This is a genomic window from Bacillus massiliigorillae (genome assembly GCF_000380245.2).
Taxonomy (GTDB): Bacteria; Bacillota; Bacilli; order Bacillales; family DSM-1321; genus Bacillus_AD; species Bacillus_AD massiliigorillae.
Genome location: NZ_HG428741.1, coordinates 492,614 through 550,284, shown reverse-complemented (window position 1 = coordinate 550,284; position 57,671 = coordinate 492,614). Strand labels below are relative to the sequence as shown.

49 protein-coding genes and 1 pseudogene (2 of these 50 running past the window's edge) are annotated in these 57,671 nt (G+C 33.5%); 9 read left to right on the top strand and 41 right to left on the bottom strand.

All coding sequences use genetic code 11. The features are described 5' to 3' along the window. The 10 genes from pstB to TX86_RS02470 all read right to left on the bottom strand — a co-directional run. A protein-coding gene (gene pstB / locus TX86_RS02515) for a phosphate ABC transporter ATP-binding protein PstB (protein ID WP_230203556.1) crosses the window boundary here: on the bottom strand, nt 1-103 show its beginning. 725 nt of this gene lie to the left of the window's left edge; only the first 103 of its 828 coding nucleotides appear in the window; its start codon is at nt 101-103; its stop codon lies off the left edge, out of view. Nucleotides 104-150: 47 nt separating this feature from the next. Beyond that, complete coding sequence (gene pstA / locus TX86_RS02510) at nt 151-1,029, bottom strand: phosphate ABC transporter permease PstA (protein ID WP_042345933.1); 879 nt, start codon at nt 1,027-1,029, stop codon at nt 151-153. After that, a complete protein-coding gene (gene pstC, locus TX86_RS02505) occupies nt 1,029-1,979 on the bottom strand; it encodes a phosphate ABC transporter permease subunit PstC (RefSeq protein WP_042345930.1) in 951 nt (316 codons plus the stop codon). Before pstC ends, pstA begins: the two co-directional genes overlap by 1 nt. A gap of 82 nt (nt 1,980-2,061) precedes the next feature. Continuing rightward, nucleotides 2,062-3,021 (bottom strand): PstS family phosphate ABC transporter substrate-binding protein, encoded by a 960-nt coding sequence (locus TX86_RS02500; RefSeq protein WP_042345928.1) that lies wholly within the window; start codon nt 3,019-3,021, stop codon nt 2,062-2,064. Between the two features lie 454 nt (nt 3,022-3,475). Further along, nucleotides 3,476-5,584 carry a peptidoglycan D,D-transpeptidase FtsI family protein gene (locus TX86_RS02495; RefSeq protein WP_052343513.1) on the bottom strand — a complete coding sequence of 703 codons (2,109 nt, stop codon included), beginning with the start codon at nt 5,582-5,584 and terminating at the stop codon, nt 3,476-3,478. 252 nt (nt 5,585-5,836) lie between these two features. Next, nucleotides 5,837-7,936 carry a penicillin-binding transpeptidase domain-containing protein gene (locus TX86_RS02490; RefSeq protein ID WP_042350084.1) on the bottom strand — a complete coding sequence of 700 codons (2,100 nt, stop codon included), beginning with the start codon at nt 7,934-7,936 and terminating at the stop codon, nt 5,837-5,839. Nucleotides 7,937-8,091: 155 nt separating this feature from the next. Continuing rightward, a complete protein-coding gene (locus TX86_RS02485; RefSeq protein WP_042345924.1) occupies nt 8,092-9,315 on the bottom strand; it encodes an MFS transporter in 1,224 nt (407 codons plus the stop codon). 480 nt (nt 9,316-9,795) lie between these two features. Further along, complete coding sequence (locus TX86_RS02480; RefSeq protein WP_042345922.1) at nt 9,796-10,404, bottom strand: superoxide dismutase; 609 nt, start codon at nt 10,402-10,404, stop codon at nt 9,796-9,798. Between the two features lie 120 nt (nt 10,405-10,524). Next, nucleotides 10,525-11,007 (bottom strand): DUF456 domain-containing protein, encoded by a 483-nt coding sequence (locus TX86_RS02475; RefSeq protein ID WP_042350082.1) that lies wholly within the window; start codon nt 11,005-11,007, stop codon nt 10,525-10,527. 128 nt (nt 11,008-11,135) lie between these two features. After that, the gene (locus TX86_RS02470) at nt 11,136-12,779 is read right to left on the bottom strand and encodes a Na/Pi cotransporter family protein (protein WP_195892851.1); all 1,644 of its coding nucleotides are present in this window, start codon (nt 12,777-12,779) and stop codon (nt 11,136-11,138) included. Between the two features lie 257 nt (nt 12,780-13,036). Between TX86_RS02470 and TX86_RS02465 the strand changes: the two genes are divergently transcribed. Both TX86_RS02465 and TX86_RS02460 read left to right on the top strand, forming a co-directional pair. After that, nucleotides 13,037-13,816, top strand: coding sequence for a DUF1189 domain-containing protein (locus TX86_RS02465; protein WP_042345920.1), 780 nt, complete (start codon nt 13,037-13,039; stop codon nt 13,814-13,816). A 355-nt stretch (nt 13,817-14,171) separates the two neighbouring features. Continuing rightward, complete coding sequence (locus TX86_RS02460; protein ID WP_052343512.1) at nt 14,172-14,975, top strand: S-layer homology domain-containing protein; 804 nt, start codon at nt 14,172-14,174, stop codon at nt 14,973-14,975. A gap of 385 nt (nt 14,976-15,360) precedes the next feature. On the opposite strand, the gene TX86_RS27705 is transcribed toward TX86_RS02460, so the two are convergent. Further along, nucleotides 15,361-16,044, bottom strand: coding sequence for a methyl-accepting chemotaxis protein (locus tag TX86_RS27705; protein ID WP_439096837.1), 684 nt, complete (start codon nt 16,042-16,044; stop codon nt 15,361-15,363). Between the two features lie 1,190 nt (nt 16,045-17,234). On the opposite strand from TX86_RS27705, the gene yqfZ reads away from it, so the two are divergent. Both yqfZ and ispG read left to right on the top strand, forming a co-directional pair. Beyond that, complete coding sequence (gene yqfZ / locus TX86_RS02450) at nt 17,235-17,561, top strand: protein YqfZ (RefSeq protein ID WP_042345916.1); 327 nt, start codon at nt 17,235-17,237, stop codon at nt 17,559-17,561. A 155-nt stretch (nt 17,562-17,716) separates the two neighbouring features. After that, nucleotides 17,717-18,826 (top strand): flavodoxin-dependent (E)-4-hydroxy-3-methylbut-2-enyl-diphosphate synthase, encoded by a 1,110-nt coding sequence (ispG, locus tag TX86_RS02445; protein ID WP_042345915.1) that lies wholly within the window; start codon nt 17,717-17,719, stop codon nt 18,824-18,826. 90 nt (nt 18,827-18,916) lie between these two features. Here the strand turns inward: ispG and TX86_RS02440 are convergent, their stop codons facing one another. Then, complete coding sequence (locus TX86_RS02440) at nt 18,917-19,237, bottom strand: hypothetical protein (RefSeq protein WP_042345914.1); 321 nt, start codon at nt 19,235-19,237, stop codon at nt 18,917-18,919. 269 nt (nt 19,238-19,506) lie between these two features. Between TX86_RS02440 and TX86_RS02435 the strand changes: the two genes are divergently transcribed. Together TX86_RS02435 and TX86_RS02430 are read left to right on the top strand one after the other, a co-directional pair. Continuing rightward, the gene (locus tag TX86_RS02435) at nt 19,507-20,076 is read left to right on the top strand and encodes a 5' nucleotidase, NT5C type (protein ID WP_042345911.1); all 570 of its coding nucleotides are present in this window, start codon (nt 19,507-19,509) and stop codon (nt 20,074-20,076) included. Nucleotides 20,077-20,267: 191 nt separating this feature from the next. Further along, a complete protein-coding gene (locus TX86_RS02430) occupies nt 20,268-21,983 on the top strand; it encodes an ABC transporter ATP-binding protein (protein WP_042345909.1) in 1,716 nt (571 codons plus the stop codon). 56 nt (nt 21,984-22,039) lie between these two features. Here the strand turns inward: TX86_RS02430 and TX86_RS02425 are convergent, their stop codons facing one another. The 3 genes from TX86_RS02425 to TX86_RS02415 are packed head-to-tail and all read right to left on the bottom strand — an operon-like array spanning nt 22,040 to nt 24,092. Next, the gene (locus TX86_RS02425) at nt 22,040-22,450 is read right to left on the bottom strand and encodes a Fur family transcriptional regulator (protein WP_042350076.1); all 411 of its coding nucleotides are present in this window, start codon (nt 22,448-22,450) and stop codon (nt 22,040-22,042) included. A 23-nt stretch (nt 22,451-22,473) separates the two neighbouring features. Beyond that, nucleotides 22,474-23,316, bottom strand: coding sequence for a metal ABC transporter permease (locus TX86_RS02420; RefSeq protein ID WP_042345907.1), 843 nt, complete (start codon nt 23,314-23,316; stop codon nt 22,474-22,476). A 32-nt stretch (nt 23,317-23,348) separates the two neighbouring features. Further along, the gene (locus tag TX86_RS02415; RefSeq protein WP_042345905.1) at nt 23,349-24,092 is read right to left on the bottom strand and encodes a metal ABC transporter ATP-binding protein; all 744 of its coding nucleotides are present in this window, start codon (nt 24,090-24,092) and stop codon (nt 23,349-23,351) included. A gap of 150 nt (nt 24,093-24,242) precedes the next feature. Here TX86_RS02415 and TX86_RS02410 point away from each other — a divergent pair, with 150 nt between their 5' ends. Next, complete coding sequence (locus TX86_RS02410; RefSeq protein WP_042345904.1) at nt 24,243-24,500, top strand: DUF2624 family protein; 258 nt, start codon at nt 24,243-24,245, stop codon at nt 24,498-24,500. A gap of 39 nt (nt 24,501-24,539) precedes the next feature. Here TX86_RS02410 and TX86_RS02405 read toward each other — a convergent pair whose 3' ends face one another. The 5 genes from TX86_RS02405 to TX86_RS02385 all read right to left on the bottom strand — a co-directional run bounded on the left by TX86_RS02405 (nt 24,540) and on the right by TX86_RS02385 (nt 30,542). Beyond that, on the bottom strand, nt 24,540-25,379 hold the full coding sequence (locus TX86_RS02405) for an SDR family oxidoreductase (protein ID WP_042345902.1): 840 nt from the start codon (nt 25,377-25,379) through the stop codon (nt 24,540-24,542). A 396-nt stretch (nt 25,380-25,775) separates the two neighbouring features. Continuing rightward, entirely contained in the window at nt 25,776-27,413 is a 1,638-nt protein-coding gene (gene hcp / locus TX86_RS02400) for a hydroxylamine reductase (RefSeq protein WP_042345900.1), read from the bottom strand. 105 nt (nt 27,414-27,518) lie between these two features. Then, nucleotides 27,519-28,184 carry a Crp/Fnr family transcriptional regulator gene (locus TX86_RS02395; RefSeq protein ID WP_230203555.1) on the bottom strand — a complete coding sequence of 222 codons (666 nt, stop codon included), beginning with the start codon at nt 28,182-28,184 and terminating at the stop codon, nt 27,519-27,521. A gap of 126 nt (nt 28,185-28,310) precedes the next feature. Then, complete coding sequence (locus tag TX86_RS02390) at nt 28,311-29,201, bottom strand: deoxyribonuclease IV (RefSeq protein WP_042345898.1); 891 nt, start codon at nt 29,199-29,201, stop codon at nt 28,311-28,313. 18 nt (nt 29,202-29,219) lie between these two features. After that, nucleotides 29,220-30,542 (bottom strand): DEAD/DEAH box helicase, encoded by a 1,323-nt coding sequence (locus TX86_RS02385; protein WP_042345896.1) that lies wholly within the window; start codon nt 30,540-30,542, stop codon nt 29,220-29,222. A gap of 223 nt (nt 30,543-30,765) precedes the next feature. Between TX86_RS02385 and vrrA the strand changes: the two genes are divergently transcribed. Both vrrA and TX86_RS02375 read left to right on the top strand, forming a co-directional pair. Continuing rightward, entirely contained in the window at nt 30,766-31,650 is an 885-nt protein-coding gene (gene vrrA, locus TX86_RS25610; protein WP_052343511.1) for a VrrA/YqfQ family protein, read from the top strand. 442 nt (nt 31,651-32,092) lie between these two features. Continuing rightward, nucleotides 32,093-33,046, top strand: a complete 954-nt coding sequence (locus TX86_RS02375; RefSeq protein ID WP_042345894.1) for a 4-hydroxy-3-methylbut-2-enyl diphosphate reductase — start codon at nt 32,093-32,095, stop codon at nt 33,044-33,046. An 82-nt stretch (nt 33,047-33,128) separates the two neighbouring features. Here TX86_RS02375 and TX86_RS02370 read toward each other — a convergent pair whose 3' ends face one another. The 21 genes and pseudogenes from TX86_RS02370 to rpoD form a co-directional block, all read right to left on the bottom strand. After that, nucleotides 33,129-34,574 carry a flippase gene (locus tag TX86_RS02370; RefSeq protein ID WP_042345892.1) on the bottom strand — a complete coding sequence of 482 codons (1,446 nt, stop codon included), beginning with the start codon at nt 34,572-34,574 and terminating at the stop codon, nt 33,129-33,131. Nucleotides 34,575-34,715: 141 nt separating this feature from the next. After that, entirely contained in the window at nt 34,716-35,708 is a 993-nt protein-coding gene (gene galE / locus TX86_RS02365) for a UDP-glucose 4-epimerase GalE (RefSeq protein ID WP_042345891.1), read from the bottom strand. Between the two features lie 248 nt (nt 35,709-35,956). After that, on the bottom strand, nt 35,957-37,024 hold the full coding sequence (locus tag TX86_RS02360; protein WP_052343510.1) for a glycosyltransferase family 2 protein: 1,068 nt from the start codon (nt 37,022-37,024) through the stop codon (nt 35,957-35,959). Between the two features lie 284 nt (nt 37,025-37,308). Continuing rightward, nucleotides 37,309-38,091 (bottom strand): glycosyltransferase family 2 protein, encoded by a 783-nt coding sequence (locus tag TX86_RS02350; protein ID WP_052343509.1) that lies wholly within the window; start codon nt 38,089-38,091, stop codon nt 37,309-37,311. Between the two features lie 39 nt (nt 38,092-38,130). Continuing rightward, nucleotides 38,131-39,252, bottom strand: a complete 1,122-nt coding sequence (locus TX86_RS02345; protein ID WP_042345887.1) for an O-antigen ligase family protein — start codon at nt 39,250-39,252, stop codon at nt 38,131-38,133. Between the two features lie 55 nt (nt 39,253-39,307). Further along, nucleotides 39,308-40,471, bottom strand: a complete 1,164-nt coding sequence (locus TX86_RS02340) for a glycosyltransferase family 1 protein (protein WP_042345885.1) — start codon at nt 40,469-40,471, stop codon at nt 39,308-39,310. Continuing rightward, nucleotides 40,468-41,679: a glycosyltransferase gene (locus TX86_RS02335; protein ID WP_042345882.1), complete on the bottom strand. Its 1,212-nt coding sequence runs from the start codon at nt 41,677-41,679 to the stop codon at nt 40,468-40,470. Before TX86_RS02335 ends, TX86_RS02340 begins: the two co-directional genes overlap by 4 nt. Nucleotides 41,680-41,756: 77 nt before the next feature. After that, entirely contained in the window at nt 41,757-42,866 is a 1,110-nt protein-coding gene (locus TX86_RS02330; protein ID WP_042345880.1) for a glycosyltransferase family 4 protein, read from the bottom strand. A 75-nt stretch (nt 42,867-42,941) separates the two neighbouring features. After that, nucleotides 42,942-43,526, bottom strand: coding sequence for a sugar transferase (locus tag TX86_RS02325; RefSeq protein WP_081707693.1), 585 nt, complete (start codon nt 43,524-43,526; stop codon nt 42,942-42,944). Nucleotides 43,527-43,584: 58 nt separating this feature from the next. Next, nucleotides 43,585-45,417, bottom strand: a complete 1,833-nt coding sequence (locus TX86_RS02320; protein ID WP_042345877.1) for a polysaccharide biosynthesis protein — start codon at nt 45,415-45,417, stop codon at nt 43,585-43,587. A 159-nt stretch (nt 45,418-45,576) separates the two neighbouring features. Beyond that, nucleotides 45,577-46,443: pseudogene (gene galU / locus TX86_RS02315) on the bottom strand (UTP--glucose-1-phosphate uridylyltransferase GalU); the annotation flags it as partial. A gap of 231 nt (nt 46,444-46,674) precedes the next feature. Beyond that, on the bottom strand, nt 46,675-47,439 hold the full coding sequence (locus TX86_RS02310; RefSeq protein WP_042345875.1) for a tyrosine-protein phosphatase: 765 nt from the start codon (nt 47,437-47,439) through the stop codon (nt 46,675-46,677). Between the two features lie 56 nt (nt 47,440-47,495). After that, a complete protein-coding gene (locus tag TX86_RS02305; RefSeq protein WP_042345874.1) occupies nt 47,496-48,194 on the bottom strand; it encodes a CpsD/CapB family tyrosine-protein kinase in 699 nt (232 codons plus the stop codon). Further along, complete coding sequence (locus tag TX86_RS02300; protein WP_042345872.1) at nt 48,161-48,910, bottom strand: YveK family protein; 750 nt, start codon at nt 48,908-48,910, stop codon at nt 48,161-48,163. Before TX86_RS02300 ends, TX86_RS02305 begins: the two co-directional genes overlap by 34 nt. Nucleotides 48,911-49,089: 179 nt before the next feature. Further along, the gene (locus TX86_RS02295; RefSeq protein ID WP_042345870.1) at nt 49,090-51,627 is read right to left on the bottom strand and encodes a helix-turn-helix transcriptional regulator; all 2,538 of its coding nucleotides are present in this window, start codon (nt 51,625-51,627) and stop codon (nt 49,090-49,092) included. A 19-nt stretch (nt 51,628-51,646) separates the two neighbouring features. Then, a complete protein-coding gene (locus TX86_RS02290; protein ID WP_042345868.1) occupies nt 51,647-54,148 on the bottom strand; it encodes a helix-turn-helix transcriptional regulator in 2,502 nt (833 codons plus the stop codon). Nucleotides 54,149-54,299: 151 nt separating this feature from the next. Beyond that, nucleotides 54,300-55,421 (bottom strand): Nif3-like dinuclear metal center hexameric protein, encoded by a 1,122-nt coding sequence (locus TX86_RS02285; protein WP_042345867.1) that lies wholly within the window; start codon nt 55,419-55,421, stop codon nt 54,300-54,302. Further along, nucleotides 55,418-56,128, bottom strand: a complete 711-nt coding sequence (locus tag TX86_RS02280) for a tRNA (adenine(22)-N(1))-methyltransferase (RefSeq protein ID WP_042345866.1) — start codon at nt 56,126-56,128, stop codon at nt 55,418-55,420. Before TX86_RS02280 ends, TX86_RS02285 begins: the two co-directional genes overlap by 4 nt. Before the next feature lie 203 nt (nt 56,129-56,331). Beyond that, nucleotides 56,332-56,700 carry a cytochrome c550 gene (cccA, locus tag TX86_RS02275; protein ID WP_042345865.1) on the bottom strand — a complete coding sequence of 123 codons (369 nt, stop codon included), beginning with the start codon at nt 56,698-56,700 and terminating at the stop codon, nt 56,332-56,334. 185 nt (nt 56,701-56,885) lie between these two features. After that, a complete protein-coding gene (locus tag TX86_RS02270) occupies nt 56,886-57,419 on the bottom strand; it encodes a hypothetical protein (RefSeq protein WP_042345863.1) in 534 nt (177 codons plus the stop codon). Between the two features lie 211 nt (nt 57,420-57,630). Beyond that, nucleotides 57,631-57,671, bottom strand: the final stretch of a protein-coding gene (rpoD, locus tag TX86_RS02265) for an RNA polymerase sigma factor RpoD (protein ID WP_042345861.1). The gene runs 1,087 nt beyond the window's last position; only the last 41 of its 1,128 coding nucleotides appear in the window; the start codon falls outside the window, past its right edge; its stop codon occupies nt 57,631-57,633.

The following is a 57,671-nucleotide window of genomic DNA, read 5'->3' as shown; positions in this document are numbered from 1 at the left end:
TTAATTGCTTTGTTTCATATACTACTTGTTTTTGTACTGGTTCTATCTCAACAGTTTTAGTTGGAACTGTTACTTTAAGTTCTTTTTGAAGAATCGCATTCATTTTTCAACATCCTCCTTAACATTTTGCATAAAAAACATACCGGTCGATTAATAGCGTCGTTGGAATTTATTTCGGATAAAGACTGCTACAGAATTCATCAGAATTAATAATCCTAGCAGAACAATTATTCCTGCAGCTGCAACATATTGGAATTCTTCTTGCGGTCTCGAAGTCCAGTTATATATTTGCATTGGTAAAACAGTGAATGTATCAAATACTGTTTTCGGTAAAAACGCAATGAACATTGGTATCCCAACAACGATTAAAGGTGCGGTTTCTCCAATTGCACGAGATAATGCTAGAATGGCCCCTGTTGCGATTCCAGGAAGCGCTGCTGGTAAAACAACACGTACGATTGTTTGCCATTTTGTTGCTCCCATACCGAACGAAGCTTCACGAAGCTCTTTCGGAACAGCACGTATGGCTTCTTGTGCAGCAACGATAATAACAGGTAATACTAGTAAACTCATTGTTAACCCTGCCGCTAGTACTGAATTACCTAATGCTAATGCACGAACAAAAATAGTTAAACCTAGTAAACCAAAAACAATGGATGGCACACCCGCTAAGTTCGAAATGTTTATTTTAATAAATGTTGTAAACTTATTCTTTTTCGCATATTCTTCTAAATAAATTGCTGTTCCAACACCTAATATAATAGATACAGGAGCAACAACCGCCATCAACCAAATTGTCCCAACGAAAGCTGCTTTAATACCTGCTTGCTCCGGTCTTCTTGAAGCGAAATTTTGGAAGAAATCCCAACTTAAATTCCCTACTCCTTGAGTGAATATCCGATATAAAAGAAGGGCTAGAACAACTAAGCCAAATAATGTTGCTGCAAAAAATAATGCTTTAAAAAACATATTTAAACCAAGGCGGCTAGACATTCTTTTAATTACTTGATCTTTATTAATGAGATTCATTAATATTCCTCCCTAAACTTGCGAGAAATGTATTGAGCTAGTAAGTTCATAATTAATGTAAAGAGGAATAACGTCATACCTACAGCATAAATACTGAAGTAAATAGTTGTTCCGAATCCTGCATCACCAGTACTTACTTGTACGATGTAAGATGTCATCGTTTGAATTGAGGATGTAACATCCCAGCCCATACTTGGTGTTGCTCCACCAGCTACAGAGACAATCATCGTTTCACCAATTGCTCTTGAAAGGGCTAGAACAATAGACGCCATAATCCCTGACATTGCAGCTGGTAATATGATTTTAAATGTTGTTTCTAATTTAGTAGCTCCTAAAGCAAATGCACCTTCACGAATACTATTTGGAACGGATGACATTGCATCTTCAGATAATGATGCAATCATTGGTGTAATCATAATTCCAATAACAATTCCTGGACTAAGTGCATTGAATATTTCTAGCGAAGGGAACATTTCTCTTAAAATAGGTGTTACAAATGTTAAAGCAAAGAATCCATACACAATTGTAGGAACACCAGCAAGAACTTCAAGTATCGGTTTAATCACTTTACGCGTTTTCTCACTTGCATATTCACTCAAAAAGATGGCTGTAGCTAAGCCAATAGGTACTGCTACTAACGTAGCTATTCCTGTAACTTTTAATGTACCAACGATTAATGGCATAATTCCAAAACTAGCATCTGTTGCGGAAAAAGGATACCATTTCTTTGCAGTAAAAAACTCAACAATAGACACTCTAGAAAAAAACTCAAACGTTTCAAAAATTAACGTAAACACAATTCCGATTGTTGTTAATACAGAAATAATAGCAGTAATCAACAATATACTTGGAACCATTTTCTCAAAACTAAAAGCTTTCTTTTGCTTTTTCTTTTCTTCAATCATTTGACCCACTGAAATTGTTTCTGTGCGACCCAATGTCACATTCATAACCCCCTCTAAATCCAAGAAACATAGTAGATTGAAAAGCCGTATTTACTTTCCAATCTACAAATGACCAGTAAACAAAGTATTATTTAATAGCTTCAAACTCTTTCATATCTTCTTCATATTTCGCATCTGGTGATCTTACATATCCAACTTCTTCAGCCATATCACCTGCGTTTTCAAGTGTGAATTTCAAGTAATCACGAACTTGCTCTTTATCTTTTACAGATTTATTGTTTGCATATACGAATAATGGACGAGATAGCGGTGTGTAAGTACCATCTTTAATTGTTTCGTGAGTTGGCTCAACTGCTCCATTCCCACCATCAATTGGAACGATTTTCAGCTTATCTTTATTTTCTTCGTAATAAGCAAACCCGAAGTAACCAATTGCATTTTTATCGCCACTTACGCCTTGTACAAGCACATTATCATCTTCTGAAAGTGTTGCACTTTCAACCATTGGCTGCTCTTCTAAAATAACCTCATTAAAATAATCATATGTTCCTGAATCTGTACCAGGAGAATAGAATTTCACTTCTTCCTTTGGCCATTCTGGGCGAATATCAGACCATAATTTTTTCTTGCCATCATTAACCCACAATTTCTTTAACTCTGCTACTGTTAATGAATCTACCCATGTATTATCTTTATTAACGATTACAGATAATCCATCATAAGCGACTTCAAACTCTGTATACTCAATACCTTTTTCTTTTAGTTGTTGTTTTTCTTCCTCTTTAATAGGTCGAGAAGCGTTACTCATATCAATATCTCCAGCGATTAACTTCTTAAAGCCACCACCAGATCCAGAGAATCCAACAGATACTTTCACATCAGGTTGTTCTAACATGTATTCTTCAGATACAGCTTCCATGATCGGGTATACAGTTGATGAACCATCTACTGCAACATCACCATTTAATGTAGTCTTGTTTCCAGATGCCTTATCGTCTTTACTGTTTGCATCTGATGACCCACATGCTGCTAACGCAAGTGCTCCAGTCATTGTCGCTGCTAATGCTAAATACTTAAAACCTTTCATTTCTCAAATTCCTCCTAAGGGATCAGTTATAATTACCTTACACGAATAAGAATACGCTAGAAGTATTAAAGGCGTTTTAATGCGTTGTTAAGGTAATGTAAAGGTACGTTATAGTTTTGTAAATAGTAAGAAAAACCATCACCGGTCTTTTTTGATTGATGTTTATTGCTTCTTGTTTTACTTCAAATCCCAAAAGAGCTATGCGGCAGAAATAAGACGAACTGTTCTTGAAAACCCGCACTTGGTTTTCAAAACAGGTTGGCTTATTTCCGAGCATAGCAGGTGTAAGGTTAGACATAGAAAAACCGTCACCGGTCCCCTTTTCCTGGATGAGCCTACTTCTTGATTGCCTTCAATGCAAAAAAAGCTAAGCAAGTTTACACTTGCTTAGCCTCTTCCTCATTTCGTTATCAAATTAATTATCTTGTGAATCCGTTCCTGACTGTCTAGATTCTTACTTTTTCATAGAAAAATACGTATCCATCACTTTTTTACCAATATCTAAGTTCATATTATGCCCTGTTTTCCCTTGATATGCCCAAGGTACAACAACTGCCATTGCTACTTCAGGATTATTAGCTGGAGCATAGGCAACTAAAGATAAATTCATTGTAGCTGGTGGTTCACCTTCATATTCCTTACGACGTGGACCGTCATAAAATGCTTCAGCTGTCCCTGTTTTTCCAGCAGGATTATACGTAACACCTTTTGCAGGACCAAAATAACCAACAGCTGTCCCACCTGACTCTTGCATTACCTGCCTAAAACCTGTTTGTACACGATCAATCCAACTAGATTTCATATCTAAAGTATTTAACACAACTGGAGAAATATCCTTTATAACAGGTCCTAATACTGTTGGATCTTTAGAAGGCTCTCTTATTTCTTGCACTATATGTGGCTTTAATCTTTTTCCTCCATTAGCAATAGTCGAAACATATTGAGCTAACTGCATCGGTGTATACATATCATACTGACCAATCGATAAATCTAGTAGAAAACCTGGTCTTTTATCTGTCCCTTTAAATCCTACAGCCTCATTTGGTAAATCAATTCCCGTCCGTGTCCCTAAACCGAATTGATTATAATAATAGCGCATTGTTTCAAATGCCTCTTCATCAATTCTTAAGGAATTACCATAACTATACCGTCCTGGTGCTCCGATCTCCATAGCCGTTCTAAACATGTAAACATTAGATGATCGCTTTAAAGCTGTTAAATCATCAATCCATCCCATCGTTGTCCAAGATTTCTTAATTGTTTGTGCGATTTTCACTGGAGTATCTTCCCAATGTTTACCAGGATGTATTGCCCCTGTTTGATACCCTGTTAAAACCGTAGCACCTTTTACAACTGAGCCCATTGTGTAAGATGATGTGAACGTACCTAGTGCATAATCTTGTAGTTCTCCATCTTCGAATTTCTTTCCAGCCATTGTCAAAATCGCACCGGTATTAGGATCCATTAAAACAACGAAAGCCCGATCTAAAAAGTATGTATCCCCTCTTCCTCTTTTCGCTCGAAGTTCACTTTCGATAATATTCTCTACAGCACGCTGTAAATCCATATTAATTGTTAAACGTAAATCTTTCCCTCGTTGTCCTTCTGAAATCGGTAACGATTCAATAACATTTCCTGCTTTATCTGTAATGTTCTTTATCTTTTCCTTCTGCCCGTGCAGAACATCTTCATAAGCTGACTCAATATAACTTTCTCCTACACGATCATTACGGCTATAATCTCGCGTTAAAAAATAATCAATTCTTTCAAGCGGAAGACCTTCCTTTGAAACTTTACCCATTACTGACTTTAATGTGTCACCAAATAAATATTCACGATTCCAATCCGTTGTTACATCAATGCCAGGTAACGATTCGAGATGCTCACTAATAATAGCTACTTCTGATTCTGTTACTTGTTCAATTACTTTTGGAGTTCCATTAATTGATTTCACCGTTTTCGTTTTGATAATTTGAGGTGATAACGCTTTAGCACTCGCCATTTCTCGATATATAGCTAGAACTTTAAGCTGCTCTTTAGTCAAAGAATTGTATTCTTTTTCTGTGATACGATCTAATTGGCGTTTATACACTTCTTTATTATCAATCTTCTCCTCATTGAACAGCTCTTTGTCTTCTTTTGTTATTTTCTTCTCCGCTGCTTCTGGATTTATTAACATCCAGAAATCTTTCTTATCACGTGCTGTCACTTTACTATCATTTTTATCAATTAACTTTGCTAAGTTCTCTGCTACTTCTAACATTTCACTCGTTTTTGTATTTTGCTGTCTCGTATACGTAATCGTATCAACAGGTGCGTTATCTACTATTGTTTTTCCTGTATTATCATAGATTTTCCCACGTGGAACAGGCTTATTAACTGTTACCTCTTCGGTTCTCTCTAAATTTCGACGTGCATCTTCTCCATTTACAATCTGCACAATACCTAGACGTAGTATTAATCCCGAAAATAATAAGAAAGCAACAAAGAAAAGGAGGTTCAAACGAAATGGAATATGCGTCTTTTTCTTTTTAGTTATTTTTTTTCCTTTTTCACTTCCTATCCCCTCCTATCTATTGAAATCTTTTACACTATTACCTATTGTATATAAAATTAACTTATATTTCTATTAAAGAACATAATATTCAAACTATTGACCTTCATAAGAAAAACCGTCACCGGTCTTTTTTGATTGAAGTTTATGCTACTTGATTTACTCCCAATCAAAAAAAGAGCTATGCGGCAGAAATAAGCCAACCCGCAAAATTATATACTTTCTTATCATTTAAAAAAAGCTTGCCGAAGCAAGCTTTTTTTACTCAATATTATCTTCATTTGTTGCTTTATTAGATGTTGAATCACGTTTTTCCTTTAATTCAAAGTATTTATCCATTACTTTACGACCAATGTCCATATTCATGCTATGACCAGTTTTCCCTTGATATGCCCATGGCACTACTACTGCCATAGCTACTTCAGGATTTTTGGAAGGTGCATACCCAACTAATGATAAATTCATTGTTGGTGGTGGCTCCTTATAATTTTTACGAAGCGGACCATCATAGAATGCCTCGGCTGTTCCTGTTTTTCCCGCTGGATCATACTTAGCACCAGCAAACGCTGATTTACCTGTACCACCTTGTTCTTGCATTACTTTTCTAAAGCCTGTTTGTACACGCTCAATCCATGAAGATTTCATATCTAACGTATTAAGTACAACAGGCGATATTTCTTGCGTAACCGGACCTAATGATTTAGCATCTTCAGATGGCTCTCTAATTTGCTTTACAATATGAGGTTGTAGTCTGTTTCCACCATTTGCAATTGTTGAAACATATTGCGCTAATTGCATCGGAGTATACGTATCAAACTGACCGATAGAGAAGTCGAGCAGTTTACCAGGTAGTTTATCTTGCCCTTTAAAACCGGCTGATTCGTTTGGCAAGTCAATTCCTGTACGTGTACCTAAACCAAATTGATTGAAATAATAACGCATCGTATCAAATGCTTTTGTATCAATGCTCAACGGCTGACCATAACGATAGTTTCCTTTACCGATATCCATTGCTATGTGAAACATATATACGTTTGAAGATTGTTTTAACGCTGTTAAATCATTAATCCAGCCCATGTTCTTCCAAGATTTCTTGATAGTCGGTCCAATCTTAATTGGACTATCCATTACACCTGCACCTGGACGCAGAACTCCTGTTTCATAACCTGTTAAGACAGTAGCTCCCTTAACAACAGAACCCATTGTATAAGAAGTTGTGATATTGCCTAGAGCAAAATCGGTAAATTCCATTTTACCAGTATCTTCATTTCGAGCATATCGTTTCCCAGCCATTGTAAGTACTTCTCCTGTATTCGGATCCATCATAACGACGAATGCGCGATCCAAGAATTGTGTACTACCATAGGATTTCTTCTGTCTTAATTCTTGTTCAATAATTTCTTCGACAGCACGCTGTAAGTCCATATCAATTGTTAGAACTAAATCATTACCGCGTTTTCCCGCTGAAAGTAGTGCTGATTCTAATACATTACCTGATTTATCTGTTACATTTTTCACTTTTGCTTTTTGACCTTGTAGCACATCTTCATACTGTGCTTCTATATAACTTTTACCAACACGATCATTTCGATTATAATCTCGCGCTAAATAATAATCTAATTGTTCAAGCGGTATTCCTTCTCCTGATGTAGACACCTTCCCAATTACTGAAGCTAATGTCTTACCATACTTATAATCACGGTTCCAATCTGCTGAAACCTCTATACCCGGTAATGACTCTAAGTTTTCACTTACCATTGCAACTTCTTTTTCTGTTACCTCTTCAACTAATTTTTGCGTTCCATTAATGTTTTTCACAGTTTTCGTTTTAATAATTTGAGGTGTTAAAGCTTTTGCACTTGCCATTTCTCGATAGATAGCAAGAACTTCAAGCTGTTGCTTTGTAAGAGACTGTAGTTCTTGTTCAGTAATACGACTTAGTTGTCTTTTATAAATCTCTTTATCATCGATTTTCTTATCTTCAAATTCTTTTTCATCTTGTTTTGTGATTTTCTTCTTCGCTTCATCAGGATTTAAAAGCATCCAGAAGTCTTTCTTGTCACGTTCCGTAACTTTACTATCACTTTTTTCAATAATTCCAGCTAATTTCTCTGCCGTTTCTAGCATTTCTTCTGTCGTTGTTCCTTGTAGTCGTGTATATGTAATCGTATCTACTGGAGTATTATCAACGACCGTTTTACCAGTTCGATCATACATCTTCCCACGAGGTACAGAGTTGTTTACCGTAACATCTTCTGTACGCTCTATTTCACGACGATAGTCATCTCCGTATACAATTTGTACAACGCCAAGACGTAATATCAAAGCCGTAAATAATATGAATATAACAAAGAAAAGCATATTTAATCGAAAAGGAACGTGTGATTTTTTCTTTTTGTCTTTAATTTTTCTCAATACTTTGCACACATCCTTCTATATTTTTAACTATATACCTTTCTTATTGTATATAAACGACTATAGTTTTTCTACCTTAAAAAATAAATTATATCAGGAAATCATTTCTGTCTTTTCACACCCATCTCAATATCCTTTACTAAGAAATAAATAAACAAGTGTCCCGCTCCTAATATGAACAATAAATAAGGAATAATCTGCTTCATATTAAAGAATGAAATGCTTATTAAAAAAAGTAGAATTGATAAAACTCTTCCTATATTTAAATAAAGATCTCTAACTACTATATATTCCACCCTCATTTCAGCCGCTTTCCAGCTTGTACCAATAACATCGTACGAAAGCGAAACATAAGGAACGAGCAATAAAGGATAAAAAACAGCAATAAGTGCTCCATATAATAACAAATTAAAGTATGTTACTTTAAAAATTAATAAAAAAATGGATACAAATAAACCAAGACCACCAAGGAGAATTGCTTTATTACGATTTTCTTTTTTTATAAATCTTGAAGCTGCATAATATGTAAATAACCCAATACCTGAATTAATTAAACCAAACGTACCTAATGAAAGCTCACTTCCAGTTGAAATAAAGATAAAGACAGAAACGATAAATGTAAACGTTCCCTCTCTCCATCCCTGACAAATGTGTGCAAGTAAAATCTTATTCCAATTACGATTATTTTTTCTTTCTTGAATAATTCGCCAAAAGTAGTACTTTCCATGTGCATGTCTTCTTTTAATAAAAAAGCTTAAAACAACAGCAATAGCGAATAGTAACATTGATATTCCAAAGATAATACTATAACCAATATTTTTAAACGTATGTGTAATTATATAGCCTGCCAGAAAAGGCCCAAGCATTCCTCCTAAAGATGACATTATGCCTAAGAAACCATTAAAAAAATCACGATTTTCAGGCTCAGTGATTTCAAACGTTAACACATTATACGCTAACCAGTAGAAGCCATAACCGATTCCTAAAATAGCACCAAGTAATAAAATATACTTACTTGCAGCATCACCTACCATTAGCACTACTAAATAAAAGGCAGCTAAGCATATAACTCCGATTCGAAGAACAATTACACGATCAATCACTTTCGCCATTTTTCCCGCTAAAATAAACGTTAGTGGTTGGAAAATAACAATCGTTATATTGTATAAACCTATTTCAAAAAAGCTGCCTGATTGCTTCCATAAGAATATGTTCACAAATGTGTTTGATAATGCAGCACTTATACTATAGAGTCCTCCAATAATAAGTAATAGTTTTAAATCTCTTGTTAATGGAATATCTCCTAAAACTTTTCTTACAATCATTCTTTACTCTCCTTTATCCCGTTCAAACTGGCGCTATGACCTTCACTTCAACCTGACAGTTAAAGTGAAGACATGTAAGTGGAAGAACCAAGCATCAATAAGAACCCGATTGCTTCAACTATTAATAGGGAAAAAATAAGAAAACCCACCTATTAAAGCTTCTCTTTATCCCATTCCCAACTAGCACCAACGCTCCCATTCAAAATGAAGTAAGAGTGAGAACTAAGTAATGATACGATTTCAATTTGTTCATATATAACCTTAGCTTTTGAAAAACATAGGGCGAATATACAAAAAAAGCTGTGTCATAAGTGATATTCAATCACTTATGACACAGCCTTCTATGTTTATTAGTTCTTTATTAAAGGTTATTTATTCTATTTAGCTTATTGAAAAATAACCAAATTGTTCCTCCAAAACACAAATTATAGCTAAAAAAATGGGTATGGAACATTCCCACACCCATTTTTTCACTTTATATTATTTTGCAGCTTGGTAACGTTTTTCAACTTCATCCCAGTTTACTACATTCCAGAAGCTTGCAATGTAGTCTGGACGACGGTTTTGGTAGTTTAAGTAGTAAGCATGCTCCCAAACGTCTAATCCAAGGATTGGAGTTTTACCTTCCATTACTGGAGAGTCTTGGTTTGGAGTACTTGAAATTTCAATTTCTCCGTTATTTACTGATAACCAAGCCCAACCTGAACCAAAGCGAGTTGTTGCAGCTTTAGCAAACTCAGCTTTGAAGTTTTCGAAGCTACCGAATTTAGCGTTGATTGCAGCAGCTACTTCACCTTTAGGCTCGCCGCCACCATTTGGTGAAAGGAGTTGCCAGAATAGTGAATGGTTAGCATGTCCACCACCATTGTTACGTACAGCTGTACGAATAGCTTCAGGTACTGCATCAAGATTAGCAATTACTTCTTCAACTGATTTAGCTTGAAGTTCTGCATTTCCTTCAAGTGCAGCGTTTAAATTTGTTACGTAAGTATTGTGATGCTTAGTGTGATGGATATTCATAGTTTCTTTATCAATATGTGGTTCTAAAGCATCGTATGCGTATGGTAATTGTGGTAATTCAAATGACATAATTATTTCTCCTCCTATGTAATACGTAAAGTAGCTGTGAACACGGTTTCCACCGTATCTCAGCCCGTTACGTCTAGATTATCAAAGTTTGTTTGCTCATTCAAATAAAAAGCTTATTTTTTAGAGTACAACAACGAGAAAATAACCCACCATAAATGCCTGGATAATAAATTTCGTAATAGCACTCGAAATAAACCCTACAACGGAGCCAAATCCAACCTTTAATGCTTCTATAAAACTCTTTCTATGCACCAATAATTCAGCTATAACCGCTCCAATAAACGGACCTAGTATTATGCCAATAACAGGAATAATAAATGGACCCACTAATAACCCAATTGTGCTCCCCCATATTCCTGCTTTCGATCCCCCATATCTCTTGACGCCTATTAAATTTGCTGCATAGTCTGCGATAAAAAGCAAAATAACAAACAAGCCTTGGATTGTCCAAAATAACCAGTTAAAATGTTCAAACGTAAATAGAAAACCATATAAAATGATTGGTCCTATAATGAAGATTACACTCGGAATTATTGGATAAATTAAGCCAACAAAACCTACAACAAATAAAAGTCCAATAATAATCCAATATACAAAATCCATGAATGTCTCCCTTTCTCCTTCTTCTATCTTTTTCATTACCCTTCTATTTGTTTTATATACGCTTATAGGAAGAAAAAGTTACGCAAAAGAAAAAGCCCTTGCATAAAATACAAGGACTTCATCTGTTATCATTTATATTTATACTTGCTATCTCCAAGCACAGTTTCTGCAATATTTACTGCATGATCACCGATTCGTTCTAAATTACTGATAATATCTACGAAAACGATTCCACCTTTAACTGAGCAATTTCCTTCACTAAGACGAGAAATATGTTTCTTTCTTAACGATCTTTCTAGCTCATCGATGCTACGTTCTTTCTTCAATACATCAATTGCTAATTCTTTATTATTGTGATCTAAAGCATCAATAGCTTCTTCCACAGTCGTTTTTGTTAGGCTAAACATTGTTTCCAAGTCATTCATGGCTTCATCAGTTAAACTAACTTTATTATTAATTTGGAATTCAACATATTCCACAATATTTTCGAAGTGATCACCAATTCGCTCAATATCCCTTACAGTATCGACAAGAATGGCATGTCTTTCAGATTCATGTGGTGATAATTCATTAGATGATACTGATACTAAGTAATCAGTAATTTTACGGTCTAAATTATTAATTGCATCTTCAATTTGTAAAGCTGACTCCGAATTTTTTGGCTGCTTCTTTTCAAAGAATTTTTGTGTTTCTTCAAGACCTTTTATAGCAAATTTCCCCATACGAATAACTTCTTCTTGAGCTGATCCAATAGCGATAGCTGGTGACTGCTTAATGAAAATTGGATCTAAATGTTTTGTTTTATATTCAACAATTGAATCCTCACCTGGAATCAATTTCGTTACAATGTATGCTAATGCAGCAATGAATGGGAATTGAATAATTGTATTCGACACGTTAAAAATCCCGTGTGCAAACGCAATCGTCATTTCCGGATTTAATCCTAAAGCATCTCTTATTAATTCAACAACATACAGATAGAATGGCAAAATAATCAAGAAAATAGTAGCACCAATTACGTTGAACAAGACATGTGTCGCCGCTGCTCTTCTAGCTGCTACAGAAGCACCAATTGAAGCTAATACAGCAGTAATTGTTGTACCAATATTATCTCCAAATAAAACAGGTAGTGCTGCGTTTAAATCAATTAAACCTTGACCAAATAATTCTTGTAATATACCAATTGTAGCACTTGAGCTTTGAACAATTAGAGTAAATACTGTTCCGATAAATACTCCTAAGAAAGGATTATCACTCATGCTAACAGTTAAATCATGGAATGCTTCTAATGTACGAAGTGGTTTCATACCATCGCCCATTAATTCTAATCCAAAGAATAAAGCACCAAATCCAAAGACAATTTGTCCTAGATTATGAATTTTTCTATTTTTAAAGAAGAATAACAATACAGCTCCCACTGCAATAATTGGCAATGAGTAATCAGATATTTTTATACCAATGATGAATGCGGTAATTGTTGTACCAATGTTAGCACCCATGATAATTCCAATTGCTTGTCGTAAATTCAAGAACCCGGCACTAACTAAACCAACGGTAATGACTGTTGTTCCCGAACTACTTTGAATTAAACAAGTAACAATAATACCTGTTAACACACCCATAAAAGGATTCGTCGTAAAACGATCTAAAATATCTCGTAGTTTATCTCCTGCTGATTTTTGGAGTCCATCTCCCATATATTTGATACCAAATAGGAAAATACCTAGTCCACCCAAAAATTGAAACAGCATTTCTTGTACATTCAATTCCACTAAATTTCAACCCCTCAAGCGATAATTCGACAAAATTCTACAACTAAGACTTTGTTATTATGTGAGCAATCTCAATTTATGTAAAGGACTAATAATCATTCTTTACAATACCTTAACATATAGCTGAAAACTCCCCCTTATATTACAGAAATATTACAAAGCGAATTGTGTATTAATAGATTGCTTTAAAATCGTTGTATTATGTATACAAGCAGGATAAAATATGTAAAAAGTATGTATGACAAGGTGTTGACACGATGAATATTTTCAAACAGTTTTGGCTTAGTTTATATTCTCCTAAAGATATTGCAAAATTTCGCTTTCAGGGGATTGGGAAAACCATTCTTTATGTTTTCCTATTAGTTTTAATTTCAACATTACCGTCCTTTATTTACACAACTACTAGTGTAAAAGATGGTGTAGCTTCCTTTAAGGACGCTATTGAACATAAGATCCCAGCATTTGAAATTAAAAATGGTAAGCTCCATACAGAAGCTAAAGAGCCTATCATACATAACAATGAAGATTTCGACATTTTTTTTGACGGAACGGGTTCATTAACCGCTAAAGATGTAGAAACAAAGACAAATAACGGTTTAGCGCTTTTGAAATCTGAATTTGTTATCGTTGCTAATGGCACAATGCAAGCTCAATCCTATTCTCTTTTCCAAGGATTCACACTAACAAAAGATGATGTTCAAAGCTTCATGAAGCAAATTGATGGGTTATTAATCATATTAATTGTGATTGTAGGTATCTTCACGTATATAATGGCCGCAGGATTAAAGTTCATTGAAATCACAATCATTGCATTGGTAGGAAAATTACTAGCAAGCGCATACAATCCCAAACTTCAATATCGTCACATGTGGAGAATTACCGCTTATAGTGTAACGATTTCGACAGTATTCTTCACTATAATGGGCATCTTCCAAACTAGTGTAATCGGAGGTATGTTTGTCAATTGGGCTGTCACATTAACAATGCTTTATCTTGTTATTAAAGAAATACCATTACCAAAACCTAAGCAAAAATAACATTAGAGCCCTCTGTAAGTGCAGCTTATCAAGACCTAAATTAAAAAAGGTAACTAAATTAAAGGACGTAACATATTAGATATATAAAATATGTTACGTCCTTTTTACTTAAACTAGAGCACCTACAGTTTAAGTATAATCATTCACATACTCTGTTAGGTTACATTTTTTCCCGCTCCATTTTCTACTAGTGATATCAGGGCTTTTTTCATCTCCAGACTTCCTTTTCCTTCCGGATTTCCACTACCTAAGACCCTTGTAAAAAAGCGTCGAATCATGTCAGTAAATGTCGGTTCATCAGGTGTGATACAGTAATATGGCTAATATAAACACACCATAAAGGAGTTGCTAAGAATTGAAGAAACTACCAGCATTATTACTGGGCGCAACGATGCTATTGTCTGCCGCACCATTTGCTCAAGCTGCACCTGCCCACACAACGTATAAAGACGTGCCTGCCACCTATACGTTCTATCAAGAAATCGAGAACATGTCTGAGTACGGGGTAATCACTGGCTTCCCTGACGGTACGTTCAGACCAGCACAAGCTGTCACCCGCGGCCAAGCTGCAATCATGATTGGGCGCGACCTGTATGAAGAAGACGAGGTGACCAATACCAAAACGAAATTCAAGGATGTATCCCCCTCCTCTGCTGCTGCTCGCTATATCCAGAAGGCGACAGAAGACGGTATCATTACGGGCTTCCCTGATGGCACATACAGACCGGACCAATCGGTTACAAGGGGACAGATGGCCATCTTCTTGTCTCGCGCATTCGATTTAACGAAGACGGCCAATGTATCATTCAAAGACGTATCGCCGTCCTCTGCCGCTTATCCGTACATCGGAAAGCTTGTCTATGGCGAAATCACGGCTGGTTTTCCTGACGGCACTTACAGACCAGACCAAGCCGTTACGAGAGGCCAATTCGCTGCTTTCATGGACCGTACAGAAGAATTCCTTGTAAATGAAGCCATGGACGGCATGATCGACAGCATGAAAGACGTTACGACTAACGGAAAATTCGATATCGAAAAATTCAAAAAGAAACTAGCAAACGAAGGCACGAATTGGGATGAGTTCTTGCAAATGCTAAAAGAGGAAGGCATGACTCTCGATGAGTTTGTCAAGCAAATGCAGGATTTAATAGACATGTAATGGGCGTAGGCTCTTGTTTGAAGATGAAAAGGCGGCAGGTCGTGTTAACGATTCGCTGTCTTTTTGTTGAAAGGAGCGATTTTTAAAGATATACAAAGATATGAGTATGAATACTCCCGAAAAATTCCCTCATAGCCTTTACCTCCTAAAAATCATAAACATTTGGTTTGTGATGTCCTCACTCCCCCTCCCGCTATGGGCTACGCCCTTCATAACAAACATACGTTCTTTTTTGTTTTATACATATTAACTATATTTCTAAATCCAAATAACAAATCTAATATGTACAAGAAAAAAGGATATATGCTCATAATCCTAAACATAATATCCTCTTAGCAGTTTAAGTTTAATTCATTTAATTCTCTATTACAGAGGGCTTTCCCTATTATAATTCGAATTTTTTTATATACTTCGTTAATGTTTGCGATAATTGATTAAGCGTTATACCAATCTCGTGATACTTCTTCATTTCTTCATAATGTTCATTTGATTGTTGCTGCATCATTTCTATATACGATTGACTTTCTTGAGAAAGGGACGCATTTCTCTCCGCTACTTGTTCCATCATAGGCAGCATTTCTTGTAACTCATACAACTTCTTCTCACTACTTCTTAATAATTCATTTACATTATCTACATGAATAGTCAAACTTAAAACCGATTGTTGACTATTAGTGGCAATATTCCAATGCTCTTGCATACGTTTAAGAATTTGATTGTACTCATTAGTAGCATAATTCGTTAAAGTTTCCATTTGATAAATAGTAGCAGAAATCTCCTCCGTTGCTGTAGTCGACTGCTCAGCTAACTTACGAACTTCTCCTGCTACAACTGAAAAGCCTCTACCTGATTCACCGGCTCTAGCAGCTTCAATCGTTGCATTTAAAGATAATAGCTTCGTTTGTTCAGCAATCCTCCGAATCAATTCTACAACTGATGTAACGGCTTTCGAATGAGCATGCATACCTAAAATGGTTTCATTCATTTTCGATAATTCAAGCTTATAATTTCCAAGTGCATCAAGCATTTCATTTGTTTTCCTAATACCTATTTTCGCTGATTCATCCATATCATTAGAGCTTTCAAAAATTTGTTGCATTTCACCGACAATCAATTGCACCTCTCTCTTCATCAATTGAAAGGACTCAATACTTGAAATAGAACTAGCCGCTGTCTCTTCTGCCGCTCTTTGAACGATTGCAATGCCATCTACAAGATTTTTATTCCCTTTTACAAGCTCTTTTGAAGAATATCTAAGCTCTTCACCTTGTTGATCAAGTTCTGTAGACGTTTGTGTAATTTTCTCAATCAGGGTTTTAATACCATTTATTAACAATTTGTAGCTTTTTATTAAAGAATTAACTTCAGGAGAACGTCCGTCAATATCTATTTTCACATTCAGTTTTCCTTCTCTTGTATATCTCATTGTTTCTCGTAAGTCCGCAAGTGGTTTCACAAGGAATTTAATCATATATGACATAACAAATACGGTAAAAAAAACGATACCACCTGCAACACCAATTGTAATATTTTTCATATTTCCAACAGGTGTTAAGTAATCTTCTTGAGGGACGGCTAATAAATATATTCCTTTTACTTCTTGAATATTTTTAAACCCAAAAGTATACATCTTTCCTCCTATTTTCCTATGTATAATACCTGTTTGTTTATTTGTAATCTGCTTAATTAATTCTTTTGAAAACATTAATTTACTTTGTCTATTACTCTCAAAAGGTTTTACTTTTTCTCGATTTATGAGAAAAAACTCACCATGTAAATTATCTTGTTGCATGTCAGCACTTTGTTTCTTAACAAAGGATTGAATCCCCTTCTCAAACTTTTCATCATTCCCCACAAACAAGAGCATATTGTTTTGTGCCACTTCATAAAAAAGAGCCACTTCCCGTTCAATTCGCTGCTCCATTAAATTTAACATGGCTGTTTTCGATTGTTGCCACGATAAAAAACCGATACTTCCTGCAGTTAAAATAAGTAGTAAAGTTGTCAGGAGAATAATCCGAGTGAGCAAACTCCACTCCCTCTCTTTCCTGACACCTTCACCCTTCTTTTCTACCGCGACTTTCATCCCATCCCCCTCTTTCTACAACTAATTATCTTGTTTGAATGTAAAGAGAGAATTAACGTATTATGAATTTTATGTAATTTATTGATTTTTTTAAAATCTGCCCAAAAATGGGCATATCTTTTTTACTGAAACATATATATGAATAAACACTGTTCAAGTAGGAGGAGGACATAGTGAAAAAAATCTTATTTCTACTAGTAATCGCTCTTGTCTGTTATGCGATTTACTTCGACATAACAAAAGGAACATTGCCAGCTTTCACTGCTCCTCAAAATCCAATAGAAACAAAGGGAAACGAAAGTGCACTACCTTATAAAGTAATTGCTGTTCAAGCTGGCGATACAGTATTAAGTATATTAGAACGTGAAGAAGGACATCTTTCAAAGCCTATCGAAACCATTATGAAGGATTTCGAAGAACTGAATAACGGAGTGTCTCCACTTGAAATCCAAATTGGAAAAACATATAAATTCCCAACATATATGAAACCTTCACAATAGTGAAGACGTCATTTCATAGATACCAGAAAACGGAACAAATACTCAATTGGTTGTCAAAATCTCATAATGATTGATACAATAAGGAAGATATTTACCGTAGACTAGATTAACAAACACTAACATCTATATAGGTAGTATTAAAGGAGAGAAATCACGTGAGTGAAATTATACATCGTTCAAAAACTCGCCCTGTCAAAGTTGGTAATTTGACTATTGGCGGTAGTAATGAATTATTTATTCAAAGTATGACTACTACTAAAACACATGATGTGGAAGCAACTGTAGCCGAAATAAAGCGCCTAGAAGAAGCTGGATGTCAAATCGTACGTGTTGCTTGTCCAGACGAGAGAGCTGCTAATGCCATTGCGGACATCAAAAGACAAATTAATATTCCACTAGTAGTTGATATTCATTTCGACTATAAGTTAGCATTAAAAGCCATTGAAGGTGGCGCAGACAAAATCCGTATCAACCCAGGAAATATTGGTCGTCGTGAAAAAGTCGAAGCTGTCGTTAATGCCGCTAAAGCGAAAGGTATTCCAATTCGAATCGGTGTAAACGCTGGCTCTCTTGAGAAGAAAATTTTAGAGAAATACGGTTATCCAACAGCTGATGGAATGGTAGAAAGTGCATTACATCATATTAAAATCCTCGAAGACTTAGATTTTCATGATATTATCGTATCCATGAAAGCATCGGATGTAAACTTAGCGATTGAAGCATATGAGAAAGCGGCTAAAGCTTTTGATTATCCACTACACTTAGGTATTACAGAATCAGGAACTTTATTTGCTGGAACTGTTAAAAGTGCGGCTGGTCTAGGAGCTATTCTTCATAAAGGTATTGGAAACACATTGCGTATTTCATTAAGTGCTGATCCTGTGGAAGAAGTTAAAGTTGCAAGAGAGCTATTAAAATCATTTGGATTATCTTCAAATGCAGCGACGCTTATTTCTTGTCCAACATGTGGTCGTATTGAAATTGACTTAATTAGTATCGCCAATGAAGTAGAAGAATACATTAGTAAAATTAAAGCTCCAATTAAAGTTGCTGTTCTAGGTTGTGCTGTAAACGGACCTGGTGAAGCACGTGAAGCTGATATCGGAATTGCAGGTGCTAGAGGAGAAGGTTTATTATTCCGTAAAGGGAAAATTATCCGTAAAGTTCCTGAAGAGATCATGGTAGAAGAGCTGAAAAAAGAAATCGATGCTATTGCTGAAGAATATTTTGCAAAAAAGGCAGAAGAAGAAAACAATAAACAATAGTTACTATATAAAACAACAAAGGGCAGACATCATTGTCTGCCTCTTGTAATTCTATTTATAATAGGAACTTATCACAATAATGTGTATACTTTAAAAAATAGGGACTATGAACAAACTAATAATCAGTGATAATGCTCCAATCGCTATTGCCCATGCACCAAAGGTGATTTCACCTTTTCTTTGAGAAATAAAACCTAGAACTATAGCAATAATTCCAAGTACATAAGGGTAGAAGAAAAGGGATATGACAGCCAAAATTAAACCCGTATATCCAAGAATTCTAGCAGTAAGCTTACTTTTCTTGACTTCAGGATATACTTTTTCTTCTAAAAATGTATGATGTGGTGCTACTTCAGCAGCTGTTTCTTCATGGTATTTTTCATTGTGATCTTTGATTTCACGATTTTCCATGATAAACTCCCTCACTTTCTTCTAAAGTGTAACCTTTAGTATTTTCTACATAACAGAAAATATTCACCTATGTAAACGACATACATATAAACCTTATAATACTTATATAGACTAAAAACAGAATTCAAAAACCTCTTTTTCATTTTGTTCATAAAAAAACTCAAATGATAAATCGAAAACGAATCAATAGTGTTAACTTCTTAATTAAGCTATAATTTCAAAGAGGTTATTCAATTTAATTCAGTAATTCTAATAAAGCAGGTGTTAACATGACAAAGATTCGATTTGGAATTGATATTGATGGCACTATTACAAAACCAGATGCATTCCTTCCATATTTAAATAAAGATTTCGATATAAATTTAACAATTAATGATATTACAGAATATGACCTAACACCATTTGTGAACGTGGAACCACCAGTACTGGCGCAATGGTTCACAAAAAACGAAGCAATGATTTATGAAAAATCTCCTCTATACGAAGGCGCAAAGGAAGTAGTCAATAGATGGGCTCATTTGGGCGATTTATATTTCATAAGTGCACGTAATACTCACTTAATGAATGTAACGGAAACTTGGTTTCATAGAAACGAAATCGCTTATCATCACATTGAATTAATTGGCTCACATGATAAGATTGCATCCGTAAAAAAACATCATATTAATATATTCTTTGAAGATAAACATGATAATGCTGTAGAGATTAGTGAAGAATGTGATATTCCTGTTATTCTTTTTAATACAGCATATAACCAAGGCAGTATCCCTCAAAATGTTATTCGCGTAAATAATTGGCGTGAAGCAGAAAATTGGGTAAACAGACGATTTAAATTATAGAAAATTATTGAAAAGGAGGCGTTCTGAAAGTGATTTCCAGTCACTTTCAGGATGCCTCCTTTTGCTTTTTAGATGCTTCGGTCGTGTTTACATTCGTTTAAATTTGATAAAAAACACTCAATTGATAATAATTATCAATTATGATATATTACTTGAATCATATATTTTATAGAGAAGAAGGTGACACATGGATGATTAAACGATTTTATTCATATTATAAGCCCTATAAACGACTTTTTATTATTGATTTTGGCTGCGCAGTGTTTGCTGGCATTTTAGAGTTAGCATTTCCGTTAGCAGTACAATGGTTTATTGATTCATTATTACCCGGGGAAGATTGGCCAACGATTGTTACTGTCAGCTTTGGTTTACTATTGCTCTATATTATAAGCACCGCTCTGCAATTCGTTGTAAACTATTGGGGTCATAAACTCGGCATTAATATCGAAACAGATATGAGGCAGGAACTATTTCAACACGTTCAAAAGCAATCATTTAGATTCTTTGACAATTCAAAAACCGGACATTTAATGAGCCGTATAACAAACGACTTAATGGATATTGGGGAACTTGCGCATCATGGGCCAGAGGATTTGTTTATTGCTATCATGACTTTCTTTGGAGCGTTCTTCATCATGCTAACGATTAATGCAAAATTAGCACTTATAACTGTATGTTTAATACCGTTCCTACTACTTATTATGATCTTCGGTAATTTAAAAATGAACAAGGCATGGAAACGAATGTATGGTGAAATAGCTGAGGTAAACGGACGCGTAGAAGATAGTATTTCTGGAGTACGCGTCGTTCAATCTTTTACAAATGAAGAATTTGAGATTAAGAGATTTACAAAGAACAATAAACTATTCCGCAAAGCTAAGCTAGGCGGCTATAAAGTGATGTCTTTCAGTTTAGCAGGCATTTACATTATGACACGTCTAATGACATTGATTGTTCTAATTGTCGGTGCATGGTTGGTGTATGATGGGCAATTGAAATATGGAGAAATGGTTGGTTTTCTATTATACGTAAATGTTTTATTTAAACCTGTTGAAAAGATTACAGCACTTATGGAATTATATCCAAAGGGTATGGCCGGATTTAAACGTTTCACAGAATTAATTGACGTAAATCCTGACATTGAAAATAGGAAAGACGCAGTAGATGTTTCTACTTTGCATGGAGATATTCGCTTTGACAACGTGAGTTTTGGATATGAAGACAACAAGCCAACACTAACAGATATAAGCTTGTCTATAAACGCTGGTGAAACGGTTGCCTTTGTTGGACCTTCAGGAGCAGGAAAAACAACTATTTGTTCATTAATCCCTCGCTTTTATGATGTAACAAAAGGGAAGATTATTATAGATGGCTTAGATATACGTGATATGACAAAAGAATCACTGCGTTCGCAAATTGGCATTGTCCAACAAGATGTGTTTCTTTTTACTGGTACATTAAAAGAAAACATTGCTTACGGAAAGCTGGATGCATCAGATGAAGAAATCTATGCTGCTGCTAAACGAGCACATCTAGAATCCTTTATCGCTGGGCTACCTGATGGCTATGAAACACAGATTGGAGAACGCGGCTTAAAATTATCTGGCGGACAAAAGCAACGTATAGCTATTGCTCGTATGTTCCTAAAGAATCCACCTATTCTCATCCTTGATGAAGCAACTTCTGCATTAGATACTGAAACAGAAATGATTATTCAGCAATCATTAAATGAATTAGCTGAGAACCGTACAACATTAATCATCGCTCATCGACTAGCTACTATTCGAGATGCTGACCGCATTATTGTCGTCACAGAAGAAGGAATAGCTGAGCAGGGAAAACATGATGAATTGATTGCTAACGGTGGAATCTTTGCCAACCTTCATCAAGTGCAATATCAGAGATAAACATAAAACTCAATGCTATTAAAAAAAAGCGTCATCCCCTATTGGATGGCGCTTTTTTAGTGACATTCTGGACAACGACCATAAATCTCAAATTTATGCCCAGAAATATCATATTCTTTTAAATCCTCAGATAGATTTTGCATCGGACAAGTAGCAATTTCTTTCGTTGATCCACAATCTAAACAAATAAAATGATGATGATGATGATTATGGCTACAAGTGAATCGAAAATGCTTTTCACCTGACAACTCAGTCAATTCCAGTATACCTAAATCTACAAACAAAGATAGATTACGATAGATGGTATCGAAGCTTAAGCTTGGATAATTAACTTTCATATTTTCTAGTACTTCTTTAGCTGTTAGATACTTGTTATTATTAGAAAAAAGCTGCAGCATTTCTTCTCTTTTTCCCGTGAATTTATATCCTTTATCCTTCAATAGTAACAATGCTTCATCGACGTTCATGACGATCAACTCCATTACAAGTATTATCCCCTGCGGACCTTTATCTTCTTATATCCGATAGCTGCTAATAATATGATAATAGCTATCATAACAATCGTTCCACCTGGTGCAAGATCTAAATAATAAGATAAAACAAGACCACTGACAACGGAAATTTCCCCAAAAATAATCGAATAAGCAATCATTTGTTTAAAGCCATTTGCTAACCTCATACTCGCTGCAACAGGTAATGTCATCAATGACGATACTAGCATGATACCGACGATTCTCATTGATGAAGCAATAACTAGCGCTACAAGAATGATAAATATAAAATGAATAATATGAGCTGGAATTCCAGATGCCTTTGCGTGATCTTCATCAAACGAAAGTAGGAAAAATTCTTTATATAATAGTGTAATGATTGCAATTACAATAACAGCTACACCGATTATGGTCCATAAATCCGTTCGTGAAACTGCACTTACACTACCAAATAAATAACTGAATAAATCCGTATTAAAACCGTCTGCTAACGAAATAAAAATAACACTAATACCGATTCCACTTGAAAGAATAATTGGTATTGCTAATTCTTGATAATGTTTATATACACCACGTAGACGCTCAATAAATAATGAACCAATGACAGAGAAAGTCATCCCCATATAAAGCGGATTAATACTTCCCACTCCAGAAAGAAATTTCTTCTCAATAAATAAACTAAAAGCAATACCTGCTAGCGTAACATGGCTTAATGCATCCGCTATTAACGATTGCCTTCGTACAACAACAAACACTCCTAATAATGGTGCAATAACACCTATTATAAGACCTGTAAAAAATGCATTTTGCAAAAATTCGTACTGCAATAAACCCGAAATCATCGGAAACCTCCCGATCACATTAGTATAAGTTTTTATTTTTTTGTTGCTACATTTCCATGAAAGCAAGATAGCTCAACATCGCTCAATTGCTTATATTCATGAGAATTCCCGTGAAAATGTAAATATTTATTCAAGCATGCAACATGTGTGATTTTTTCACTTACTGCCTCTATGTCATGCGTAACTAGCATTAACGTAATACCTAGATTTTGATTTAAATCCTCAAGCATTTTATAAAACTGTTTTACATTGGCAGCATCCACACCAACTGTAGGTTCATCTAATATAAGAAGTTCAGGATCACTTACTAATGCACGGGCAATAAAAACACGCTGTTGCTGTCCACCTGATAACTCTCCAATATTTCGATTAGCAAAGTCCGTCATTCCTACTGACTCTATAGCTTTCCAAACTTTGTCACGGTGGTGTTTCTTTGCAAAGTGGAAAAGACCAATTTTCTTCGTTAGCCCACTTAACACCACTTCAAAAACGGTAGCTGGAAATCCACTATTAAATGAATTTGCTTTTTGAGAAACATAACCAATCTTATCCCATTCTTTAAAGCTTTGTATTGGTTTCCCAAATAACTCAATGGAACCGCTTTGGATTTTTAATAATCCTAGAAGTAGCTTTAACAATGTCGATTTTCCAGAACCATTCGGCCCAACAATTGCAATAAAAGCACCTTTTGGTACTGTCAAACTAATATTCTCAAGAACGAGATTTTTCTCATAACGATAGGAAATATCCTTAATATTAATAATTGTATCTTTCATTTAACTCACCCATTTTAAGAATCATTACGATTTACATTTTGTAGTATAACCTTTTTAATAACGAAAGTAAAGAAAGTGCTTGTACTTCTTCTCTATTTCAGTTCATTCTCTACTCCTTCTCTCATATGTTAAACAAAAAGGAGGGATGTTGTGAGGTTTTTAGAAAGTATTATTAATATGAAAATAAATAATATCCGAAGAGATGAACTAATGAGTTTGGCCCAACAGCACGGAGTTGTATTAACACTTACTGAAGCAGACCGCATTACTGAAGTGCTTCGAGGAAAAAACTATAATTTATTCAACGGAGAACAAAGAAGACATATTGTAAGCAAAATTGCTGCGATTATTGGCAATGATCGAGCTATGCAAATTGAACAAATATTTTTGAGCTTTACTGGAAGATAAATATTTTTATAAAGAGGCGACTTCAAAATAGTCTCCTCTTTATTCATGAATTTTACCTCCAAGCTTTGAATAAACCACTTTCTCAATAATAAACCACGGTACAATCCGTTTAATCAATGATAATGTACGAGCTCCTTTTCCGACAGGATAACGAAATTTAGGCTCAGTACATTCGCATATGCGGACAATTAATCGAGCCACTTCCATAGGATCAGCACTATTATCCTTTGATGCGTGTGCGGCTTTATAAATATTCTTCTGAAAATCCGAAGCATCTTCACTAAGTTTGATTTGCTCAAGACTCTTTTCCCAAATGTTTGTCTTATATGATGCTGGCTGAACTAGTGAGACCCAAATATTTTCATGACGACATTCTAAGCGAAGGCTCTCACTTAAACCTTCAATTGCAAATTTGGAAGATGTATAAGGAGACATACCAGGATAACCAAGAATACCGCTTACAGAACTAATATTTACAACCTTTCCTCCTCCATTTAGACGCAGAAAAGGTAACATTGTTCTAGTAACCCGAATCATTCCAAATACATTTGCATCGAATTGTTCCAACCATTGTTGCTCTGTTAATTCTGTAAAAAAACCGCCTTGGCAATAGCCAGCATTATTAATGATCACATCTAACTTGCTATACTTCTTCTCTATGTATTGATACACACTTTCTATTTCTTGTTGATTAATTACATCCATTTGTATACAATCAATCATCATTTGTAATTGCTTTTCTTGTGCTGCATTCATTAGTGCTTCTTTATTATCGAGTTTTCTCATTGTTGCAATTACATGATACCCTTCATCCGCTAATCGCAATGTTGTAAGTAAACCAAAACCACTATTACTCCCTGTTACTAAAGCCACTTTCATAACCTTTTCCCTACTTCCCTAATAAAGCACTCCTTATTTCTCTTCTCTGTCCATCCTATCTTAATTTCTCAATTGTTTTCAACTTCTTTTAAATAACGGTCACACTCAAATAGTTTTCACTTCAATTTTATGGGATTTTGATGTATTGGGTTACTTTTAGATACATTTTCCTTGTCTCATCATTATTTAGTGTTTCCCGCTTTAAATGTAGCTCAAGTTATTGCCTTTACTGCTTGGATGTCATTTGCTTATGCTTTATTCATTCTTATTCCGCTCTCTTTTTATCACAGACAAAAAAATGTGTTAGTAAAAACTCATAACCTAAATAAGCAATCTTTTTCTCTACTAAGCTGAGAAAAAGATTGCTTATCGTTTTTTATCTTTCAATATGCCAAATTAAGCGAAAAACACCTGCATATCTTCTTCAACTGAGCCAATGCCAGCAATGTCGAAATTCTCGACCAACACGTTGGCTACATTTGGCGACAGAAAAGCCGGCAGAGTTGGACCTAGATGAATTCCCTTTACCCCTAGATGAAGCAAAGCAAGTAAAACAATAACTGCTTTTTGCTCATACCAAGCAATATTATAAATGATTGGCAAATCATTTATATCTTCAAGCCCAAATGCTTCTTTCAGTTTTAATGCGATAACTGCTAATGAGTAAGAGTCATTGCATTGTCCTGCATCTAGTACTCTAGGAATTCCATTAATATCACCTAAATTTAGTTTATTATACTTATATTTAGCACAACCAGCCGTCAATATTACAGTGTCTTTAGGTAATTCTTTAGCAAATTCCGTATAATAATTTCTTGATTTAGCACGCCCATCACAACCAGCCATAACCACGAACTTCTTGATTGCCCCAGATGTAACAGCATCTATAATTTGATCTTTTAAAGCCAACACCTGTGCATGAGCAAAACCACCAACGATTTCACCTGTTTCTAGTTCTGTAGGTGGCGCACATTTCTTCGCATGTTCGATGATTACTGAGAAATCTTTATCTCCATCAACAGCATCTGGAATATGTGTACAACCAGGGAATCCAACAGCTCCTGTGGTATAGATACGGTCTTTATAGCTATTCCGTGGTTTTACAATACAGTTCGTAGTCATTAGAATTGGTCCATTAAAGGCTTCAAATTCTTCTTTTTGCTTCCACCATGCGTTTCCATAGTTTCCAACAAAATGAGAATATTTCTTGAAGGCTGGATAATAATGTGCTGGAAGCATTTCTGAATGAGTATATACATCCACACCCGTTCCTTCTGTTTGTTTTAATAACATTTCAAGATCATGAAGATCATGACCAGAAATTAAAATTCCTGGATTTTTGCCAACTCCAATGTTTACAGTTGTGATTTCAGGATTCCCAAATGTTGTCGTATTGGCACTATCTAACATAGCCATACCTTCAACTCCATACTTACCCGCTTCAAGGATAATTGCGATTAAGTCCTCAACAGCTTTGTGATCATCCAGAGTAATCGCTAATGCACGCTGTAAAAATGTATCAATTTCATTATTATTCTTCCCTAAGACATTAGCATGCTTGGAATAAGCAGACAGTCCTTTAAGTCCATAAGTTAGTAATTCCCTTAAGCTACGAATGTCTTCATCAACAGTGGAAAGAACACCAATCTGCTTTGATTTATTTCTCATTTTCACTAAATCCGTTTCATTCCAAAGAGCCGCTTCTGGTAGATCGACAGTTTCATCTAGTTTCGCTAGACAACTTTCTTTCTCCTTTAGTGTCATAATAATTTGATTAACTATCGCTTCTTCATCAAAATTAGCATTGGTAATTGTAATAAACAGGTTTAAAGTAATCATTTCATTAATATCTTGTGAAACTTCTTTATTTTCCGCGCGTAGTTGTGTAGTAACATGAGCAAGCCCTTTTGTAACCCAAATCAATAAATCTTGCATTTGTGCTACCTCTGGAGTTTTGCCGCACACACCTATTTGTGTACATCCGATATTAGCCGTAGTTTCCTGACATTGATAGCAAAACATTTTAGTTTCCATAAAACACGCCCCTCTTCTATCACTTTGTTCTTTTATACGTAAATATAGAATAAGGGAAAAAAAGCACCTTGTATGTTGCAGTCGCAACATACAAGGTGCTTTTTTTCAAATAGATGTTAACAAACGAAAAGTATTTTTATCGTAGTCTAATAATCCTTCTGCTTTCATGTTCGATAACTCACGAGTTAGAGCACTTCGATTTACACATAAATAATCCGCCAGTTCTAGCCTACCCATCGGTAAAACAAAATAAGAGCTGCCGCTTACCAACGCTTGTTGAGTTAAATACGTTAATATTTTCTCTCTTAACGTTTTTTTTGAAATGATCTCTAATTTATTCATAAGTTGTATAGTCTTTTGAGACATTAACATTGTCATATTTTCAATGAACTTTTGATGAAATTGACATGCCATAGAGCAGGAGCACATAACTCGTTTAAGCGGTAAAAACAATATGGTACAATCAGTTGCAGCATAATAGGAAACAGTTGCAGCAAAACTACTGTTTGAGATAAACATTTCTCCAAAGACTTCTTTATCTCGCATAATCGTAAAAAGTACCTTATTACCCTTTACATCTTCTTTCAGCATATGGACTGTTCCTTTCACAATTACTCCCATGCAGCTTAAAGATTCTCCAGATAAAGAAATATAATCTCCTTTAAGATAAGAAACGGAATGTGCTCCTTTACAATGTAACATATGTTCTAATTCTGACTGTTGAACTTTATGAAACAATGGAGTTTCTAATAAAAAATTATATTCATTCATTATCATCACCAATTCTATTATATCAACATTCCCGATACAAATATGCTTCATCTAAAATAATCATTTTTACTAAATTAGACCTTTGTTAAATGAAAAGACGCGTGAATTCCACGCGTCTTTTTATTATTAAGCCATTATATCATTCAGTACTTTCTCATTAAATGTACCTTTTCGCAACATTTCAATCTCAAATTTATAAGGTGCTTTTTTATTCTTCTTGTCTTCCCCTACATAAGGTGTCTCAAGAATTTTTGGCACATCCATAAGTTGAGGATGATGAACAATTTTGTTGATTGCATCAAAACCGATATGACCAAAACCAATATTTTCGTGACGGTCTTTACCAGCACCACGTACATTTTTACTATCATTTATATGCAGTACTTTCAAACGATCAATCCCAATGATTTTATCAAACTCATTTAATACACCATCAAAATCTTCAACAATATTATACCCTGCATCATGCGTGTGACATGTATCAAAGCATACTGACAAACGATCATTATGTGTTACACCATCGATAATCATTGCTAGCTCTTCAAAACTACGACCACATTCCGTTCCTTTACCAGCCATTGTTTCTAAAGCTATTTGCACCTTTTCATTACCAGTTAACACTTCATTTAATCCTTCGATAATTTTCTTAATACCCTCTTCTGCTCCAGCACCAACATGAGCACCTGGGTGAAGAACAATCTGAGATGCTCCGATTGCCTCTGTACGCTGTATTTCAGAAGTTAAGAAATCTACACCTAATTGGAAGGTCTCAGGTTTAAGAGAATTACCAATGTTAATAATGTATGGCGCATGCACCACAATATCACCAATGCCATGCTCTTGCATATGTTTACGTCCCGCTTCGATATTTAAATCTTCGATAGGTTTACGACGCGTATTTTGCGGTGCACCTGTATAAATCATAAAAGTGTTTGATCCATAGGAAACAGCTTCTTCACTTGCCGCTAATAACATTTTTTTACCGCTCATTGACACATGCGATCCAATTTTCAGCATTTCTCTTCCCCCTCTGACTTATTTTTTCTTTCTTGATCGTGCTTCAATACGTCTTTGGCGCTTCTTATGAGCTTCTAATTCATATTGCTTCTTCTTCTTGTAGCCCGGTTTTACCTTTTTCTTTTGTGCAACAATTGCTTTACCTTTTACATCAAGTTCTTCTTTTTGCTTTTTACGGTTTTTTCGCTTGTTGCGGTCATCTGATTCAATCCACTCACCATTTACGAAATCTTTATTTATAAAGCTTACACCCATTTTCTCAAGCTTGTTAAGTGCATCTTCATCCGTTAATTCGTATAGAGTTGCAGCGATTCCACTGTAACCAGCTCTTCCCGTACGTCCTGTTCTATGAATATAAAAATCTAAGTCCGCTGGGATTTCATAGTTGATTACATGACTTACGCCTTCAATATCGATTCCACGAGCAGCTAAATCTGTAGCTACAACGTATTGGAATTCAAGGTCGTTAATTTGCTTCATCATTTTACGACGTTCACGTGGAGTTAAGTTACCATGTAAGCGACCTACGCGCAGACCTTTCTTCGTTAAATCATCTGCTACAACGTCCGCCATTTGTTTTGTATTTGTGAATATAATAGCTAAATATGGATTGTAAGACGTTACAACATCATAAAGAACTTTTGTTTTATTACGATGGCGTAATGGAATTAACACATGTTCAATTTTTTGAGCTGTAATATGCTTTGGATCGACTTGAACATAACGTGGATTTTCCATATACTTTTGTAAAAATGGTTTTAATTTCTCAGGAATTGTTGCTGAGAAGACAAGCATTTGTAATTTCTCAGACATACGCGCTGCAATGAAATCAACTTCTTGAATGAATCCCATATCAAGCATTAAGTCCGCTTCATCGACTACTAAAGTTGATGCTGTATATACTTGTAATGCTTTCGCATCCATTAAATCTTTAATACGTGCTGGTGTTCCAATAATAACATGTGGCTGTTGCTTTAACTTATCAATAGAACGTTGCTTATCTGTTCCACCTACATAGCAACGAATATTTACAGGGCTTTCTTCTGGAAAACATTCTGCGATCTTTACTGCTTCTTGATAAATTTGCTTCGCTAGCTCACGAGTCGGTGCTGTAATAATAGCTTGTACTTCTTCACGTTCTGGCTGTAATAACTGCATAATTGGTAATAAATACGCATGTGTTTTACCAGTACCTGTCTGCGATTGACCAATAATGCTCGTACCTTTTAAAGTAGCTGAAATCACTCGTTCCTGAATATCAGTTGGCTTCTTAAAACCTCTTTTTTCAATGGCTTCAAGAATATATGGATGAAAGGAAAATCTTTCGAATTGATTTGACATATATAAACTCCTTAAATAATCTACATTTTTCAACAATAACTGCTTGTATTATCTTAACCTCTTTACTTGATTAACTCAACAATTCCAATCACATTATGAAAATTCTTTTAATTCAACCTATGGTTTCATTCCCATTTTCTCCAAATTTGCATAACTTAATAAGGAAGATTACTGTAATTTATTCATTTTCACACAAATTAAATGCTGAGGAGAGAAATAAATCATGAATACTATGTTTCAGAATAATAGAGGCAATGGCTTCCCTAGAAACTCTCCCCCATTCCAAAATAATACGCCAAATCATATGCCACCAACACAAAATAGGATGTTGCCTAACGCTGGACCTAGACCTAATATGCCCATGAATATGGCACCATTTCCTCCACCTAGCAATCAAGGGAGATTTCAAAATCAAATGGGTCCGCCACAAAGAGGACCTATGCGCCAACAACAAAATTTTTCTCAAATGCCAATTGATCAGCAACCTTACCCAAACAGTCAACAAAAAGGGGGGGTATTATCAAAAATTTTCAAAAAAAAAGAAAGGAATTCTATGCTACCTCCCCCACCACCACCAGCACCGAATGGAATAGGATCGCCTTTTGCCTTACCAAGCAATCAATCACGAAACGCTGCTGTTTTAGCTAGTCAACCTGCTAGCACAGCATCTAGAGCAGCAGCAAGTACTGTAGCGAGTACCGCAGCAAGTGGTGGAGGCATACTGAAAACAATGTTAGATCCAAGTAATCTCACAAATATGTTGAACAACACACAAAAAGTCTTACAAACTGCTGAATCTTTCACCCCTCTTGTTCAGCAATATGGTCCTCTAGTAAAAAACATACCCGCTATGTGGAAATTGTTTAGAGGGCTTAAAGATACAGATACTACAACAGCAGAAACAACTCAAACAACAGTAGCACCAGTAAATAATCCACCAGTTCAACAAGTCATCGATACAAAAATAATCGAAAATAAGCAGGTTCCAGTTCAAGAAACCGTACACATTAAACCACATGTACAACCAAGAAAAACATCTCCTTCTCGAACAACTGAAACACGAAGATTTCGAGATGGAGAATCAAAGCCAAAATTATTTATGAAATGATAAGAAAAGCGCAAGCGCCCTGCTTAGCTCCGTATATGCCGGAGCCCTCAAACCGAGATAAAGAAAACACGAAGAGACGCTAGGTGATTCGATGTTGACTTATCGTAGGGTGGATGGCGAAGCATACTAGGAGCTGGGCGCTGAAGCTGGACAATAAGAAAAACCGTCACCGGTCTTTTTTGATTAATGAATATACTTCCTGTTTTACTTCCAATCGAAAAAGAGCTACACGGCAGAAATAAGACGATTCGTTCTTGAAAACCCGCTCTTGGTTTTCAAAACGAATTGGCTTATTTCCGAGCGTGGCAGGTGTAAGGTTAGACATCACACAAAAAAATATACTTACCTCCTTCATGTAGGCATTAACTTCTTTGTAAAGTTTTTAATCGTTCTATATAATAGGCTATAGTGCACTATGTGCTTTTTATGAAGGAGGTTCATTATGAAAGTAATCAAAATTTCTCCACGTGGCTACTGCTATGGAGTTGTAGATGCTATGGTTATTGCGCGAAATGCTGCTTTAGATAAATCATTACCACGACCAATTTATATACTTGGAATGTTAGTTCATAACGCTCACGTAACAGATGCCTTTGAAGAAGATGGTATCATTACGCTAGATGGAAAAAATCGTACAGAGATTATCAATCAAGTTGAAAAAGGAACGGTTATTTTCACTGCTCATGGTGTTTCACCTGAGGTACGAAAAATCGCGGAGGAACGAGGACTTGTAACAATTGATGCAACATGCCCTGATGTTACGGTAACTCATGATTTAATCCGCGAGAAAAAAGCGGAAGGCTATCACATTATTTATATAGGAAAGAAAGGGCATCCTGAGCCAGAAGGTGCAGTGGGAGTTGCTCCTGATGTTGTCCATCTAGTAGAAAATCTACAAGATGTAGAAAACTTGAATTTAGGTGATTCTAAAATCATCGTAACGAACCAAACAACAATGAGTCAATGGGACGTTCAAGTGCTTATGGAGAGAATTCAAAAAATCTATCCGCAAACAGAGGTTCATAAAGAAATCTGCAATGCTACTCAAACGAGACAAGAAGCTGTTGCTGAGCAAGCAGGTGAAGCGGACTTACTTATTGTTGTTGGTGATCCACGAAGTAATAATAGCAATCGCTTAGCACAAGTTTCTGAAGAGATTGCAGGCACAAAAGCTTATCGTGTGGCTGATGTGAGTGAGATTAATCCTGAATGGCTGATGGATGTTGAGACGGTGGCAGTGACTGCTGGTGCTTCTACACCGACACCGATTACTCGAGAAGTTATTCTATTCTTAGAGCAATTTGATCGTAATGATTCTTCTACTTGGAAAGGTGAAAAGAAAGTTCCCTTGAGTAAGATTTTGCCTAAGGTGAAGAAGAATGTAGAGACGAAGTAACAAGTTTCATCGAAAATAAAGTCCAAAGATGCTTACATCTTTGGACTTTATTTAATTATCATATATTTCTTTTCTTGTCATCTTATGTTTGTTTATAACCATCTATTAGTCGTTTTAACTCATTTAAAAGTAACCCTTCTCTCTTAATCGATTCTATGATAAGGATTAGTGATAAATAAGTTAGCGCTCCTGCTACAATTTGAAGGATAGTAGTACTAATTTTTACTCCGAAAAAGCTGCCTATTATTCTAACTACCAAAAACATTACTGTGCCTGCCCATCCATAATGGAATACCTTAAAAAATATTTTCTTAAATTCAATTTGCTCCCTAATTGCAATTAATTGAACAATCATAACAAAAAACTCAGCAAATAATGTTCCAATTGAGGCACCTATCGCTCCATACCGATTAATAAATAATAGATTGAGGATAAAATTCACAATCGCCCCTCCATATACGGATAAGGTATATGGTTTCATTCTACCTACAGCTAACATATACTGGGTGCCAAAAACGCCGCTCCATGCCATAAAAAATATAGTAGGACTTATGATTAATAGAACAGTAATGGATTTTTTAAATTCCTCCCCTAAATACCATGGTATAAACTCACTTGAAATACCCATCAGTCCCAACATTATTGGTATAGCTATAAAACTAGAGAAATCTAATGATTTAAACATATACTTTCTAACTTCTTCAATCTTTCCATTACTAAAAATATATGCCATTTTAGGTAGCATGATTGTTCCTAAAGAAGTTATAAACGCCAAACTAACCTTCAAAATCTTATCGGCATAATCAAATATCCCTACTTCACTTTCAGTCGAGAATATACCTATCATCGTTTTGTTTAAAACAAAATATATTTGAATAGCTATCTGTGGAACAAAGTAAGTGATAATTGGTTTAAAGTGTACCAATATATCCATTATTTTTATTGGTATTAATCTTATATAATTCTTCATTCCAAACCAAAGAACCATTTGACCAATGAATGTAGTCCCAGTCATTATCACAGTATAGATAGGTAAGTCATTAGATGTTTTTACAAGAAGAAACAGTAAGAACAAACTTAAAAACCTAACAATCGTGTTTCTAATGACAATTTGTTTAAACTTTTCCAATCCACTAAAGAACCATGTACAATCTACTAAGGACGATAATAAAGCGATTCCTTGAATATACATAATTGTTTTATGAGTAAACGACCCATAGTATGTAAATAATAGATATAGAATTATACAAAGAGCTGTCATAGTTAATTGCAATGCATATAAGCTAAGAAATGTTTGACTTAATTTTTCTTTATGATCTCTTACTGTCGCAATTATTCTACTTCCATAAGTAGCAATACCTAACATACCAAACAGTATAAAATATTGAACAAGGGAATCTGTAAAAGCATAAGTTCCTACACCGTTAGCACCTAACACTCTAGAAACATACGGCACTGTAATTAAGGGGAATGCAATATTTAATAATTGATAAAATAATGTATAGATATAATTTTTCTTTACACTCAATTTAAAGTCCCCAATCTAAATCTAATCCTTCAACAAATAGTATTAGAATTATTTAATCCAAACAAAATAAGCCTGTTACTAACCAACAGACTTAACATTTTTATTGATTTAAACAATAATTATTAGATTAAAATTTCTGTATTATTTATTGCTATATCCATTTGGATGAGCTTTATGCCAATTCCACGCAGTCTCAATAATCTCTTGAATGTTTGTATATTGAGGATTCCAACCTAAAACTGCTTTAGCTTTTTCACTAGATGCAATTAATCTACTTGGATCCCCTACTCTTCTTCCGCCTTGAACTACATGTATAGATAATCCCGTTACTTTCTTTGCAGTATCAATAAGTTCTTTCACAGAATAGCCATTTCCACTACCTAAATTTAAAATAATACTTTGGTTACCTTTCATCAAATATTCCAAAGCTAAAATATGCGCTTCCACCAAATCAACCACATGAATATAATCACGAATACAAGTGCCATCTTCTGTGTCATAATCATCACCAAAAATAGTCATATTTTCTCTTAACCCTAATGCTGTTTGTAATATTAAAGGAATTATATGAGTTTCAATTTGATGATTTTCCCCTATTTCACCATCTAAGCTAGCACCAGCAACGTTAAAATAACGAAGTGAAACATAACGAATTCCGTATGCTTCATCCGCCCATTTCATCATTTTTTCCATCATTAATTTTGATTCGCCATATGGATTAGTTGGATTTGTCGGGGTCTCTTCCATAATCGGTATATATTTGGGCTCACCATAAGTAGCTGCAGTAGATGAAAATACAATTTTGTCTACCTTTTTTTCCTTCATTACATCTAACAAAACCATCATTCCGTATGTATTATTATGAAAATATTTAAGAGGATTAGACACAGATTCACCAACTAGTGAATGAGCTGCAAAATGTATAACACCTTCAATATTCTCTTTTTCAAACACATCGCTTAGAAAATCACAATCTCGTATATCTCCTTTGTAAAATGGCGTATCGTCCGGAATAGATTCTATATGACCTGTTTCGAGATTATCGACAACTACTACTTCATCTCCTCTTTCTAAAAGACCTTTCACAGCATGAGAACCAATGTAACCCGCTCCTCCAGTTACTAGAATTTTCATTCTCCCTCTCCTCTACATATCATTCTTTAATACACTATTTTTCATTCCAAAGTTCACCTCTTAAATATCAAAAACAATATATTTACAACCTATAACTCAAAACTATCATACAATTATCCATTGACCTATATTTTTCTTCATAAAAAAAGTGCCTCTATTTGAGACAGACAATCATTTAATTAACCCTCAATCTAAAATGGGAAATTATATTTAAATATACTAAAAATTCTGCGTATATCATCTGAAGTTCATGTTGTTTTAGATCCTTTTAAAAGACTTTTTCTAAAGTCCAACAACTTACATAATACTCGTACCACATAAATTGGACTAAAATGAAATAATTCCATCAAAAATTTTTTTATAATGCTGACATCCATATAGTTAATAAAAAGATGATAGGCATTTCTATAGTAATAGACCAGGTAAAGAAAAGTTTGTTCTTTATCTTCTATATTAGATTTTAAAACCTCAATCATAAACTCTCTCAATAAACCTTCTAGTTTCTCAATTGCATAAATTTTCAATTCAAACAAATTATTAGTTTCATAAAAAGATATTTGAGCAGAATAGGCTTCCAAAACGTCTAATCTCTTTGTGTTAAATTCCCTCCCCATAATACTATTAGGTCTTTGTAAATAATAATACAATCGATTTGACGTAATAACGACTTTTGTTGATTTATATAATAACTTATACGTAGTAAATTCATCTTCATGAATTTTCCCCTTTGGAAATCTGATATCAGAAAACAAATTTCTTTTATAAATTTTATTCCAAACAACAACATTGCTTACACAGTTTTGATGATATAAGTTATTTAATGCAGCAATATTATTCAATATAGTGATTTCACAACTATTTTCATTGTTCTGTTTGCTCCCCCATATATTATGACAATTATTGTCTTCGTATATTTTCAAAAAATCACATTGAGCTATATCCGCATTATTTATTGTGATTAAATTCACCAATACATCATAAAATGTTTGATGTATGTAATCATCCGAATCTATAAAACTTATATAATCTCCTGTAGCCAAATCCAATCCTATATTTCTAGCATCGGAAAGACCACCATTATCTTTATGAATAACTTTAATACGACTATCTTGTAAAGCGTAGTAATCACATATTTCCCCAGAATCGTCAGATGATCCATCTTCTACTAATACTATTTCTAAATTTTTATATGTTTGATTAATTACGCTATCAATACACTTCGATAGATACATCGCAACATTATAAACTGGAATTATAACGCTAATTTTATATTTCATTTCATCAGCCTCTTTAAAAAGCACATAAACTATTTTCACAATGACTTTGACTCCACATTCTAGGTTTTCTTAAACCTTCTTAACGTATTTAACAAGCTTATAATATAAATATAAAAATAAAGCCATTTGATTTTTCAAAGCAGTAAGAATTATTCTTTTTCTTATGGTGTACCCCTTCATGTCTATTTCTTTTAAAATGCTCTTTAACCTATTATCTCGACATAAATTTCTTATGAATTCTATCTTTTCATTCTTCATTTTATGATTATTTTCATGAACTTCATTTATTATTGCATCACAAATAAAGTTTACATATCTTATTTTCATTCTATCTTTAACACTAAAAAAACCTTTTCTTCTTTTAAGACAGATTCTAATTTCTTATATACATCTTTTTGCACCAAAGTTATATTGGCTCTATACGATGTAACCGCTGAATTTGAATTCATCATATAATGATAGTATAGTCCTCGATCAATACAAACCAAATCACTTTTTAAAAACAATTGGACACAAAATATAAGGTCCTCCATTAAAGGAATTCCCATTTCAAATTTCAGATTGTTTCTTTTTATTAATTCCTTTTTTATTAATAACCTACACACGCTCCCCATTACTGGTTGTAAGCCACTATTTAAACTAATATTCCCTATCATATCTGCAACAATTATTTTTGGTATCTCATTCTTTTTTAATACCGTTTTATTAATCTTTAAAATCTCAGCAGTACTTTTCCCTTGTTGTTCTTTTACATAACTACACATACAAATATCTGCTTGTATTTTTTCCATCAAATTATACATGTTATTATACATTTCTGGTTTTATCCAATCATCTGGATCAACAAAACCTATATACTCTCCATCAGCAACTGCTATTCCTGCATTTCTAGCAGAAGAAACACCTTCATTCTTCTGATTAATCACTTTTATACGATTATCATTTTGTTGAAGTTCTTCGCAAATTGATAAACTATTATCAGTAGAACCATCGTTCACTAGTATAATTTCTAAATCCAGAAATATTTGTCTTTGTATACTCTCAATACTTCTTTGTAAGCACTTTTCCATATTATAAATAGGAACTATGATACTAATCTTAGTCATCTTATCCTCCTCATTGTAATACCCAAAACGATAATTTAATTAATTTCTTTTATAATTACTTTCAACAAAAATGAGGCCAATTATTATCATTCCCAATAGCATGCTTGTTTTCATTAACATGATTTCAGTAATAGAAGTTAACAGAAAAAATGTCACTATAAGAACAGGTAACATACTATATCGATTTTCACTCTTAAAATAAAATTTAATACTTTTATTTATAAGAACCATCCATAATATAAGAAACAATACGCTTGCACATAGACCAAATTGACCCAAAATGCTAATAAAAGTATTATGTGCCGCTATACCAAACTCTTTAGTAAAATAATCTGGACCATATCCAAACAGTTTCGCTTCACTAATTGTATTGGAAAATATATAACCTCTTTGGTCTAAAACATCTCCTGAATTATATTTGCTTATATATTTTTCCAATATTTTCCCTTCAAAAATATTAAAATATTTACTTTTAATAAAAATTACTATACAGAAGATAGAAGCTATACATTTCAAAAAAATATTTCTAATTCTTTTTATTGAAATTTTCTTTAAACCATTATTCTTAATTACATATAAGATTAAAAACATTATAATTATGAAAATGATAGCAGTAACACTAGTTCTACTACTTGAAAATATAGTTAAAAGAAAAAGTGAAAATAATGACAATAATAATAACAATTGAATTCCATATCTTCCACTTCCAATAAATTCATAATAAAGCCCTAATATTACCACGAAAATTGTAGCAACCACCAAACCATATGAATTTGGATTATAAAATATACCGGAATATGCTCCATATCCATATATATCAATAAAAGGATTTTGTTTCGTGAATGATAATACTATTAAAGGAATTTGACTACATATTAAAGCTCCCATAGAAATCGGTAATGTTTTCTCTTTTAATAAATTAGGAACAACAATGCTTAAAGTTATAAATATTAATATATATCTAAACGAAGACAATAGACTTTGTAGACTACCATTCACTAGTGAAGAAATAAAAATAAATAATAAAAAAAAGAAGTAGATCATTGATAAGACTTTAGGTATTTCTAAATCTATTTTAAGGTTTAACAAATACATAAATAATATCCCTAGCATAGAAATACTTAAAACAATATCAGTTAAATGTAGCCATTCTTCTACCATGCATATACTTCCCGAGAAAAAAACTCCTGATAAAAGAAGAAATAAAACTACTTTGTTAAGAGAAGTCATCTTTCACTATATCCTCATTTCTTTCTCTATTAGGAGCTATTAATGCTTTTAATTCATACCATTTTTGCAAGTTCTTCGTAACTTGATGAATATCATACCCTGCCTTTTCTATATCTTCTTTTGTCATTTTCCTTTTATCATTTTTAGTTAGCAAAATTTCTTTTGCCCATTGCTTTGCAGACTTGCTTAAATCCATAAATTTCACTAAATTTGTAATGTTAACATCCGCAGGCACTACCTTATTTGAAGTAAAACAATTAAGTCCAGAAGCCTGAGCTTCTATCAAAGCAATTCCTAACCCTTCATAGACAGATGGAAAAACGAATACATCCATTGCTTGAAGCAATTGTGGGATATCGCAACGAACACCAGTAAAAATTACATTTTCATTCAATCCTAAATCAGACACTTTTTCTTGAATCTTTGGTCTAAGGTCACCATCACCGACCAAGAGTAGTACAGCATCTTCCTGCTGATCATGTAATTCTTTAAAAATATCTATTAAAAAATCATGATTTTTTTGCGGATGAAACCTTCCAATATGTCCGACAACATATTTATCCAAAATGTTCAACTCTTCACGAACGGACTTTCTAACACTTTCATTAAATATAAATTTTTCAGTATCTATGCCATTATTCACCACATGAAATTTATGATTATGATATATATTATTCGGGTACATCCATTTGCCTGCTAAATCAGAGCATGAAAAATAGTCAGTTGCATATGACTGTATGGAATATTGATTCAATTGATGAAGGTATTTATGTAATTTACTTCCTCCCTCCATTATATTATGGCTGTGAACAATTCTCACTGGTACCCTATGTCTTTTAGCTACTCTAAGAGAAGAAACGTCCGTTAATGAGCTTAAATGAGCATGTATAATTTTATAATTAGGGTGCTCTTTAAAAAATGCATTTAATTTTCTATAAGTATTTAATACCCCCTGTCTCCTATTAGGAATTTCATATATACGACCTCCCAAATAAAGAATTTCATCATCATATCCACCAGGAACATTAATCTCTGATACCAAGAAATCAAACTGTATTTTACTTCTATCTATATTTCTATAAACATTCATTATAAAACTTTGAATTCCCCCAGCTTCCAAACTATGTACCTTATGTAATACTCTAATCATTCTATCTCTTTTTCACCTCCACTTATTGCAAATTCCTCTAAGAACTTTTTTCGTCGCATCTCAATAAATTCTTTATCATACTTTTTCGCTTCCTTATAATTACGTTTAGCTTGCTTTACCATTATTTCATTATTGAACTCTTCTAAAATTGAACATATTTCGCCTATATTATGCTTCTTATTGCTAAAAACAACTTCACCCCCTAATAACTCTGGAATACCACCAGTATCAGCACCCAATGCAGGCACTCCTCGACTCATGGCTTCAATTAATGCTCTAGGTAAACCTTCTTGTCTGCTTGGCTGTATATAAATATCAATAGAATCCAACCAATTAAAGACATCTTCATGTCGTATAGATCCTAAAAATGTCACTTGATTAGAAACACCATACTTTTCTGCAATACATTTTAAAAAAGATGGATCACCTCCACCTACAAGTTGATATTCAAAATTTACAATTCCCTTCTTCTTTAATTTCCCTAATGCTTTTATTACATATTGTTGTCCCTTAAACTTTACGTTCACTGCAGCCAGTGTACCAATAATCAGTTTACTTTTTATGTCTCTCTTTTGTATTTTTTCTAGTCTTTTTTTAATAACATTTTCATCAAATTGGATTAAAGTCACATCAGAACAGTTAATACTTTTTCCTTTTGTAGGATAACGTGATTGAAGAAATTCATTAGTTACATACATGACATAAGGTGAACTCTCAACAAACTTTTTCATACTGAAATAACTAAAAGGAGCAATTATTTTTCCTTTTAAATTATAATTCCACAATGAATCCCACGGACAGCTTACTACTTCTGTAAGATATGGTTTATTATACTTTTTTGCATATTCTATCGCTTTATATCCCGCACCACTAGGTAGTCTAGCTATTAAAAAATCGTGTTCTTTAATTGCTTGTTCAATTATAGAGTTATGTTTCTTTCGAATTGCCAGACTAAAAAATGACTGATTAGAGGAAGTTAGGTTAGGAATTTGAATAAAATTCATTTTATTTTTATCAAAAAATTGAAAATTACTTTTAGCAAAGTCCGCTTCATATAGCATTGAATCTTTCCTAGCAACCAAGGTTACATTCCTAAAAATAGATAGATATCTATTCCAAACCTCTTGGTTATAACTCCCATCTGTATAAAGCTGTAATTCCTTATCTTCTTTTACTTTCTCCCCTCCATGAACAAACAATAGCTTCATATTTTACACCCTCAATCATATATTTTGTTCCACGATGATATAAACGCACATGAATTTTCATAAACCTCATTGCCTCTCTAAAGAGACTTATAAATATTCTCCATTATTGGTTTTACATTATTAATATCAAATTTCTTAATTGCTTCTGTATTATAAGCTCCTAATGCAACTCTTAAATCTTTATTCATTGCTAGTTTATTAATCTGTTCAGCAATCCCCCTTATGTCTTTTGGATTGACAAAATATCCTCCTTTACATTCATCAATTAAGTCTGTATTCCCCCTAATATTTGAACATATAATGGGTAGCCCAGTAGCCATTGCTTCCATCAATGCAACTGGGAGTCCTTCTTGTAGAGAAGGGAATACAAACAGATCTGCTGAATGGCAAAGTTCTGCTATATCAGTTCTAAAACCTACTAATTTCACATCTACATTCAAAGATTTGGCAAGTTTTTTTAGATATTCCGCTTTCTCACCTTGACCACATATAACATAGGTGAATTCACCACCATTTAACATACCCAATGCTTTTATTACAACTTCATGATTTTTTCTCCTTGTCAGTTCACCTACAGATAATATAAAAGTTTGCTCTTTTTTAATTCCTAACTCATTTCTTTTTACATCTTTATTTGCTTTTATTTTAAATTTCTTTATATCGACACCAATCCCAGGTAGATACACAATCTTCTTAGCGTTAAATTTTTGCGCATTATGAAAATCTTCTTTATTAATAGTGATTAGCACATCTGTAAAATTGGCCATTAGTCTCTCAATTGGATAATACAATAACCAGTTTCTTAATGGTGCTCCTTTAAAAAAATGAAAACCATGAGCTGTGTAAATGATCTTTGTACCTTTCTTTCGAGCATTAATACTTGCCAATCTGGCTAATACCCCCCCTACAGGTGTATGACAATGAATTACCTCGAATTTTTCATTTTCTATTATTTTCTTTAGAGCCTTATACGTTCTGATATTATTCAATTTAAAAGGAGAACGTTCAAATGGAAGATTATAATATTTATCACAAAAGGGAGTTACACATTCTTGTTTGCTTCCATAATCATTCTTTGCACAGACATAAGTCTCATATCCATTCTTTTTAAACCACTCCAAATAAGGTATGTGAAATGCATTAATATGTTTTTTAACAACGGTAGCTACAAAAAGCACTTTTTTCATATTATGATTTCTCCTCAAATACATATAGTTCTTTAAAATTTTCTATTAATTCAGCTAGATTTCTTATCATCAAAATCACTTTTTATCAATTATTGATTTACTCTTTCCTTCAATCACCTCATCATGCTTAACTACAGAGATAAAACTCTTAAAAAAACACTTACAATCCATCACGAATCCAAAATTCGTAACATACTCTCCATCCAACTTTGCTTTTTCATCAATAGATAGTTTATCTCTACCATTTATTTGTGCCCATCCTGTTAATCCTGGCGTCACATTATTAGCTTTATACTTATCTCTTGCTTCCACTAAATCAAATTGATTCCATAAAGCTGGTCTAGGTCCAATAAAGCTCATATCACCAAATAATATATTCAATAATTGTGGTAATTCATCTAAACTTGTTTTTCTCAAAATCCTACCCACTCTTGTAATGCAGCACTTAGAATTTTCCAACAAATGGGTTGGTATATCTTTTGGAGTGCTTATTATCATGGTTCTGAATTTCAGAATATTAAATAACCCCTTATTCTTCCCTACACGCTTTTGCTTAAAAAAAATAGGCCCTTCAGAATCTAGCTTAATCAAAATCATTAAGACTAGAAAAATTGGAGATAATATTAATAGCCCTGTTATCGATAAAAACACGTCTAACATTCTCTTGATTTTAAGATATAGCAACTTTATTACTCCCTAACTTCTTAATTTTCCCATGTCAGAATTTCTGAAGTAGCTTTTTCTTTAATTTTAAACGTCTGTTATTCGCAATACTCAATATATACTCTTTAACCTCAGCTACCGACATTTCACTAAAATTCTTCAAAAAGTAATCTAGTTCCTCAGAATGATTCACATCAATATTCCCTACAAATATCTTAGGAAACACTTGTTTGCTGTTCGTTTCTTCATTATTAAATAATTCCTCATACAATTTTTCTCCTGGTCGAACACCTGTGAACTTTATACCAATTTCCTCTACAGTATGACCCGACAGTTCAATCATATTTTTTGCGAGATCTACAATTTTCACTGGTTCTCCCATATCTAATACAAATATTTCTCCACCTTTTGCTAGAGCTCCAGCTTGAATCACTAGCCGAGAAGCTTCTGGTATTGTCATGAAATAACGAACCATTTCCGGATGCGTTACAGTCACAGGACCACCCGCTTTAATTTGTTTTTTAAATAAAGGAATAACACTTCCTCTACTACCTAATACGTTTCCAAACCGCACAGCAACAAATTTTGTTCGACTTTTCACATTCAATCGTTGTATGATCATTTCTGCTGTTCGTTTCGTTGCACCCATTATATTAGGTGGTTTAACGGCCTTATCAGATGAAATCATGACAAAGGTTTCCACATTATATTGATCTGCCGCTTCAGCTACATTTTTTGTTCCAAACACATTATTTTTAACAGCTTCACATGGATTATTTTCCATTAAAGGTACGTGTTTATGAGCTGCTGCATGATAAACTACATTCGGTTTGTAATGCTCCATAACTTCAAAGATTCTAGTTCTGTCTTGAACATCTGCAATAATAGGAATAGTCTCTATTGAATCTTTATATTTATTCTTTAATTCCATATCTATTAAATAAATACTATTTTCACCATGTCCTAATAAAACTAATTTTTTCGGATGGAACTTGCTTATTTGTCTACAAATCTCAGATCCTATAGATCCACCTGCACCAGTAACTAAAACAGTTTTATTTGATATATATTTTGATATTGATGCCATATTTAGTGAAATAGGCTCTCTACCTAATAAATCCTCTACTTCTATATCTTTAAAGTTATTAATAGATACTTTGCCAACCATGATGTCTTCTAACATTGGAATAGTCTGTGTATGTATCCCTGATTTAGCACATTCTTGATGGATATGTGTTAACTGTTTATTAGTTGCTGATGGAATAGCTATAACTATATGTTCAATTTTATATTTTTTAACAACATCTAAAATATCTTTTGATGTCCCAACTACAGGAATTCCTAAAATGCTTAACTTTTGCTTAAAGCTATCATCATCAATAAACGCAATAGGTTTTAAAATTGTTTCACCATTATTATGGAGTAATTGTCTTACAACCATTGTTCCCGCTATACCCGCTCCAATTATTAAGGTGTTTTTAAAATTTTCTTTCCTTTGACTTTGTGACTCTTTATATATTCTCCAGACAAAACGAGAACCCCCAATAAATAAAAGAAGTATCATCCAAATTAATAATAGTAATCTTATATTCAATTCATGATAAAAAAGAATATATATAAAAGAAGTAATAACAATTGAAAAAGACACTGCTTTTAAAATTGCTATTAATTCACCAATGCTGGCATATTCCCATGCCTTATAATAAAGTTTTTGAAACAATGCACCTGAAAAATATGAGACCATTAATATTATTAAAATTAACAAAAATTGTTCTACATTGATTTTCTCAAAATCATATCCAGATAAGATGATTGCAATAATTAAACCTAGACACATGATAAGAGAATCCAATACTATTAGATAAGTTATTCTTTTTTGATAAGCCATTTTCCCTCTCTCCTACTAAAAGACCAAAGATTTCATTCACGTCACTTCCTCCAAAACCTCTTCAGCCTTTATAACATGTCTCAAATAATCAACTAAATCTTCTCTTAACTCGTCATTATGAAGAGCCATATCAAGTACTTCTGTAAAAATATCCATTTTTTCTTCATTTATTAAAATATGTTTTAAATAAGTAATCACACCATCTCTTAACTCCTCATTATGTAGAGCCATATCAATGGTAGTTGTAATAAAACCTAATTTCTCTCCAACATCGTAGCGTTCACCTTCGAATTCATAGGCAAATACTCGTTGGATTTCATTTAAGTGTTGAATAGCGTCAGTTAACTGAATTTCTCCTCCAGCACCGATTTCTTCTTTCTCTAAGAACATGAATATTTCTGGAGTTAAAATGTAACGACCAATGATTGCTAAATTAGATGGAGCAGTGCCTTGTTTAGGTTTTTCAACGAATTGATTCACATGGTAAATACGGTCATTTTGTTTACCTGGATCAATGATCCCATATCGATGCGTATCTTCCTCTTTCACTCTTTGTACACCAACAATCGATGCATGGGTATCTTCAAAAACATCCATCATTTGTTTTAAACAAGGTGTTTCTGATTCTACAATGTCATCTCCAAGCAAAACTGCAAATGGTTCGTTACCTAAAAAATGTTTTGCACATAACACTGCGTGTCCTAAACCTTTTGGTTCTTTTTGACGAATATAATAAATTTCTACTTTAGCAGACTCTTGCACTTTCTCTAGCAATTCATATTTTTGTTTTTCCATTAAATTCATTTCAAGCTCGAGTGCATTATCAAAATGATCTTCAATGGATCTTTTTCCTTTACCAGTTACAATAATAATATCCTCAATACCAGATTTGATTGCTTCCTCTACAATATATTGAATAGTAGGTTTATCCACTATTGGTAACATTTCCTTTGGCATTGCTTTTGTAGCAGGTAAAAATCTTGTTCCTAGTCCTGCCGCTGGTATAATAGCTTTTTTCACCTTCATTAAATGTGACCCCCTTCATAAGTAATATAAACACTCACATAAGGCGAATAATTCTACACGCCTTATGTGAAAATTTATTAAATCGGGCATCTAACCCACCCTCACATCACACCCTTGACAACGATAGTGTCTAAGGATTTCTCATTATAATCCCACAGCATGACCGAGTGCTCCGTTGATAATGGAAAGGAAGCCTCTCCAAATGTATGGATATAACCGAATAAATAGTTGCTAAAACAAATGAAAGATTCTTTTTTTTATCATGTAAGGAATATGTTGATTTACCTCTTTGTTTTGCAGTAGAAGTTTTGCATTCTTCAAAAAGAAATCAGTGTAATCAATTCCAAAATGATTTTCAATTACTCGAAATGCCTCATCCATTTTAAAATCACGTGTCGAGACATTATGTGCGTCAGAAGCGATAAAATGTGTTAGATTCGCCTTTATTATTTGAAGTGAAAACTTCTTGATTCTTCTACCAAAATGTCCTGTTAAACTAGCAGCAGTTACTTGTGTTAAGACGCCTTGTTGTACTAAGTCATATAGTTTATGTGGATTTTCCAGAAAAAAACGATTTCTTTCTGGATGAACTATGACAGGAATCAAACCTTGCAATCTTATTTCAAACAATATTTTTTCGTAATAATCAGTAAAATTGAAGGTTGGCAACTCTATTAATAAATAATTCGTTACATCATTCACACAAACAAGTTGACCTTTTTCATAGTCTTTTAATAGATCACCATATACTCTAATTTCCTGCCCTGGCAAAACATCCAAAGGTATTTGCTTTTTTTCTAGATGGTTATTCAACTCTGATACTTTTGTTTTAATATCTTTTCTCGTATTTAAATAGTTCCCATTCATATGATGTGGAGTAGCCACAATTGTTCGTATTCCTTGATTGACTGCTTGTTTTGCCATTTTTAAACTATCTTCCAGCGTTTTAGCTCCATCATCGACTCCCCACAATATATGAGAATGGAGATCAATCATTTTAATTCCCCCTATCTCAATTACAAACATCGATACAATTAAGCAATACGTGTTGTTTAAGAATAATAGTAATAATGATTGTCATGATTAGATAATTTTTTATTATTAAGTACAGTTCCTACTATTCTTGCTTTAGAAAAATTCAACAGTTCAATGCCTTTTTTCAATTGTTCTTTTTTAGTTTGCTCAGAAGCAACTACAATGATGGTTCCATCACAATAATGAGAGACAATTTGAGAATCTGTTACTGCTAATATAGGCGGCGTATCAAAAATAACTAAATCATATTCGTGAATCACTTTATTGTATATAAACTTCATTGCTTTCGATATTAATAATTCAGCTGGATTGGGTGGTATTGGCCCACTCGTTAGTAAAAATACATTAGGTTCATTAGTTGGAACAATTACCTCTTCTAGCTGTTTACTTTTCATCAATACACTTGTTAGTCCATCGTTATTATGTACCTTAAATATATGATGGAGAGTGGGCTTTCTTAAATCAGAATCAATGATAAGAACCCTTTTGCCTTGTTGAGCAAAAACTACTGCAAGATTTGCAGATGTTGTTGACTTACCTGCCCCTGGTTCAGCAGATGTAACCATAATGGATTGAATTTCATAATCTATCGAAGCAAACTGTATATTAGTTCGAATAGTTCTATACTGTTCAGATATTGGAGATTTCGGGCTCAGACTAGCTATTAGCTTCTTATTTCGATTTACAGTACTTTTTTTCTTTTGCTTATTAAACATTCCGAATTCCTTCCTTCTGTCTCATATTTTTCATGAGCATTTGTTTCAATTGTCGAGATGACACCTAATACAGGAAGATCAAACATATTTTCAATATCTTGTTCTGTTTTAATAGAGTTATCTAAGTATTCTAGAAAGAATGCAATACCAAATCCAATCATTAATCCTATCACTACACTAATAGCTAAATTCAATAATGGATTAGGTTTAATCGGAACAGGATTTTGATTAACTGTTGCTTGTGCTAAGATGACCACATTATCAATATTCATTATTTCAACGATATTTTTTTGAAATACTTTTGCGATGGTATTGGCTATTTCAGCAGCTACTTCAGGATTCGGGTCCTCCACATTTATATTTAAGACTTGTGAATCTTCTTCACTCTCAACTGTTATTTTTTTTGTTAATTCCTCAATTGAAAGCTGTAAACCTAATTCCTCTTTTACTAGATTTAAAATCCGCGGGCTTTTAATTATTACGTTATATGTATTAATTAACTGCAAATTCGTTTGTACCTCATTGTATTCATAAACCGCTTCATTATCTTTAGATTTGTTAATAAGCAATTGTGTTGACCCCTTATAAATCGGTGTTAACAAGAAATATGTAATAAATGCACAAATAACTACTGAAAGCACTGTAATGCCAATAATCAGTGGTAATTGTTTTTTACATATAAATAGCAAATCTTTAATATTAACCGTTTCTTCCACGATAGTTTCCTCCTCCTAATCTAGAACCAAGTTATGTATATGCAAATCATAATCTTCTTAAAAAAATATAAAAAATAACTTCTACACTTATTGTAAAAGTTATTTTTATATTTTATATTAGTAAAACTACTATAATAAAATAGTAATTTTACTAATATACTTTATTATTAAATTTGATATTATAAGAGATTTAATTCTTTCGCCTTAATAATTGCTGATGTTTTATTATGCACAGATAATTTTTTATATATGCTTTCTACTATTTTATTAACTGAAGCTACTGAAACAAATAATTCATATGCAATCTCTCTTCGTTTCATCCCACTTGCTATATATTTTAGAACTGTTTCTTCATTTTGTGATAACATACTCTCTTTATTCGTTAATTTCAATAAATTCTGCTCATATTTCTGACAACAATTCATAACTTTACTTAAATATAACGCATCTATATGCTCAGGATTCTTTTGCAAATCCAATAACATAGGCAGAAGATAAGAAGCATTCTCTCCAAATGGAAGAATGATATGATCTGCTTCTCCTAATTCTAGCGCTTTTAACAACATATCTTTTCCTTCAGCCATGCCATAAAGCTGATATTTTGCAATAGCATGGTATATATAGCTATGAAGAAAGCCTAATTGATTATTATATGCTCCGAAATATTCGTCCGACTGTTCACACAATAATTCAAGTTGTATATAATTTTCTGATAACAAAACTGACTTTGCATATATAATCCAATGAAAAGATTGTTCACTACGCAAATAAAAATAAGAAGATAAATCATTCATTTTTAACCAATTGGGTATTTTTTCAATCAAACCTAAACAACCATAAATATAGCCTAGACATAAATCTAAAGTATGATTAAAATCAACAATTTGATACTCCTCTAAAGTTTTAATTAACTCGCAGATAAGCTCTTCTACTTTTTCAAATTGACCCTGAAAAAGCAGTAATCTAAAATATGTAAAATGAGCATGAATAAAATTGTTTGCCTCATTATGTAAATGCGTTTTAGAAATTGCTATTCGATAAAAACTCTCCACATTTTCCCAATCGCCTGTTTCAAGAGCATATTCTGCAAACATTGTATTTAAAAAACCAGCATAATTATCAATTCTATTATTCAAAAAATCCGAATTATAAGCAGAAAATTTAATAAGGGTTCTTTTCAATTGCCTTCTTTTACTATAATAGGTATAAAGCAAATGAGGAGAACCCATTGTTAAATAAGTACTTAAGTAATAGGAATTATCATTTCCAACCAATCTAAATGCTTTTTTTTGATAATATATCATTCTATCTACATCATTAAAAAATGCATAAGACATAGCTACATTAATTGCCGCTAAAATTTGATTCTTCTTTTTTTTATCCATATTGCGTATAAACTCTTTTACTTCTGTACATTTAACTTCTATAGCATTATTTTCATAGACATTCAGCAAATTTTGTAATCTCGTTAAACCCTCTACCTTCTTTTTCGTGCAATCACTTTCGAATAAAACATATACTATATATCTCATTAGTGCAGTTGGATATTTATAAAGTAATTCATTCATTTCAAATAAATCCAAATGTTCTTCGCAAAATTCTTTATACTTTAAATTACTAATCACGTTCTTAGAGTCGAAACTTTCCAATAATCCCAAAATACTTTCCACTTCACCTGCTTTGTAAAGATATACTAAACACATTTTACGGTACTTTTCATCTTGTACTCCCCATATTCCTGCACGCTTATATAATTTTTGTACATCTATCCCCTCTACTAATTGCATATTCCGTAAATAGTCTAAAAGAACATTATGAATTTTATACACGCCTTCTTCTTGATCATAAACAATAAAAGCATTTTCACTATATAAACGTAGAATTTTATCAGAGGTACTTCCGTCCTCAAGCACAAAAGCTGCTTGTTCATCTGTAAAATAATCTAAAACCGCCAATTTCAAAAGAAACTGTTTCATTTCTTCATCTAGTGGGCAAAAAAGATTTTCTTCCACAAGATGATATAAGGAAGCTTTTTTATGAAGTGGTGAATTTTGCTGTACACCATACTGTACAAGATATATTAAAGAAATCCAACCACCCGTATACTCAAGAATTTGTTTTATGTCATCTTCACTAGTTAAACTATTAATCAAACTAAAATATTGTGTTATTTCATCATGTGTAAACTTCAAAGATTTCTTCTTTATAACTAAGCAAAGATCTTTGTATTCTAGTTCCGTGGTATCCATATTCAACATATTTCTAGTAGCAATCACAAAGTGTAAATTAGGAATGCTTTCATACACAAGCATTCCTAATAACTTAAACATTGTTTTATTTTTCACATAATGAAAATCATCAATAACAATAACCACAGGCTCAACAAATGTATATTGTTGAAAAATATCTACTACTTTCCTCATATAAATAAATTCATTTGGAATATTTACTCTTTTCAGCTCATTCCCTAACCTTAAATTCAATTTAGATATTTGCGAAATAAATTTTCTCCAAAAGTATGATGCTGAGCTATCAATTGTTGTAAGGGAACACCATACATAATCCACTTTAGTACACTCAACAAAATGTTGAATGGCGGTCGTTTTCCCGTAACCCATAGGTGCTTGCAAAATTGTTAGTGGATATAAAAATATTGAATTTAAAGTTTCATTTAATCGTTTTCGCACAAGGGTTTTATGTTTATTATGTAAATACATTATGGCACTCCTCATAAAATTATATGATATTTAAATCCTTAGCTTTTTTTATTGCTGATGTTTTATTACTAACAGCTAGCTTCTTATATATATGCTCTAACATTTTATTCACAGTTGCTATAGATATGTTCATGTTCTGAGCAACTTCTTTTCTTTTTAATCCTTCTGCTATAAGGTACATTACCTCTTTCTCACGAGCCGTTAATGAAACGGAGGAAATCTTTAATTTTGAAAGATGTTCCAAATACTGATTACAAGTTTTTATTACTTCTTGTATATAATCCCTTTGTATTTCAGTTTGCTCATTTCCTATTTCTTTAAGTAAATCGTAAATATATGGAGCATTTTCCGCAAAAGGAAGGATAATCCGATCTGCTTGTCCAATTGCAAGTGCACTTATTAATGCTTTCATTCCTTGACATTTTCCATAAATATTTTTCATAGCAATTGCTTGATAGATACAATTATGCAAAATACCTAACTGATTATGCGATTTTTCCATACATTTTTGAGATATTTTACAATACTTATCTAGTTGTCTGAAATTACCTGATAATAATATCGCTTTTCCTTGAACAATATAATGAAATGTCATTTCACGCTGCAAGCTTGTAATCGATATAACCTCATCACTTTTAAGCCAATCTGGAATGTGATTACACAAGCGTAAGCAGCCATATATGTAACCTATACATATATCTACCATTGTGTTCAAAGAGGCATTATTCTTCTCCTTAGCAAACTCTTTTATTTCTTGAATAACTTGCTTTACTTCTTCGGATTTCCCTTGAAGTAATAATAGCCTTGCAAGCGTAAATTGAGCACTGATTAATAGAAACATTCTATCATCTAAAATTGCTTGGTATTTAGCTTTATATACATTAATTTTGGCAGTATTTATATCCACTATCTCGAGAGCATATTCAGCTAGAAAAAGATAGCTAGAGGCTATACTACAACCTTTAAAAACACGATTTGCTGTATCAAAATTTCGAATAACATAATTTGTAACTTTTTCCAATTTACCTTGCTCTCGAAAAAAATTATATAGCATAAACGGAAAGCCAAAATAATTATCTATGTCCTGAACTACTAATGCTGACTTTTGATCTCCAAGTAATGCATATGCTTTTTCTTCATATTCAACCATTTTATATACATCATTAAAGGAAATAAATACTCGGATTACTTGAACTTCTCCTAGAATTCTTTTTATCTCACTATCAGCATGACCATTTTTTAAGTTTCGCTCATAAATCTCCTGAAGCTCATCCAATTTTTTTAATCCATTTTGTACTCGTTTATTTATTCCACTTAATAAATTTACTCGTAAGTATTTTAGATAAGCTAAAGGATACTTGAGCCATAGTTCTTGAGGAAGATGATCAAAAGCCTTAAAGATGTATTCTTGATTTATATATATCAATGTAATTTCATTTCGATTATTTATTTCTTTTAGCATACCTTCAATATCTTTTGCCCTATGGTAATACGTTAATGCCAAGGGGAATTCCCCTTGTTTTATAAACCATTTTCCTACTCGCTTTGTTAGAGGTTTGAAATTAAAAGTAATTGTTTCACGTTTAAAACGCAAAAAATCTAAAAAAACTTGATGAATAGAATATACATTTTTACTGTCATCAAAATGTATAAATGCATTATCCTTTGATAACTTTAATAACATGTTATAAGAATTTGGTTCTTCCAAAACATACATTACTTGTTCTTTAGTAAAATTATCAAAGATAGATAGTTTTAGAAGAAATTGTTTCAAATCCTCATCATAGGCATTGTATAAATTCTTTTCAATAAGCTTATCAATCGTTTTTGTCATACCTATTTGTAAGCCTTTTTTTACGCCTAATACTTCTAGATATATTAATGAAACCCAACCTTCTGTATATTCATAAAGATCCTGTGTTTTATTATCATTAAGTCCATTTTCTGATAATAATAGCTTTATTTCCTCTTTATCAAAAGCTAAGATTTCGTGATTAATTATCAAGCATAACCTTCTAAATACTAAATTATATATATTTAAATTCGCAATATTTCTTGTAAGTAATACAATATGTAAGTTATACACGTCTTCTTGTGCAATCGCTTCTATTAATTTAAAAATGAGAGGGCTTTTGATTAAGTAATAATCATCTAGTACTATTACGGTTTTCTCAGCAGTTTTCAAATGAATTATCAGCTCTAGTACCTTTACTAATTGAGGGTCATCTTTCGGAAATCCTAAACTTTGTAATCTTTCACCTAGAGATTTATTGTGCAACCTAATTTGTTTCGTAATTCTAGTCCAAAAAACATCGGGATTATCATCTATAATTGACACAGTAAACAAAATTGACAAGCTATTGCAATTCTGAAGAAACTGGTTTAATGCAATAGTTTTTCCATAGCCTATGGGAGCATTGATAATCGTAAGAGGATAATCAAATATATTCTCCATAATTTTATTGACTCTATTTCTTTCAATTAACTGCATTTGTATGTCTTCTGCTTGAAAAGAGTTCATATGATTATCAGCCCCTTAACTTATTTACTCCACTTGAAATTTTTTCTTACTTCACGATTAACACAAGCATTTTTCTTTTTTCAGAAAAAAAGACACCATTCTTGCAAAAACAAGTATAGTGTCTTTTATAAATATTTTAATGAATTATTTATTACAAAAATGTAAACGGATCTGTGTGAACTACCGACGCAAATACGTCAATTTCCCAACTTTTAGCTTTTGCATAAGAAGTTAACACATTAGTTACACCAGCTTTCATAACCTTCTCCACATTATGACCTGGGTCAACAATATTCAGTCCCACACTCATAGCATCATGAGCAGTATGATAATACATGTCACCCGTAACATACACATCTGCACCTTGAAATTTTGCAGTCATGAAATATTTATTACCATCGCCACCAAGTACAGCTACTTTCTTAACAGTATCTTGAAGGTTGCCTACAACACGTACACCTTTCACATCAAACGCTTCTTTTACATAATGTGCAAAGCTTTCTAATGTCATTTCAGATGGAAGTTCTCCTATACGACCTAACCCAAGTGATTCTCCACCGTTTTCCAAGGAATAAATATCATATGCTACTTCTTCATATGGATGAGCCTTAATCATTGCAGTAACTACCCGACGTTCAAGCTCTTCAGGGAATACTGTTTCAATTTTCACTTCTTGAACAGTCTCCAATTCACCAACAGAACCAATATGAGGATTTGTATCACTACCAGGTAAAAACTGCCCTGACCCTGGTGATGCAAATGAACAGTGGCTATAGTTGCCTATATGCCCCGCTCCGGCGTTTCCGAGAGCTTCGCGTACTTTTGCCTCCGCTTCTACTGGAACGAACACAGCAAGCTTTCTAAGCTTTGTTTCATACGTTGGAGCTAGTACCTTCGTATTCTGTAACTGTAATGCTTCTGCTAATAAGTCATTTACTCCACCTTTTGTTACATCAAGGTTTGTGTGTGCTGCATAAACTGCAATATCATGCTTAATTAGTTTTTCAACTAACTTGCCACTAGGTTGGTCCGTCGCTATTTTTTGTAATGGACGATAAATAATCGGATGGTGAGCAATAATTAAATCTACTTGCCTCTCAATCGCTTCATCAACTACCTCATCTAATACATCGAGTGCAATCATTACCTTGGCTACAGGCTTGTTTAATGTGCCTATTTGCAAGCCAATTTTGTCGCCCTCCATCGCTAATTTCTTAGGAGAAAACTGTTCAAATACCCCAATCACTTCGAAACCGTTTGGCGTTTTTTTCACTTTGATAATGCCTCCTCAACAAAACGACTATATCTCTTTAATTGCTCTTGTTTCTCTTCTGATGATTCTGTTTTACCACTAGCTTGTAACTGCTTAAGAATGTCTTGCCAATGCTTATATTCCGCGTTCCACTTCTTCTTAAATACATCATTGCACTCTTTCATAAGAAATGGTCCTAAAAGTAGCTCTGCTTCTTTATTATCGCTATATGGATTTTCTTCATGATCTTTTTCCGCTACTAAAACTTCATAAATTTTACCGTCTTCTTCAAGGATTTCTTCAGCAACTAAAATCCAATCATTTTCGATTAACCATTTACGAATATTAATCGCTTGAATATTAGGTTGTAGCACTAATCGCTTTGTTCCTTCTAATTTATCCTTGCCTCTTTCTAAAATATTAGAAATAAGTGTTCCACCCATACCAGCAATCGTGATACAAGTTGCTTCTCCAGGGTTTAATACATCTAAACCATCGCCTTTACGGACAGAAATGAACCCTTCTAGCCCTTCTTGTTTCACTTGGTTCTGAGCTGATTTAAAAGGTCCATCTACCACTTCACCAGCAATTGCAGCTTGTACAAGACCTTTGTACACCGCATAGCAAGGTAAATACGCGTGATCTGAACCAATATCAGCTAACACGCTTCCCTTCGGAATATAAGATACTACTGTATGTAATCGTTTTGATAAATTTTCGCTATTCATGTTTGTCACCTTTTTCTATTCTTTACTGTTACAGTATAAAGAAGTTTCAAGCCATTATGCAACCCGAAAAACCTTTGGCGCTTTCTTTTTGTTTTCCTTCAAAGCAAAAAAAGCTTCTCAACAGAAGCAAGGTTTACAAAACATATCATTTCTTACAAAAAAATAAACGATTGATTTCTCAACCGTTTTCAAAAAATAATACATTATTTTAATTCTGACAGCCACTTAGCCATTTCATCAATTTTAGCATCTGGTACTAAACCTGAAGGCATTGCACCTCTACCATTTTTCAGAGTATCTTTAATTTCGTCCATCGATACTTTGTCAGTGATTCCTTTAAGAGCAGGACCCACACCACCTTCATACGCACTACCATGGCAACCAATACAACTTGATTTGTAAATTTCCTCAGGTGAACCAGCTGTTTGTTCCGTTTTTGCACCTTTTTCTCCCTCTTTACCTTCATTAGCCACTTTATCAGCATCCCCTAGGCCCTTGAAAGAAAGGAAAAACATTAATCCAATACCCATTACCATAATAAATACAAAAGGCATTATTGGACTACGCTTCATTCGATCCTACCTCCCCTATGTACGTTTTCTATATACAATAATTTCAAACAACTCTTATTTTACTTGAAATTCTTTACTAGGAAAAGCCTAAAACAGAATATTGTGGAATATTTTCGGAAATTAGACAAATATGTAAAACTTTTCTATATTTGTATTTTAATTAAATATAGTAATTCATTTCTTATTTATAGAAGGCCATAATAAACAAAAACAAAATATGCAACGATAATGGAACCTAAGATTCCTGCCACCAGAAAATACTGCAAGCTTAACTTCTTTCCTATTACAATCCAAATTAAACAATTACATAATAGTCCAACATAAAGAAAAATCATTTGCTTAGGGAAGAAAGATTCCCACGTATTAACGGTTAGTAAGACCAAGACAAAGGCGGATGCAATAAGTGGAATAAGTAGTGTTCCATTCTTCTTATATTCAAAAATGGTAATGACAATTAATAATCCTATTAAAAATAAGTACAATGGAATTTGCATTGATAAGATATTTTCTGTAAAATAATTTACAATTAAAGCGCTAACAATGATCAATGTAACGAAAAGGTAAGATAGTAAAGGCTTGCGCTTAACTGTGACGAATTCTTCTTCGTCACCTTCTGAATAGAGTGCAAGTAAATAGTTACAATATTGCTCTGGAAGAATCCTTGTTTCTTTCCAATAATGGATTTCTTTTATTATTACTTTCTTTCTCATTTCATCCATACAAATGTACACATCCTTGATTTACTTCTCTACCACTTATATCGGGTAAATCCGACTATAATTCAAGGAAATTATAGACGATATCGCAAAATGGTAAATGAGACCTAAATTTATATTTTTTTACAAAAACATAAAATAAAAAACCCATAAGCTATTCCCCCTTCTCGTATTTATCAAGAAGGACGAACAATACTTATGAGTTCTATATTTTCTATTCTAAAAAGTCTTTTAATCGCTTGCTTCTGCTTGGAT

What these genes read in the sequence shown, in the direction of transcription:
- pstA (WP_042345933.1), bottom strand. Translation starts at nt 1,029, where the DNA reads ATGAATCTCATTAATAAAGATCAAGTAATTAAAAGAATGTCTAGCCGC.
- pstC (WP_042345930.1), bottom strand. Translation starts at nt 1,979, where the DNA reads ATGAATGTGACATTGGGTCGCACAGAAACAATTTCAGTGGGTCAAATG.
- TX86_RS02500 (WP_042345928.1), bottom strand. Translation starts at nt 3,021, where the DNA reads ATGAAAGGTTTTAAGTATTTAGCATTAGCAGCGACAATGACTGGAGCA.
- TX86_RS02490 (WP_042350084.1), bottom strand. Translation starts at nt 7,936, where the DNA reads ATGCTTTTCTTTGTTATATTCATATTATTTACGGCTTTGATATTACGT.
- TX86_RS02485 (WP_042345924.1), bottom strand. Translation starts at nt 9,315, where the DNA reads ATGATTGTAAGAAAAGTTTTAGGAGATATTCCATTAACAAGAGATTTA.
- TX86_RS02480 (WP_042345922.1), bottom strand. Translation starts at nt 10,404, where the DNA reads ATGTCATTTGAATTACCACAATTACCATACGCATACGATGCTTTAGAA.
- TX86_RS02475 (WP_042350082.1), bottom strand. Translation starts at nt 11,007, where the DNA reads ATGGATTTTGTATATTGGATTATTATTGGACTTTTATTTGTTGTAGGT.
- TX86_RS02465 (WP_042345920.1), top strand. Translation starts at nt 13,037, where the DNA reads ATGAATATTTTCAAACAGTTTTGGCTTAGTTTATATTCTCCTAAAGAT.
- TX86_RS27705 (WP_439096837.1), bottom strand. Translation starts at nt 16,044, where the DNA reads ATGGATGAATCAGCGAAAATAGGTATTAGGAAAACAAATGAAATGCTT.
- TX86_RS02440 (WP_042345914.1), bottom strand. Translation starts at nt 19,237, where the DNA reads ATGGAAAATCGTGAAATCAAAGATCACAATGAAAAATACCATGAAGAA.
- TX86_RS02435 (WP_042345911.1), top strand. Translation starts at nt 19,507, where the DNA reads ATGACAAAGATTCGATTTGGAATTGATATTGATGGCACTATTACAAAA.
- TX86_RS02430 (WP_042345909.1), top strand. Translation starts at nt 20,268, where the DNA reads ATGATTAAACGATTTTATTCATATTATAAGCCCTATAAACGACTTTTT.
- TX86_RS02425 (WP_042350076.1), bottom strand. Translation starts at nt 22,450, where the DNA reads ATGAACGTCGATGAAGCATTGTTACTATTGAAGGATAAAGGATATAAA.
- TX86_RS02420 (WP_042345907.1), bottom strand. Translation starts at nt 23,316, where the DNA reads ATGATTTCGGGTTTATTGCAGTACGAATTTTTGCAAAATGCATTTTTT.
- TX86_RS02415 (WP_042345905.1), bottom strand. Translation starts at nt 24,092, where the DNA reads ATGAAAGATACAATTATTAATATTAAGGATATTTCCTATCGTTATGAG.
- TX86_RS02405 (WP_042345902.1), bottom strand. Translation starts at nt 25,379, where the DNA reads ATGAAAGTGGCTTTAGTAACAGGGAGTAATAGTGGTTTTGGTTTACTT.
- hcp (WP_042345900.1), bottom strand. Translation starts at nt 27,413, where the DNA reads ATGGAAACTAAAATGTTTTGCTATCAATGTCAGGAAACTACGGCTAAT.
- TX86_RS02395 (WP_230203555.1), bottom strand. Translation starts at nt 28,184, where the DNA reads ATGAATGAATATAATTTTTTATTAGAAACTCCATTGTTTCATAAAGTT.
- TX86_RS02390 (WP_042345898.1), bottom strand. Translation starts at nt 29,201, where the DNA reads ATGCTGAAAATTGGATCGCATGTGTCAATGAGCGGTAAAAAAATGTTA.
- TX86_RS02385 (WP_042345896.1), bottom strand. Translation starts at nt 30,542, where the DNA reads ATGTCAAATCAATTCGAAAGATTTTCCTTTCATCCATATATTCTTGAA.
- vrrA (WP_052343511.1), top strand. Translation starts at nt 30,766, where the DNA reads ATGAATACTATGTTTCAGAATAATAGAGGCAATGGCTTCCCTAGAAAC.
- TX86_RS02375 (WP_042345894.1), top strand. Translation starts at nt 32,093, where the DNA reads ATGAAAGTAATCAAAATTTCTCCACGTGGCTACTGCTATGGAGTTGTA.
- galE (WP_042345891.1), bottom strand. Translation starts at nt 35,708, where the DNA reads ATGAAAATTCTAGTAACTGGAGGAGCGGGTTACATTGGTTCTCATGCT.
- TX86_RS02350 (WP_052343509.1), bottom strand. Translation starts at nt 38,091, where the DNA reads ATGACTAAGATTAGTATCATAGTTCCTATTTATAATATGGAAAAGTGC.
- TX86_RS02345 (WP_042345887.1), bottom strand. Translation starts at nt 39,252, where the DNA reads ATGGTAGAAGAATGGCTACATTTAACTGATATTGTTTTAAGTATTTCT.
- TX86_RS02340 (WP_042345885.1), bottom strand. Translation starts at nt 40,471, where the DNA reads ATGATTAGAGTATTACATAAGGTACATAGTTTGGAAGCTGGGGGAATT.
- TX86_RS02335 (WP_042345882.1), bottom strand. Translation starts at nt 41,679, where the DNA reads ATGAAGCTATTGTTTGTTCATGGAGGGGAGAAAGTAAAAGAAGATAAG.
- TX86_RS02330 (WP_042345880.1), bottom strand. Translation starts at nt 42,866, where the DNA reads ATGAAAAAAGTGCTTTTTGTAGCTACCGTTGTTAAAAAACATATTAAT.
- TX86_RS02325 (WP_081707693.1), bottom strand. Translation starts at nt 43,526, where the DNA reads ATGTTAGACGTGTTTTTATCGATAACAGGGCTATTAATATTATCTCCA.
- TX86_RS02320 (WP_042345877.1), bottom strand. Translation starts at nt 45,417, where the DNA reads ATGGCTTATCAAAAAAGAATAACTTATCTAATAGTATTGGATTCTCTT.
- TX86_RS02310 (WP_042345875.1), bottom strand. Translation starts at nt 47,439, where the DNA reads ATGATTGATCTCCATTCTCATATATTGTGGGGAGTCGATGATGGAGCT.
- TX86_RS02305 (WP_042345874.1), bottom strand. Translation starts at nt 48,194, where the DNA reads ATGTTTAATAAGCAAAAGAAAAAAAGTACTGTAAATCGAAATAAGAAG.
- TX86_RS02295 (WP_042345870.1), bottom strand. Translation starts at nt 51,627, where the DNA reads ATGTATTTACATAATAAACATAAAACCCTTGTGCGAAAACGATTAAAT.
- TX86_RS02290 (WP_042345868.1), bottom strand. Translation starts at nt 54,148, where the DNA reads ATGAACTCTTTTCAAGCAGAAGACATACAAATGCAGTTAATTGAAAGA.
- TX86_RS02280 (WP_042345866.1), bottom strand. Translation starts at nt 56,128, where the DNA reads ATGAATAGCGAAAATTTATCAAAACGATTACATACAGTAGTATCTTAT.
- cccA (WP_042345865.1), bottom strand. Translation starts at nt 56,700, where the DNA reads ATGAAGCGTAGTCCAATAATGCCTTTTGTATTTATTATGGTAATGGGT.
- TX86_RS02270 (WP_042345863.1), bottom strand. Translation starts at nt 57,419, where the DNA reads ATGGATGAAATGAGAAAGAAAGTAATAATAAAAGAAATCCATTATTGG.